Source organism: Bacillus sp. DHT2 (assembly GCF_026241455.1).
GTDB lineage: Bacteria > Bacillota > Bacilli > Bacillales > Bacillaceae_G > Bacillus_A > Bacillus_A pseudomycoides.
On the sequence record NZ_JAPHWH010000003.1, the window covers coordinates 346028 to 403698 of the forward strand.

At 35.3% G+C, this 57671-nt stretch carries 54 protein-coding genes, 1 pseudogene and 1 riboswitch (1 of these 56 cut by a window edge); of the genes and pseudogenes, 16 read left to right on the forward strand and 39 right to left on the reverse strand.

The features are described 5' to 3' along the window. From ORL93_RS10580 to ORL93_RS10605, 6 genes are all read right to left on the reverse strand, one after another. Positions 1-27: the 5' end (the start) of an amino acid ABC transporter ATP-binding protein gene (locus ORL93_RS10580; protein WP_018782316.1), read on the reverse strand. 708 nt of this gene lie to the left of the window's left edge; 27 of the gene's 735 nt are visible here — the first part of the coding sequence; the start codon lies at positions 25-27; the stop codon falls past the left edge of the window. A 31-nt stretch (positions 28-58) separates the two neighbouring features. After that, on the reverse strand, positions 59-757 hold the full coding sequence (locus ORL93_RS10585; protein WP_018782317.1) for an amino acid ABC transporter permease: 699 nt from the start codon (positions 755-757) through the stop codon (positions 59-61). After that, positions 744-1544, reverse strand: a complete 801-nt coding sequence (locus ORL93_RS10590; RefSeq protein WP_265959034.1) for an amino acid ABC transporter substrate-binding protein — start codon at positions 1542-1544, stop codon at positions 744-746. Before ORL93_RS10590 ends, ORL93_RS10585 begins: the two co-directional genes overlap by 14 nt. 514 nt (positions 1545-2058) lie before the next feature. Continuing rightward, positions 2059-2901 (reverse strand): GNAT family N-acetyltransferase, encoded by an 843-nt coding sequence (locus ORL93_RS10595; RefSeq protein ID WP_265959035.1) that lies wholly within the window; start codon positions 2899-2901, stop codon positions 2059-2061. A 454-nt stretch (positions 2902-3355) separates the two neighbouring features. Then, the gene (locus ORL93_RS10600; protein WP_265959036.1) at positions 3356-5356 is read right to left on the reverse strand and encodes an ABC transporter ATP-binding protein; all 2001 of its coding nucleotides are present in this window, start codon (positions 5354-5356) and stop codon (positions 3356-3358) included. Next, positions 5353-7107, reverse strand: a complete 1755-nt coding sequence (locus ORL93_RS10605; RefSeq protein ID WP_265959037.1) for an ABC transporter ATP-binding protein — start codon at positions 7105-7107, stop codon at positions 5353-5355. The genes ORL93_RS10600 and ORL93_RS10605 overlap by 4 nt, the downstream gene beginning before the upstream one ends. Before the next feature lie 841 nt (positions 7108-7948). Between ORL93_RS10605 and ORL93_RS10610 the strand changes: the two genes are divergently transcribed. From ORL93_RS10610 to ORL93_RS10620, 3 genes are all read left to right on the forward strand, one after another. Next, a complete protein-coding gene (locus ORL93_RS10610) occupies positions 7949-9388 on the forward strand; it encodes an NADP-dependent glyceraldehyde-3-phosphate dehydrogenase (RefSeq protein ID WP_265959038.1) in 1440 nt (479 codons plus the stop codon). 387 nt (positions 9389-9775) lie between these two features. Next, positions 9776-9958: riboswitch (Lysine riboswitch) on the forward strand. A gap of 151 nt (positions 9959-10109) precedes the next feature. Continuing rightward, a complete protein-coding gene (locus tag ORL93_RS10615; protein WP_006093664.1) occupies positions 10110-11534 on the forward strand; it encodes an amino acid permease in 1425 nt (474 codons plus the stop codon). A 69-nt stretch (positions 11535-11603) separates the two neighbouring features. Continuing rightward, on the forward strand, positions 11604-12809 hold the full coding sequence (locus ORL93_RS10620) for an ABC transporter permease (RefSeq protein WP_265959039.1): 1206 nt from the start codon (positions 11604-11606) through the stop codon (positions 12807-12809). Positions 12810-13142: 333 nt separating this feature from the next. On the opposite strand, the gene ORL93_RS10625 is transcribed toward ORL93_RS10620, so the two are convergent. The 5 genes and pseudogenes from ORL93_RS10625 to ORL93_RS10645 all read right to left on the reverse strand — a co-directional run bounded on the left by ORL93_RS10625 (position 13143) and on the right by ORL93_RS10645 (position 20391). After that, positions 13143-16496: a trifunctional glycoside hydrolase family 18/polysaccharide deacetylase/glycosyltransferase family 2 protein gene (locus tag ORL93_RS10625; RefSeq protein WP_006093666.1), complete on the reverse strand. Its 3354-nt coding sequence runs from the start codon at positions 16494-16496 to the stop codon at positions 13143-13145. Positions 16497-16631: 135 nt separating this feature from the next. Then, positions 16632-16790, reverse strand: a pseudogene (locus tag ORL93_RS10630) (IS6 family transposase); the annotation flags it as partial. Positions 16791-17351: 561 nt separating this feature from the next. Further along, positions 17352-18542, reverse strand: coding sequence for an anti-sigma factor domain-containing protein (locus tag ORL93_RS10635; RefSeq protein WP_309534054.1), 1191 nt, complete (start codon positions 18540-18542; stop codon positions 17352-17354). Further along, positions 18535-19257 carry an RNA polymerase sigma factor SigI gene (sigI, locus tag ORL93_RS10640; protein ID WP_033798662.1) on the reverse strand — a complete coding sequence of 241 codons (723 nt, stop codon included), beginning with the start codon at positions 19255-19257 and terminating at the stop codon, positions 18535-18537. The genes ORL93_RS10635 and sigI overlap by 8 nt, the downstream gene beginning before the upstream one ends. A 78-nt stretch (positions 19258-19335) precedes the next feature. Next, entirely contained in the window at positions 19336-20391 is a 1056-nt protein-coding gene (locus ORL93_RS10645) for a DUF5667 domain-containing protein (protein ID WP_265959041.1), read from the reverse strand. A 579-nt stretch (positions 20392-20970) separates the two neighbouring features. Between ORL93_RS10645 and ORL93_RS10650 the strand changes: the two genes are divergently transcribed. Beyond that, positions 20971-21174 carry a hypothetical protein gene (locus ORL93_RS10650; protein ID WP_018766852.1) on the forward strand — a complete coding sequence of 68 codons (204 nt, stop codon included), beginning with the start codon at positions 20971-20973 and terminating at the stop codon, positions 21172-21174. Between the two features lie 59 nt (positions 21175-21233). Here the strand turns inward: ORL93_RS10650 and ORL93_RS10655 are convergent, their stop codons facing one another. Next, on the reverse strand, positions 21234-22493 hold the full coding sequence (locus ORL93_RS10655; RefSeq protein WP_033795914.1) for an MDR family MFS transporter: 1260 nt from the start codon (positions 22491-22493) through the stop codon (positions 21234-21236). 106 nt (positions 22494-22599) lie between these two features. Between ORL93_RS10655 and ORL93_RS10660 the strand changes: the two genes are divergently transcribed. Next, on the forward strand, positions 22600-24351 hold the full coding sequence (locus tag ORL93_RS10660; RefSeq protein ID WP_265959042.1) for an SgrR family transcriptional regulator: 1752 nt from the start codon (positions 22600-22602) through the stop codon (positions 24349-24351). 289 nt (positions 24352-24640) lie between these two features. On the opposite strand, the gene ORL93_RS10665 is transcribed toward ORL93_RS10660, so the two are convergent. Further along, positions 24641-25195 carry an NAD(P)H-dependent oxidoreductase gene (locus ORL93_RS10665; protein ID WP_018782329.1) on the reverse strand — a complete coding sequence of 185 codons (555 nt, stop codon included), beginning with the start codon at positions 25193-25195 and terminating at the stop codon, positions 24641-24643. A gap of 74 nt (positions 25196-25269) precedes the next feature. Beyond that, positions 25270-25851 (reverse strand): ester cyclase, encoded by a 582-nt coding sequence (locus tag ORL93_RS10670; protein WP_029427468.1) that lies wholly within the window; start codon positions 25849-25851, stop codon positions 25270-25272. Positions 25852-26017: 166 nt separating this feature from the next. On the opposite strand from ORL93_RS10670, the gene ORL93_RS10675 reads away from it, so the two are divergent. Next, on the forward strand, positions 26018-26362 hold the full coding sequence (locus ORL93_RS10675; protein WP_018766856.1) for a winged helix-turn-helix transcriptional regulator: 345 nt from the start codon (positions 26018-26020) through the stop codon (positions 26360-26362). Positions 26363-26554: 192 nt separating this feature from the next. Continuing rightward, positions 26555-27268, forward strand: coding sequence for an SDR family oxidoreductase (locus ORL93_RS10680; RefSeq protein ID WP_006093650.1), 714 nt, complete (start codon positions 26555-26557; stop codon positions 27266-27268). A 62-nt stretch (positions 27269-27330) separates the two neighbouring features. On the opposite strand, the gene ORL93_RS10685 is transcribed toward ORL93_RS10680, so the two are convergent. Both ORL93_RS10685 and ORL93_RS10690 read right to left on the reverse strand, forming a co-directional pair. After that, complete coding sequence (locus ORL93_RS10685) at positions 27331-27786, reverse strand: N-acetyltransferase (protein ID WP_006093649.1); 456 nt, start codon at positions 27784-27786, stop codon at positions 27331-27333. Positions 27787-28092: 306 nt separating this feature from the next. Continuing rightward, positions 28093-28587 (reverse strand): Lrp/AsnC family transcriptional regulator, encoded by a 495-nt coding sequence (locus ORL93_RS10690; protein WP_033797450.1) that lies wholly within the window; start codon positions 28585-28587, stop codon positions 28093-28095. A 390-nt stretch (positions 28588-28977) separates the two neighbouring features. Here ORL93_RS10690 and ORL93_RS10695 point away from each other — a divergent pair, with 390 nt between their 5' ends. After that, positions 28978-29889 carry a DMT family transporter gene (locus ORL93_RS10695; RefSeq protein WP_097793690.1) on the forward strand — a complete coding sequence of 304 codons (912 nt, stop codon included), beginning with the start codon at positions 28978-28980 and terminating at the stop codon, positions 29887-29889. A 51-nt stretch (positions 29890-29940) separates the two neighbouring features. Here ORL93_RS10695 and ORL93_RS10700 read toward each other — a convergent pair whose 3' ends face one another. The 10 genes from ORL93_RS10700 to ORL93_RS10745 form a co-directional block, all read right to left on the reverse strand. Next, complete coding sequence (locus ORL93_RS10700; protein WP_033798653.1) at positions 29941-30426, reverse strand: PRK06770 family protein; 486 nt, start codon at positions 30424-30426, stop codon at positions 29941-29943. 84 nt (positions 30427-30510) lie between these two features. Continuing rightward, positions 30511-30915 (reverse strand): nuclear transport factor 2 family protein, encoded by a 405-nt coding sequence (locus ORL93_RS10705; protein ID WP_006093645.1) that lies wholly within the window; start codon positions 30913-30915, stop codon positions 30511-30513. Beyond that, the gene (locus ORL93_RS10710; protein ID WP_097793689.1) at positions 30915-31715 is read right to left on the reverse strand and encodes an MBL fold metallo-hydrolase; all 801 of its coding nucleotides are present in this window, start codon (positions 31713-31715) and stop codon (positions 30915-30917) included. The genes ORL93_RS10705 and ORL93_RS10710 overlap by 1 nt, the downstream gene beginning before the upstream one ends. A 295-nt stretch (positions 31716-32010) precedes the next feature. Further along, entirely contained in the window at positions 32011-32415 is a 405-nt protein-coding gene (locus ORL93_RS10715; RefSeq protein ID WP_003195449.1) for a DoxX family protein, read from the reverse strand. Between the two features lie 201 nt (positions 32416-32616). Beyond that, positions 32617-33678, reverse strand: coding sequence for a DUF871 domain-containing protein (locus ORL93_RS10720; protein WP_097793688.1), 1062 nt, complete (start codon positions 33676-33678; stop codon positions 32617-32619). A gap of 52 nt (positions 33679-33730) precedes the next feature. Further along, positions 33731-35095, reverse strand: coding sequence for a PTS transporter subunit EIIC (locus tag ORL93_RS10725; protein ID WP_097793687.1), 1365 nt, complete (start codon positions 35093-35095; stop codon positions 33731-33733). Between the two features lie 23 nt (positions 35096-35118). Further along, entirely contained in the window at positions 35119-36003 is an 885-nt protein-coding gene (gene murQ, locus ORL93_RS10730) for an N-acetylmuramic acid 6-phosphate etherase (RefSeq protein WP_040119165.1), read from the reverse strand. A gap of 161 nt (positions 36004-36164) precedes the next feature. Continuing rightward, on the reverse strand, positions 36165-37028 hold the full coding sequence (locus tag ORL93_RS10735) for a MurR/RpiR family transcriptional regulator (protein ID WP_097793721.1): 864 nt from the start codon (positions 37026-37028) through the stop codon (positions 36165-36167). A 29-nt stretch (positions 37029-37057) separates the two neighbouring features. After that, positions 37058-37387: a hypothetical protein gene (locus tag ORL93_RS10740; RefSeq protein WP_006093639.1), complete on the reverse strand. Its 330-nt coding sequence runs from the start codon at positions 37385-37387 to the stop codon at positions 37058-37060. Positions 37388-37516: 129 nt separating this feature from the next. Then, the gene (locus tag ORL93_RS10745; RefSeq protein WP_097793686.1) at positions 37517-38644 is read right to left on the reverse strand and encodes a cation:proton antiporter; all 1128 of its coding nucleotides are present in this window, start codon (positions 38642-38644) and stop codon (positions 37517-37519) included. A 242-nt stretch (positions 38645-38886) separates the two neighbouring features. Here ORL93_RS10745 and bcaP point away from each other — a divergent pair, with 242 nt between their 5' ends. Next, positions 38887-40290, forward strand: a complete 1404-nt coding sequence (gene bcaP / locus ORL93_RS10750; protein WP_098160825.1) for a branched-chain amino acid transporter BcaP — start codon at positions 38887-38889, stop codon at positions 40288-40290. Between the two features lie 29 nt (positions 40291-40319). Here bcaP and ORL93_RS10755 read toward each other — a convergent pair whose 3' ends face one another. From ORL93_RS10755 to ORL93_RS10790, 8 genes are all read right to left on the reverse strand, one after another. After that, positions 40320-40448 (reverse strand): RpiR family transcriptional regulator, encoded by a 129-nt coding sequence (locus ORL93_RS10755; RefSeq protein ID WP_097793684.1) that lies wholly within the window; start codon positions 40446-40448, stop codon positions 40320-40322. 98 nt (positions 40449-40546) lie between these two features. Next, positions 40547-40750: a hypothetical protein gene (locus ORL93_RS10760; RefSeq protein WP_033671378.1), complete on the reverse strand. Its 204-nt coding sequence runs from the start codon at positions 40748-40750 to the stop codon at positions 40547-40549. Between the two features lie 79 nt (positions 40751-40829). Further along, complete coding sequence (locus ORL93_RS10765; protein ID WP_483298357.1) at positions 40830-43292, reverse strand: LamG-like jellyroll fold domain-containing protein; 2463 nt, start codon at positions 43290-43292, stop codon at positions 40830-40832. 640 nt (positions 43293-43932) lie between these two features. Next, entirely contained in the window at positions 43933-44538 is a 606-nt protein-coding gene (locus ORL93_RS10770; protein ID WP_265959043.1) for a DedA family protein, read from the reverse strand. A gap of 10 nt (positions 44539-44548) precedes the next feature. Beyond that, positions 44549-44830 carry a YkvA family protein gene (locus ORL93_RS10775; protein WP_040119162.1) on the reverse strand — a complete coding sequence of 94 codons (282 nt, stop codon included), beginning with the start codon at positions 44828-44830 and terminating at the stop codon, positions 44549-44551. Between the two features lie 245 nt (positions 44831-45075). Continuing rightward, positions 45076-45633: a spore coat protein gene (locus ORL93_RS10780; RefSeq protein WP_018766873.1), complete on the reverse strand. Its 558-nt coding sequence runs from the start codon at positions 45631-45633 to the stop codon at positions 45076-45078. Positions 45634-45880: 247 nt separating this feature from the next. Then, on the reverse strand, positions 45881-46660 hold the full coding sequence (locus tag ORL93_RS10785; RefSeq protein ID WP_018782346.1) for a DUF2935 domain-containing protein: 780 nt from the start codon (positions 46658-46660) through the stop codon (positions 45881-45883). A 20-nt stretch (positions 46661-46680) separates the two neighbouring features. Then, positions 46681-47052, reverse strand: a complete 372-nt coding sequence (locus tag ORL93_RS10790; protein WP_003195422.1) for a VOC family protein — start codon at positions 47050-47052, stop codon at positions 46681-46683. A gap of 111 nt (positions 47053-47163) precedes the next feature. On the opposite strand from ORL93_RS10790, the gene ORL93_RS10795 reads away from it, so the two are divergent. The 4 genes from ORL93_RS10795 to brnQ2 all read left to right on the forward strand — a co-directional run bounded on the left by ORL93_RS10795 (position 47164) and on the right by brnQ2 (position 49791). Next, the gene (locus ORL93_RS10795; RefSeq protein WP_016113226.1) at positions 47164-47379 is read left to right on the forward strand and encodes a spore coat associated protein CotJA; all 216 of its coding nucleotides are present in this window, start codon (positions 47164-47166) and stop codon (positions 47377-47379) included. A gap of 8 nt (positions 47380-47387) precedes the next feature. Continuing rightward, positions 47388-47651, forward strand: a complete 264-nt coding sequence (locus tag ORL93_RS10800) for a spore coat protein CotJB (protein ID WP_003195420.1) — start codon at positions 47388-47390, stop codon at positions 47649-47651. A 12-nt stretch (positions 47652-47663) separates the two neighbouring features. After that, a complete protein-coding gene (cotJC, locus tag ORL93_RS10805; protein ID WP_003195416.1) occupies positions 47664-48233 on the forward strand; it encodes a spore coat protein CotJC in 570 nt (189 codons plus the stop codon). 238 nt (positions 48234-48471) lie between these two features. Then, a complete protein-coding gene (gene brnQ2, locus ORL93_RS10810; RefSeq protein ID WP_097793681.1) occupies positions 48472-49791 on the forward strand; it encodes a branched-chain amino acid transport system II carrier protein BrnQ2 in 1320 nt (439 codons plus the stop codon). A gap of 111 nt (positions 49792-49902) precedes the next feature. Here brnQ2 and ORL93_RS10815 read toward each other — a convergent pair whose 3' ends face one another. The 3 genes from ORL93_RS10815 to ORL93_RS10825 all read right to left on the reverse strand — a co-directional run bounded on the left by ORL93_RS10815 (position 49903) and on the right by ORL93_RS10825 (position 52612). Further along, positions 49903-50907 (reverse strand): ABC transporter permease, encoded by a 1005-nt coding sequence (locus tag ORL93_RS10815; RefSeq protein ID WP_006093630.1) that lies wholly within the window; start codon positions 50905-50907, stop codon positions 49903-49905. A 3-nt stretch (positions 50908-50910) separates the two neighbouring features. Continuing rightward, complete coding sequence (locus tag ORL93_RS10820; protein WP_040119158.1) at positions 50911-51771, reverse strand: ABC transporter permease subunit; 861 nt, start codon at positions 51769-51771, stop codon at positions 50911-50913. Positions 51772-51877: 106 nt separating this feature from the next. Next, positions 51878-52612: a YwaF family protein gene (locus tag ORL93_RS10825; RefSeq protein ID WP_265959044.1), complete on the reverse strand. Its 735-nt coding sequence runs from the start codon at positions 52610-52612 to the stop codon at positions 51878-51880. Positions 52613-52846: 234 nt separating this feature from the next. On the opposite strand from ORL93_RS10825, the gene ORL93_RS10830 reads away from it, so the two are divergent. The 3 genes from ORL93_RS10830 to ORL93_RS10840 are packed head-to-tail and all read left to right on the forward strand — an operon-like array spanning position 52847 to position 55802. Then, the gene (locus ORL93_RS10830; protein WP_265959045.1) at positions 52847-53947 is read left to right on the forward strand and encodes an efflux RND transporter periplasmic adaptor subunit; all 1101 of its coding nucleotides are present in this window, start codon (positions 52847-52849) and stop codon (positions 53945-53947) included. Continuing rightward, positions 53944-54618 (forward strand): ABC transporter ATP-binding protein, encoded by a 675-nt coding sequence (locus tag ORL93_RS10835; RefSeq protein ID WP_098017810.1) that lies wholly within the window; start codon positions 53944-53946, stop codon positions 54616-54618. Before ORL93_RS10830 ends, ORL93_RS10835 begins: the two co-directional genes overlap by 4 nt. Positions 54619-54644: 26 nt before the next feature. After that, positions 54645-55802, forward strand: a complete 1158-nt coding sequence (locus ORL93_RS10840; RefSeq protein WP_445012671.1) for an ABC transporter permease — start codon at positions 54645-54647, stop codon at positions 55800-55802. A 34-nt stretch (positions 55803-55836) separates the two neighbouring features. Here ORL93_RS10840 and ORL93_RS10845 read toward each other — a convergent pair whose 3' ends face one another. Continuing rightward, positions 55837-56373 (reverse strand): YcxB family protein, encoded by a 537-nt coding sequence (locus tag ORL93_RS10845; protein WP_265959047.1) that lies wholly within the window; start codon positions 56371-56373, stop codon positions 55837-55839. 120 nt (positions 56374-56493) lie between these two features. Continuing rightward, positions 56494-57582 (reverse strand): DUF871 domain-containing protein, encoded by a 1089-nt coding sequence (locus tag ORL93_RS10850; protein ID WP_265959048.1) that lies wholly within the window; start codon positions 57580-57582, stop codon positions 56494-56496. Positions 57583-57671 lie beyond the last annotated feature (89 nt).

The following is a 57671-nucleotide window of genomic DNA, read 5'->3' on the forward strand; positions in this document are numbered from 1 at the left end:
CTTTTGTAAATGTTGAATTGAAATCATAAAAACAAAAACTCCTTTTATAAAAGGATTATTATTTAAGCGTATAACGTTCTGAACGTTTTTCTAATATTTGTTGCACGATAGATAATAAGAAACAAATCGCCCAATAAATAAGACCTGCTTCAAAATAAACAATTAAAAATTCATAGTTCATTGCTGCAATTTCCTGTGCTTTTCGAAACAGCTCTGTTACTAAAATTAATGATGCTAATGAAGTATCCTTCACTAAGCTAATAAACGTATTCGAAAGCGGTGGAATCGATACACGTGTCGCTTGTGGTAAAATAATGCGTTTCAGCGCCTGTGGATATGTCATCCCAATTGTATATGCTGCTTCCCATTGTCCTTTTGGAATAGACAAAATAGAAGCACGAATAATTTCAGATGCATATGCACCAACATTTAATGAAAAACCAATAATAGCTGCTGTATATGGATCAATCTCAATTTTTAAAGTTGGAAGCCCATAGAAAATAATAAACAATTGTACAAGAAGTGGTGTTCCGCGAATAATAGATACATAGATACGAGCAATCCATTGCAGTAGGCGACTACCTGAAATACGCGCTAAGGCCGTCAAAGTCGCCAATATAAGACCAATCGCGAACGTGATAAGCGTTAATGGGATTGTCGTGAAAAGAGCACCCTCTAGCATAGGCATGAAGGATGCTTGCATAATATCTATCCATGTAGATAATCGATCTGTAATCAATGCATTACTTAGATACATTTTCACCGAACCATTTTTTCGTTATTTTGTCATACGTACCATCTTTTTTCATATCTTCTAACGCTTTATCTACTTCTTGTACAAGCTTATCGCTACCTTTACGGAATAAGAACCCACTTTGTGACGCTTCTTTTTCTGTTGCTGCAATTTTAATGTTTGCATCTTTTTTCGTTTGTAAATAGTTTAACACTGATAATTTATCATTGATTGTGAAATCAACGCGACCTGTATTAAGTAGTTCTACTGCTTGACTAAAGCCTTCTACACCTTGAATCTTCGCACCATTTTTCTTTGCAAGATCTGCATAGTTACTTGTTAAAGACTGCGCTGCTGTTAATCCTTTTACATCTGTAAATGAAGCAGGTTTATCTTTATCCTTTGCAACGACAAGTGCTGCTGAAGAAGAAATATACGGTTTAGAGAAATCATACTTCTTTTGACGATCTTCACGAATTCCGACTTCATTCGCAACCATATCGAAACGTTTTGCATCAAGCCCTGCAAGCAAACTATCCCATTGTGTTTCTTTAAATACTGGTTTCACGCCGAGACGTTTTGCAACTTCTTCTGTTAACTCAACGTCAAATCCAGTTAATTTTCCACTTCCATCGTGGAATGTAAACGGTGGGTATGTACCTTCTGTACCAACAACGAATTCACCGCTTTTTTTAATTTGTTGCAATGCATCTTGACTAGTAGCTGTATCTTTTTTCTCTTCTTTGCCACAGCCCGCCACAATACCGATTGCTAGTGTAGCTACTGCAAGCACTGAAAATAATTTCTTCATGATATTAGTCCTCCAAGTATTCTGATAGGAATTTAAAAACTATATTGATTGTATGCAATCTTGAACAATTTTTCAATGAAAATGTTCGTCATTAGTGTATCCTTTTTTTTCATAATCAAACAACATGATATAAAATCGCCACACACAAAAAATAAGTAACATTTTTTAATATAGCACTTATGATGGAAAAGGTAAAACAATACTTACTTTATCTATATGAATATAAATTGAAAACCATTCTTTTTTAGATGGGAGAGCGGATCCGACCATGCATAAATGCGGGCAGGGCCTTTTTTTGCCCCATGCCGTGTGAAAACAAAAGGAGAAAATGAGTAGAAGTCTTCTTTTCTCCTTCATAGTCATAACTGGGCTGTTGAAAGATCAATATGGATTTTTCTACACAAAAAGCTATGTTAAACAATGTTGTTTTTTTTGAGATAAAGAAAGGGAACTCCTATTATTGAGTTCCCTTGTTCCCTTAAAGCTCCCGATTGTGGAATAATGAGTGTTTAATTTACAAGAACTTTCGATAAACCTGTGTATTATGAAGCGGCTTAAAGCCTAAAGAGGTGTACAACCTCTCAGCACTTTCATTTCCCTCTAGAAAACATATTCGGATTTCTTCGTATCCTTCTTCTAACATCTCGTTCATACCGAATTGTAAAGCCTTACGTCCATATCCATTTCCTTGGTAACTTGGAACAACCATTAAATTATCTAATATCCCTTCTCCAGTAGTAACTGATGCAACAATTTGTTCATTTTCTAACACTAAATATACATTATTTTTATTGTTTAATTTGTATTTTTTTACACCGTCTTCTGGAGCAAGGTAAGGTTTAATATCATTCTTTTCGTACAACTCGTAATAACATTCCTGTACCATTTTTACAAACTGGTCAAAAAATCTATCTTCATATTTAATCAACTCAATGTCTGCTTTAGGAAAAGTTCCTCCCTTGTATACCGATTCAAGTGAACCCCACCATTTTTCAAACCCCATTTTCTTAGCAAAGCCAATAGGATTTTCTGATTCGACTCTCATATAAGTACACACAAAATCTGGTTTTGTTTTAGAAATTACCTCTTCCATTGCTTTATATAATGTAGAACCAATACCTTTTAAACGGGAATCTGGTTCTACATAAACACTGATTTGAGCAATAGACTCTCCAGCACTATTTGTATAGACAGATGAATATGAGAACCCTTCAATTCCATTTTGTTCATATAGGAGAAATTGCATAGAATTTAGGACAATATCATCTAAAGAACCTACCTCTTCTTCTATCCCCATACTTTTTATTAGATTTAATATACTGACCTTATCTTCTTTTCCCCTATAAACACGTATCATTTAGATAATCCCCCATCTCCCATTTAATAGTTAGTCTTCTGCTAAATTCGGTTATTACTTAGTTAAATTTTCTTATGCTTATTCCTCAATCCTATGCTTTAACGAAACATCAAACAATCATCAGTCCGGAAAATTCTGATAAATCAAGTTTATCAGAGGTTAACTGCTCTCAACAATCATTTTACTAACTATGGGATTATCATTTTGACAAACAACGACAAAAACAGAGGCAGCTGCCCCTGTTTCTCAACACTCTTAAAAGAGCTTGCCTTTAAGAATCTAATACACAATACCCGATCATTCCGCACAATAATAAAAAGAAAGCAATGTTAAATGTAACTGATAATTCTTCCATCTCTATCTCCCCCTTGCTTCCAACATATCACATGGATAAGGAAAGGGATGAGAGCATTTGTAAACATTGCTTTAAAGTTTTCTGAACATTTCGTGAAAGTTACGCACTTTGACTTCCTTCTATTTGCGTTTTATACATTTCATAATAACGACCCTTTTTCTGCATTAATTCTTCATGTGACCCTTTTTCAAGAATAGTCCCTCGATCGAGCACAATGATTTGATCTGCACTCTTAATTGTGGAAAGGCGATGTGCAATAATAAATGTTGTTCTTCCTTTCTTTACAACTTCTAGTGCCCCTTGAATCATTGCCTCAGTCTCTGTATCAATACTTGAAGTCGCTTCATCTAACACTAAAATGGCAGGATCGAATGCTAACGCACGTGCAAAAGATATAAGTTGGCGCTCTCCAGTCGATAGGGTACTTCCTTTTTCCGTAATTTCTTCTTCTATATTGTTAGCAAATCGTTCTGCCCCTACATCATGCAGTACTTTTACAATTCGAGCCTTTGAAATCTTTGGATGTTCTAAACTTACATTCGACGCAACTGTACCACTAAATAAAAATGGATCTTGTAATACAATTCCCATGTGCTCGCGGAGTGCTTGCTTTGGTATATTTTTCACGTCATGCCCATCGATTGTAAGTTTTCCTTTTTGAAACTCATAGAATTGGAAAAGTACATTCATAATAGAACTTTTCCCAGATCCCGTATGACCAACAAGGGCCACCGTCTCTCCTTTTTTTGCCTCGAAAGAAATGTTTTTTAACACTTCATCTTTCCCATTATAAGAAAATGAAACATCATCAAATCGAACATTTCCATTAAGACGTGGTATACGTTCCTCTTCCACTACTTCGCCCTTTTCATCCAGCAGTTCAAATACACGTTCCGATGCAACGCGCGCTTGCTCTAAATTCGCAAGCTGGTTTACCATATTTGTAATTGGTGAGAAGAGCCTTGTTAAATAATCGACAAATGCATACAGTATCCCTAAAGAGATAATCCCAGCAGCGCTCAAAGAGGCACCGCCAAAATACCAAATAACCGCCGTAAAAGCAATGTTGCGTAAGACACCCACTAAATTATGCGATGTCGCTGCATTTAAATTTAAAATTTTATTTTGGTACTTAAAGTAATCTTCATTTAATTCTTCAAATTCTTTCTTTATTGCACGTTCTTGACGAAATGCCTGGATGATAGGCATTCCTTGGATGGATTCATTCACTGTTCCATTAATATCTGATAACCGAGAGCGCATCTTATGATTGTACACAGAGGCATATTTTCTATATACAACAGCCCAAACAATTAAAATTGGTACGATAATTAAACATAACAGCGCTAATTTCATATCAAGTAAAAATAAAGCAATAAAGATTCCGATAATATAAATAAAACTAGAAACAAATGTCGCTAAAACTGTTACATATAACTCCCGAATGGCCTCCGTATCATTCGTTACACGCGATACAATTTTCCCTGCTGGTAAATGGTCGAAATAACGAATCGGTAATGTTTGAATATGAGAAAAGACATCTTCACGCATAATTTGAATGATTTTATTAGATGCTTTCTGTAAGAAAAACTGTTTACCATATGCAAATAAAGATACAACTAACAATAGTGCAAAATATCCTCCGCCAAGTAAAAGTAATCGTTTCATCTCAGGTTCATAAAACGAATACACTTCTTTGGTTGTTAACATTTTTGCTTTATACACTTGCGCTGCTTTTCCACTTTGAACTGTAATAATATCTCCCTTTACAGAACGTGTTCCCTCTGCAGCAACCTTATTAGGTACAAAATAATAAGTGAAACCAACTTGTATAATACGAACTTCTTTTCCTTTTTGTTCACCTTGTTCAAAGCGGTCGCTTCGCTTATACCAAGCTCCGTTATAAAGTACGGCATCGTCCCCTTGCACTGTTTCATGCCATGGTTTCTCAATACCGACAATATGATCATCAATCATTGTCTTTGCTACAAATGGGCCTGCAAGCTCTGCAATAACGAAAATAAATAACATTGCAAGTGCCACAAAAATGGTTCCCTTTACTTTCATAGCGTATTGAAATAACCGTTTTCCAACACTCATATTTTCACCTCACCCTCTACGTTTTCACCCTGCTGTCTTTCAAACTGCTCCGCATACCAGTCACCATTCAAAACGAGCCTATCATGTGTTCCCTCTTCGATAATTTCACCATTATCCATAACGAGAATCCAATCAGCATGCTGCACAGCTGACAGGCGGTGCGTTGTTATAATTGTTGTTTTTCCGCTTCTTTCTCTCCGTATATTTTCAATAATCGCTGCTTCTGTTCGAGCATCCACAGCCGATAATGAATCATCTAAAATTAAAATTTCCGGATTTTGAATCACAGCTCGCGCAATCGAAATCCGTTGTTTTTGTCCACCAGATAGAGAAACACCTTTTTCTCCAACAAGCGTCTCTAATCCTTCTGGAAGAAACTCCAGATCTTTTTTAAATGCTGCAATTTCAATTGCTTTATGAAGCTCCTCCTCATTTGCTTCTCTGTTCCCAAATAAAATATTTTCTCGTGCTGTTTTTGAAAATAGAATATGCTCTTGTGGTACATATCCAATCCAGCCTCGTACGTTTTCGGTTGAAATTTCATCAAGCGTAACATTCGACACCGTAATATCCCCTTCTCCAAGTGGATACTGACGAAGGAGTTGGCGAACAAGAGTCGTTTTACCACTTCCTGTTTTCCCAACAATACCAAGCGTTTCCCCTTGCTTTAATGAAAAAGAAACATTTTTCAAATTAAGCTCAGGTGAAGCAGGATACGAAAAGGAAACTTTATCAAAGTCGATATACTCTGGCTCGTGTACACGCGTCGGCTTTTTCACGTTCTTCACGTCAGGCTCATACGCTAACGTTTCATTGACACGATCTAGCGAAGCATTTCCGCGCTGCATGACATTTATTAATTCACCAATCGCAAACATTGGCCAAATCATCATCCCAAGATAAACGTTAAAAGACACAAGTTCACCAAGAGTAACCTTCGATTGGAACACTAAAAACGCTCCATATACAAGACCAATTAAATAACTAAGACCAACTAGCATCTTAACCGTCGGCTGAAACAGTGCATCAATTCTTGCTACTTTCATATTTTTTTCATATACGTCTGTTCCTAATTGATGAAATCTTTGCTCATCAGCTTTTTCCTGTACATATGCACGGATAACACGCACGCCTGCAATCGATTCAAGTACTTTATCATTCATATCTCCAAAAGCATCTTGAGCAATCGTAAAGCGTTCATGTAACTTTTTCCCATATATATTCATCGCATATGCCATAATCGGCAAGGGAAGAAGTGCCGCAATTGTAAGTTGCCAACTGATTGAAAATCCCATCATAAAAACAATTGTGAGCATATATAAACTAGAATCAACAAGTGTCAAAATCCCAAAACCAGCAGTCATAGCAATCGCCTTTAAATCATTTGTCGCTCTCGCCATTAAATCACCAGTACGATTTTTGTGATAAAAGGTCGGCGTCATTTTCAACAAGTGCCCCATAAATTTTGAACGCATCGTTTTTTCAAGCACGAATGCACCGCCAAATAATTGGTGCTGCCATACGTAGGTGAGTACATACCCACCAACTGCCGCCCCAAATAAAATCCAAACATACTGTATAATCACTTCGTTTGTTAAAGACCCTACTTTTATATGATCAATTGTTAACCCAATTACTTTCGGAGGAATTACCTCTATTACATTTACAATTAGAAGCACTCCAATTGCTATGCTATACCTCTTCCAATGTTCTTTAAAAAACCATGTTAACTTTTGTAATACTGAAAACAATGAAATCTCTCCCTTCTCGATCTTGTTTCAGTCTATTTCTGTTATCCACTATCAAAAGCCCCTGCTTTTACACCGTACCAATTGTACTGTTTCACCATAACTTCTCACCTTCCATATTTTTCTACCCCGCTATTTGCGGGCAGTAAAATCCCCACCTCAAGATTCAGCAAGAAATGAGAACGATAGATAAGGGGATAACTGCCCGTAAATGCCCGATTGGTTCAACTAACCATCCGTGGGAGATAAATCCCCCTTACGGATGGAAGTTTCACTTTATCGAAACCATACAAAGTATGGAAACAACCAAAATAGAGACAAAAAAACGCATACCGCCGCTTGACGATATGCGCAAAAACGCATAAAAGCGTACGTTACGAAATACGCAACGTACGCTTTTTGAAAAAACAAAAAAGCACTATCTTTCCGTACGGGTTGCGTAATAATATGAATGTTTCCCACCATGTAATCCAACTAAGCCAGTCATATTTACCATTACAATCATTACGCGCACCCCCTTCATTTATTTTCCATTTTTAATTTTATAACTTTATCAACTTTTCTGTCAATTGTTTTTTCATTATTTTACAAAATAAACTTTTATCACCAAAAATAAAAGATGTACAATACCACTTCGATACTCGAAAAAATTATCTATCGATATTATTATAGATAATCCTATATTTCACTTACAAATAAGGTAAACCCCTTTAAGAAAGGGCATACAAAATAAAAATCACATAAGAAATCGTTTCCATAAACATTTTGTTTGAAAAATGTTCTCAAACCCCCTACAATCACCATATACTCACTCTTACAAGTTGCTATTTTAGGAGGACAAATCATGACAACTAGCAATACGTACAAATTTTATTTAAACGGTGAATGGAGAAAAAGCTCTTCTGGGCAAACAATTGATATTCCATCACCATACTTACACGAAGTAATTGGTAAAGTACAAGCAATTACTCGTGAAGAAGTTGACGAAGCAATTAAATCAGCACAACAAGCTCAAAAAGAATGGGCTGAAGCTTCTCTTCAAGATCGTGCAAAATATTTATATAAATGGGCTGATGAGCTCGTAAATATGCAAGATGAAATTGCCGATATCGTAATGAAAGAAGTCGGTAAAGGTTATAAAGATGCGAAAAAAGAAGTTGTTCGTACAGCTGATTTAATTCGTTATACTGTAGATGAAGCATTACACATGCATGGCGAAAGCATGATGGGCGATAGCTTCCCTGGTGGATCTAAATCCAAGCTTGCAATCATTCAACGTGCACCACGTGGTGTTATTTTAGCAATCGCACCATTTAACTACCCTGTAAACTTATCTGCTGCAAAACTTGCACCAGCTCTTATTATGGGGAACGCTGTTATCTTTAAACCAGCAACACAAGGCGCAATTAGCGGTATTAAAATGGTTGAAGCTCTTCATAAAGCAGGTCTTCCAAAAGGACTTGTAAACGTAGCAACAGGACGCGGTTCTGTTATCGGCGACTACTTAGTAGAACATCCTGGCGTAAATATGGTATCGTTCACAGGTGGTACACACACAGGTGCTCACTTAGCGAAAAAAGCTGCTATGATTCCGCTTGTATTAGAACTTGGCGGTAAAGACCCTGGTATCGTACGTGAAGATGCTGACCTAGGGGAAGCAGCAAAACATATCGTTAGTGGCGCATTCTCATACTCAGGTCAACGCTGTACTGCAATCAAGCGCGTGCTTGTACATGAAAATGTAGCGGACGAGCTTGTTAGCTTATTAAAAGATCAAGTGGCTGAATTAACTGTTGGTTCTCCAGAACAAGACAGTACAATCGTGCCATTAATCGACGATAAATCTGCTGATTTCGTTCAAGGATTAGTTGACGATGCAGTAGAAAAAGGCGCTACAATCGTAATTGGTAACAAACGCGAGCGCAACTTAATCTACCCAACATTAATTGACAATGTAACAGAAGATATGAAAGTTGCTTGGGAAGAGCCATTCGGCCCAATCCTTCCAATCATCCGTGTTTCTTCTGATGAACAAGCAATTGAAATTGCGAACAAATCAGATTTCGGCTTACAAGCAAGTGTCTTCACAAAAGACATTAATAAAGCATTTGCAATTGCAAACAAAATCGATACTGGTTCCGTTCAAATTAACGGACGTACAGAGCGTGGTCCTGACCACTTCCCATTCATCGGTGTGAAGGGTTCTGGTATGGGAGCACAAGGTATTCGTAAGAGCCTTGAGTCTATGACACGTGAAAAAGTAACTGTATTAAACTTAGTATAATATTTCGTGTTAGAAGCTAATCTACGGTTGTAGACTTAGCTTCTTTTTTTATTCCTAGGCTCTGTTATATGGTAATATTTCAGCACAGAAAAAAGAGCTACAATGAGCCCGCTTTCTCTTCTCTCATTAACCAATCCATCACATTCTCAAGTAAAGTTACAGATTAACTATGTTGTTTTTCTAGACTCAAGTGAGACAAAATATCAAAAATATTTGCTTCATTAGGTTAACACACAGATTAACAGAGCCTATTTCTAAAAAAATCCCTCTTCTTTTAATGACAAATTGTTCACTATAGTCTGATTATTACTATATCCATTGACGTATAAAAATTCATTTGTTACCCTTGATTATGTTAATTTAATACATAAATCCTCATTCGTATCTCGGTGAGGTAGAGGTTGCAGTCATTAAGAGTATCATTTCAGGAGATGTAGTGGCATCGATGAATGAATGGGAAAGGAATGGTTGCCGAAGTAAGAAATGCCCACTGTGCATTCTTGCTGGGTCTGCTATTTAATAAGTGCAGAACTGTCACAAACAACTTGTTTGTGGAGAGCTATCGAGAGGTATGTCGTGGGTTTCCTATAAGATAGAAAGCACGTAGCGACAATTACACGTGCTTTTTTTGTTTTGTATGAAGCTTACCTTTCTTTCCTTTTTGGAAGACATACATATCTCCTCGCTTGACTTGGTTATACTAACTTTGGAGGTATTTTTTATGCAACAAAAAAAATGGGGTTTTTGGGTACTGACAGCATTTGTTGTCGGCAATATGGTTGGCGCTGGTATTTTCATGGTGCCTAGTACATTAGCACAAACAGCAAGCCCACTCGGTGTTACATTAGCTTGGTTAACAACAGGGTTTGGTGTTTTAATGCTAGCTCTTGTTTTCGGTAATTTGGCAATTCGTCGTCCTGACTTAACAACAGGACCACAAAGTCATGCATATGCTTTATTCTCATCACCAAAAAAGAAAAAAATGGCTGGTTTCAGCATAGTTTGGGGCTACTGGGTCGCAAACTGGGCAAGTAATGTTGCTATTATTACATCTTTTGCAGGTTATTTATCACTCTTCTTCCCGATTATGAAAGATACACGTATCTTATTTTCAATCGGCTCTTTCGATGTGGAAGTTGGAAAACTGATTACATTTTGCATCTGTTCATGCTTACTATGGGGAACACATATGATTTTAACAAACGGTGTAAACGGAGCCGGGAAATTAAACTTCCTAGCAACAACAACAAAGGTAACTGGATTCCTTCTATTTATCGTTGTTACTTTGTTTGCATTTCAAGCTTCTAAATTTGGACAATGGTACACACCAGTGATTGATAAAGAAGGCGTGTCACATGGACTACTTTCACAAGTGAATTTAGCCGCTCTTACAACACTTTGGGCATTTATCGGTATTGAATCAGCTGTTCTTTTATCAAACCGTGCGAAATCGCCAAAAACAGTAAAGCATGCAACTGTAGCTGGCTTATTACTAACAGTTGCCATTTATTTAGGAATTACCATTTTAACAATGGGTGTTCTGCACATTGATAAACTTCAAACTTCTGAACGTCCATTAGCCGATGCATTAAATGCTGCAATGGGCCACGGCGGTGGGAAATTGATGGCACTACTTGCTCTTACTTCCCTATTCGGCTCTATCTTAGGCTGGATTTTATTAAGCTCAGAAGTACCTTATCAAGCGGCGAAAGAAGGATTCTTCCCTTCCTTCTTTGCAAAAACAAACAAAAAAGGAAGTCCAATTTATTCACTAAGACTGACAAATATTATGTCGCAAGTCTTCCTTTTCTCAACGTTATCAGGGACCATTGCTGAGGCCTATACATTCGTTATTACTGTCTCAACCTTAGCTTACTTAATCCCTTATCTCGTTTCACCAATCTTCCAATTAAAACTCGTTGCAACTGGTGAAACGTATAAAAACGAACCCGGTTCAAGGATTATGGATGGTATTATCGCAGTCATTGCACTTTGCTATGCACTGTGGGTCATTAAAACTGGCTCCTCAGATATAAAAACATTCCTTCTTGGAATCGGCTTATTTGTAATTGGCTTTGCATTTTATCCATTAATGAATCGCGATAAGAAAAAAAATGAAGAAAATAAAAACGAGCAAATTGCTTAAAGCAATTTGCTCGTTTTTATTTTTGTATAAGAAAGAAACCTATATAATAGAAGACAGAGGTGAAAAAACATGTCAATCGAAACACTATGGAGCACTCGTTTCCAAAAGCATATTCAAAACGTCATCATGTACTTTGCACGCATGATTAGCGGTCTACTATATAGTTTCATCTTCGTCTCATGCGTTGGTGCGTATTATTACGCCAAGTTTCTTAAAACATCTCCTTCTAAAGGCATTTCATTAATCATCATTATATCTCTGCTTACCATCATGATAACGAGATGCCCGATTCGTACTTTTATCCAGAAGCCTGACGCTGTCTATTTACTGGCACTCGAAGAGAAATTAACATCTTATTTCAAACAGTCTCTTCTATACAATTATGTCATTCAACTTTTTCCATTGCTATTTACGTTTCTAATCATTACACCGCTAGCAATACAAACATTACAGACAACCGTTCCATTCTTATGTACGATCTTTTTCATTTTAATGTTAATAAAAGGTTGGAACCTATATATCAATTGGATATGGCGCGATCAATATAACAGCCAAATCTGGTTTATTATTCGCTTCACTTGTAATGCACTTATTCTTTATATGCTCTTTCAGTCCGTATCAGTTGTTCTATTAGGTGCAATGCTATTACTTCTTGTCTTCCTACTTGTTTATACAACAAAACAACCAACAAAACAAATTGGATGGGAATATATAATTGAGCAAGAAGAAAAAATGGACATGCACTTTTACCAATTTGCAAACTTTTTCACAGAAGTTCCACAGCTAAAAAAACAAGTAAAACAAAGAAAATGGCTAACAAGTTGGCTAGAACCTATATTACATAAAAAACAATCTACTTTTTTATATTTGAACACTTTATCATTCTTACGTGCGAATGATTATTTTGGTATATATATTCGTTTAACTATTATCGGTTCTTTTATTTTATATTTCGTACCGAATGTATTTGCAAAAGGCGCTATTACTTGTTGTCTCTTATATATGACCTCTATGCAGCTTCGTACTTTATGGAAATATTTTTCGGGAAATAATATTGTAGCATTATATCCTATCTCACACGACACACGAATAAATCAATTTCTCATTCTTGTATTTTCATTAGCAATCGTTCAGCTAGCGTTATTTTCCATTATTTTATTCGCTGCACTACAGGATTTTTTGCCTGTTCTTTCAACTGTTATAGTCAGCATATTTTTCATCAAATTTATTATCTTACCAAAAACAAAAAAACGAATTTCTTCTTCGGGAATTTAAATGAATGATTGTGTATTCTAAAAGAAAAAACAGAAAGTTTAGCTAAAGAAGCTACACTTTCTGTTTTTATATTCTCAACAATCAAATAGATTAGGGAAAATAAAATGAGTAAATTAAAGAATTCATCTGTATCCTCTTTTCTATTTTTTCTTCTTATCTATATCTTTTTGTAAGTGTACAAAATGGCATATTACCTTAGGATCATTCAAGAAAGCATATTTTCCCTTTCTCTCTTTTTCTACCACTTGCATTTTTCGTTCCACATCATTCATAACTATTGTTATTCAAAATAAGAAGCTACTAGTAAAAAAAGAGAGCAGATTATCTGCTCTCTTATGATGCCTCATTATGTTCAGAGGAGTGCTTAACACTTCCCATTCTCTTCAATTTATTCCATCCTACCGCAACCCCACGAATAGATGAAAATACAGATTTAATTACAACATAAGTCATAAATTGACGATAAATAAAGCGTTGTAAAATTAACCATGCTAATGGTTTAGGATTCTCTTTCTCTAATTTAAATGCAAAAAGAGAAGCGAGAAGATCCATTAGAAAGAATACAAGATAAAATCCCAAAACTTTTAGCGGATTGCTACCAAATAGCCCTATAATCATTAATATATCTGCTAAAGGAGCAATGAACTGCAGGACATATTGGAACAACCACATATTAGGTAATGCAACAAACCCTAATGTTTTATGCTTTGGATTAAACAATGCCTTTCGATGCTTCCAAAGACATTGGAGTGTACCATACGACCAACGATATCGCTGTTTAATGAGACTTTTCACATCTTCAGGCGACTCCGTATAAGCATATGCTTTTTCTTCATATACAATTCGATGCCCTTGACGTAAAAATGTTATAGTAAGATCCGTATCTTCTGCAAGTGTATCTTCGCTTAAATATCCAGATTCAACTACATTCTTTTTACGCCATGCTCCAATAGCTCCAGGAACTACCGTGATACAATTCAACTCATCAAAAGCTCTGCGTTCTAAATTAAATCCTGTAATGTATTCAACATGTTGCCAAGTAGTTAACAAATTCCGTCTATTTCCCACTTTGACATTGCCTGAAACTGCTGCTACATTATGATCTTCAAAGTGTCTAATCATTAGAGAAATAGCGTCTTGCGCAATAATAGTATCCGCATCTAAAGTGACAATAATTTCTCCTCGTGATTTTTGAAATCCTAAATTCATTGCGGATGATTTCCCACCATTTTCTTTCTGAATTAAACAAACTTTAGGATGTTTATGGAATGCTTCTTGAATTACTTTTGACGTACCATCTTTCGATCCGTCATCAACAACAATAACTTCAAACTCTCTATAATCACTATCCAAAATTGAGCGAATCGTCTTGGTTATAACCTTCTCTTCATTATATGCTGCTATCACAACACTAACGAAAGGTTGATAAGACGAATTAGTAAATAAACGAGATCTTGTTTTCCTTTTTTGCTTGAATGCAAAATAAATTAAAAATAGGAATCGGAAAATACCTAATCCAATAGCAATATAAAAAATAGTTGTTAATATATGTTTAGAATATCCCGCTCCTGAAAAAACAGCTTTATTGTAAAGTAAATATTGCTCACCCTCAGAAGAAACGGGTGGCATAACTTCATCTCGTTCTTTATCCATTAAATCTGAAATTGTTACAAAACTATATCCATGCTTTTTAAGGTCTTTAATAATAATTGGCAGCGCCTCTACCGTATGAGTACGATTTCCTCCTGCATCATGGAGAAGAATAACATTTCCCTCCCCCTTATAAATAGGATTTAGAGCACGCTTTACCAATTCATTTGTTGATGGCGTCGCCCAGTCCTCAGGATCAACTTTTTCTGCCACCATTGTATAGTTCATATTTTGTGCACGCAAAATAGGTACTATTTCATTTGGTGAATCCAGCTCAGCATCCGCTTCATATGGTGGCCTAAATAAAACCGTAGAGTGTCCAGTTATTTCCTGAATCAGGCGCTGAGTTGTATTCAGTTCTACTTTTGTTCGTAGTAAAGACGTATCAGCTACGTTCGGATGCTTGAAGGTATGATTGCCAATTTCATGGCCTTCATCGTATATTCTTTTAACAAGATTAGGATTTATTTGGGCGTTTTCACCAAGTACAAAAAAGGCTGCTTTTACTTTATGCTCTTTTAATATATCTAGAATTTCCGGTGTGTATTTAGGATCTGGTCCATCATCAAATGTTAGTACTACTTGTTTTCCTTTTGGTTTTCCATAGCGTTTCACTTGATATGCAGATGGTAGTGATTGATATACTTCATCTGTAAGATAACCTTCTTTGCCTACTTTAAAATCTCTCAATCCATTTTGTCTTTCATTCTCAATCTGTAAAATTTCGCCTTGCCCAGAATAATTTACTTCATCTAAACTAGCGATTTTATGTAATGCATCAGGATTATTTTGTACCTCAATAGGATCTTTTAAAGCTTTCCATACAGTAGGATCTTCTGCTCCTAGTCTCCATAATGCAAATCCCTTTGCATTGTTGTTCATTGCGATTTTTGCTTGATTATAAAAAGTAACACCATCTAAGAACCAAGCAGTATGTTCTTTCGCTCCTTTTTTATATCGAAAATAAGGATTTCCACTGATCTTATCCCATTGAATTTTTATATTTGAATCATGAGCCATTGTCATAACTTCTGAGAAAGTTAAAGACTTCGCAGGTTTTTTGCTATTTACTTCCCAATCATATCCATAGTTACCGAAAGCAACTATAAGTTTCTCAGAGGGAATGTTTAGATCATTGAGCGTATGTTCAAACCATTTATTTGAAGCAATTGGTCCTGGTGTCCCTGCTCCATAGTGCTCATCATACATCATTACAATCATACGATCTATTACTTTGGCTAATGCACCATAATCAAAGGCTTTATCATTAGCAGGGACATCTTGCGTTACGAGCAAATGATGTTTGTGAAAGACCGTAGTAAGTTCTTTCATGAAATTTGTTAATTTATCTCTATCGCCTTCAGGTATTGACTCAAAGTCAATATTAATACCTGCAAATTGATTCTCTTCAATTCGCTTTACCAAATCATTAATAAACTTTGTCTGTACATCATCTGAATCATTCAGTAACTTATGAATAAGTTTACTATCAGGACCAGAAGCTTCTTGCGTATAGTTAGTAAGCAAAGGCATAATTTTCACATGATTTTTTTTTGCTAACTTTACAATGTCAGGCTTAATCTCACTACTAATTGTTAAGTCTGCTTTTAAGTGATACCATTCTGGTACTAACATGGTTAATGAATCGATATTTTCTTTTAAAGAAGCAGTACTATTTTCATCCCAGTTTACATAAAAACCATAAACTTCTTTAGGTTGTTCGCCATTGCCTGTTAATTTTTCCGAATTTTCATTATTCTTTATTTCGGTATTAGGAGATTTGAATTCTTCCTTCTTTAACTGCTGGTCGCTGAGTTTTTGATTAATAGGTACAAGTTTAGTATCTTGCTTTACAGAAGGATTCATATTTGGAATTTCTGGTGTTGAAAAAATACTTCGAAAGAAAAAATAAAATACAATACTTACGCTAACTATTGAGATACATAGAAACCAACTGAAAGCTATTTTTCTTCTTCCTTTAGGATCATAAAAAACGGGTTTTGAGTTATCTGTCTTTTGTTGAATTTTTTTCTCCATTATTTTTTTACATACTCCTTTTCTTTTTATTCTAAGTACAAACGCAAACTATTTTAATAGATAGACCTTCTAGGGTTCTGGTGTGAAAATAGCTTAATAGGAATATAGAACAGTAATTTCCCGTTAACTTTGAGATCAAACGACTAATCCAAATAACTTATGAATGACTTCAACCTCATTTTGGGCAGATTTCACCCTTTGGTGAAGTTGCCCTTTTTTCATCATATGCATGGCTTCGATACCTCTCAAAATCAAGGTTGCTGTACGAAATGATTTCAATTCTAATTGATTTCTTCACTATACATATTCGGAGGAAATAAAAATTTTATGGGGGTCAAAAAAATATTTTTTTATAAAAATAGATAAACAATTTTTTTCAAAAATAAAAAGCTGACAATTTCATCAACTTTTTCATAGATTCATATGTAAAAATACTCGCATTCATTTTATCTCGCTATTCGCGGGCAGTAAAACCCTCACATATCAATATTCTTTATACAGTTTCATCCCACACCGACCAAGCCGCTTCGAACATATTTCCATCTAAGTCCCAAAAATAAAAATACTTAGCTTCATTATTCCCTAGCGTTACAATTTTTTCTACTCTTACTCTGGCTTTGAAATAAAATCACGATGCTTTGAATAAAGACGCGAAGTTCTTAAGAAAGTTGCGACGTTTCTAAAAAAGATGCGATGCTTTATCCCTTCACGTAAAGAATTCTAAGTGAATTTTGATTAAACTTTTTTATAAAAATATCATATTTTGGGTTATATAAAATATGTATTGTCCTTTACTTATTGGGAATTTTTCATTTAGGTCTTGATAAACAATGTCCCCTATACTTCTTAAATATTCTATGGATTTTTCTTTTCTTTCCCCTGATGTTGCGTGGCAGGAACGTTTTTGTCCTCTTTTTTATGCCCGTTGTTTTCGTTTATATTGCCTTTATTTTCTTGCTGAGACTCTTTATTTTCTTGTTTATATCCTTTACCGTTGTTTTCTTGCTGAGACTCTTTATTTTCTTGTTTATATCCTTTACCGTTGTTTTCTTGCTGAGACTCTTTATTTTCTTGTTTATACCCTTTACTGTTGTTTTCTTGCTGAGACTCTTTATTTTCTTGTTTATACCCTTTACCATTGTTTTCTTGCTGAGACTCTTTATTTTCTTGTTTATACTCTTTACCGTTGTTTTCTTGCTGATGCCCATTATTTCCTTTTGATTGCTGGGGTTGCTGTTCCTGGGATTGCTTTTGTTCTATTTGCTCTTGCTTCTCATATCTTTCTTCTTTTACAGGAGACAAATCCGATGATGCATCGGATGATGACTTTGGTTGCGAATGTATCTCCTGAGGGTGTTCCTCCTGATTAGACGGCGGTGCAGGAGGAGTAAGCGATTTCTTCTTCTCATTCTCTTGCTTTATATAGACGCCTGTGCTGACTCCTGCTTTCTTGGCATTCTCTCGCACTTGCATCGTACTGCTTTGATATACGACTGTAACATGTTTTGTCTCATACTCTTTCTTTAATCCTTGCATAGTCTTTTCCAACTGTGGTTCTAGCGACTTGTCCTTTGTAACAGCTGTTAGCATAACTTGCTTGTCTTTCGTTAAGTATCCATCCTCTTGACTTTGCTTTACAATGGTACGTACTACGTCTTGCAAAGGTTCATTTTTCCATCGTTTCATTTCTTTTAAAATGCGCTTTCCATCATCATTACAAGCTCGCAAATCTATAACACGAAGATCCTTTGTTACGCTCGCCTCTAAACTGGGATTAATATCAATTGAGACATAAGCGAATGCTTTTTCTTCCGGTTGGTTGTAGAAAAACAGAAACACACATAGAAAACAAGCAACAAGTAATGATGCAGGCTTTAAGAAAGAAGGGATTGAAAAACGCGGTACTCTTTGTTCTTGTACGTTAAACGAGATTTCCTCTCCAATCATATAAGAGTGCGATTTTCTTTTAAACGTAATAAACTCTCCATCCGGAGTTAAAACAACTACGCTATGTTTTTTTATATCCATCACAATCCCTTTATTCATCATGCTTCCCCCCTCTTATATAATCAAGAATATATGTATAGTTGTTTGCAAAGATAATACACATTGCAATAATGTATTTTCTATGCCGCTCCAACGTTTTACGACTTGCCCTAACACGCGGTTCAATGTGTTTAAGCGGTAACTTTTTCTTTCGGAACAGCTCTTCCATCATTTTCTCTTCTTTTATAATAATCTTTACAATTTCTATTAAGTGCTCACGCGTATCACGATGCTTTGGAGATTCCTTAGCAAGCTCTGAAAATGTGATTTTAAACTCAGCTAGCACAATTTGAAAATGAAGAATCTCCTCCTTACGGTTTCTGTTTTCCATCTCTTTCATATACTCCGTAAGCGATACCTGCATTTCTACCATTTCCTCTTGCTGGTCTTCTTTTAAAAAGACGAGATTATGCTTAGACTCCTTGCGTATATAGTCAATTACATCCCTTTTTATAAGAAGCTCAGCAAACGCTAGAAAAGATTTTCCTTTTTTATATGAATACTGTTCAATTGCTTGATTAAACGCAAACAATCCAATGCTGTATTCATCATCCTGCTCCGTAATATACCGGCGGCAGACAGACGAGATTGATTTTCGAATAAAAGGCCGATACTGTGCGATAAAAGCTTCCTTATCTCCTCCGTTGTTTTGTATGTTACATACGATATCTTCTATTTTCGGTTTTTTTATGATCTTCATCACCAAACTCAACACTAGTAATCCCCCTCCCTCCTTTTGCTTCAAATAGCAAAATGGTCACTAAAGAAGTGACCATTTCATCACATTTTCTTACTACTTTTCTTTGTGCTTGTCTTCTTGCTGTTCTTCATGCTTTTCGTGACCGACTTTTTTACCGTTGTCTTGATGATCATTCTTTTCTGTTTGACCCTTGTGGTTTGATTGCTCATGCTTCTCATGAGAAACAGCCGGTTTATGTGCTGGTTTTGCTGGTTGTGCTGGTTGTGCCGGTTGTGCTGGTTTTGCCGGTTGTGCTGGTTTTGCTGGTTGTGCTGACTGTGCCGGTTGTGCTGGTTTTGCTGGCTGTGCCGGTTGTGCCGGTTGTGCTGGCTGTGTTGCTTGTGTTGCTTGTTCTGGTTGTGTTACTTGTTCTGGTTGTGTTACTTGTTCTGGTTGCGTTACCTGTTCTGGTTGTGCTGGAGTTACTTCTGTATTTTGATCTGCTTTCTTGTTTTCTTTTGCAATAGCGTCCGCTTGTTTTTCTTTCTCTTTCTCTTTCTCTTTCTCTTTCTCTTTCTCTTTCTCTTTCTCTTTCTCTTTCTCTTTCTCTTTCTCTTTCTCTTTCTCTTTCTCTATTTTAGCTGCAATCTTTGAAAAACTCTTCTCTATATTTTTGGTAATTGCAGCTTTTGCTTTCGGATTTTTCACTTGATCTAGCACTTTTGCTAATGCTTCGATGTTGTTTCCGATGTGCACTTTTACTTTCGCTGCTTCTTTTTCTTCTTCGCCAGCAGGTTTTTCTGTTTCTGCTTTCTCTTCGCCAGAAAGCTTATCTGCTTTTTCTAAGTCTTCCACCGCTTTTTCTAATGTATCTTGTGTAAGATCGCCTTTTCCTTTTTCAATTAGTACACTTGCTTCAGTAATTCGTTCCGCGGCTTGCTCAGACAATAGCTTCGCTTTCTCTAAATCGTTTGTCGCAAGAGCCATTTTAATATCTTCAACCATAGTTTTCACAAAATAAAAGACGTCACCTTGTACTAAAGATGTTTTTTCAGTTTCCGTTGTTTTTACCGCATCTGTGTTTTCGCTAGCATACGCTGCTGTTCCCATCAGAAACGGGCTGCATGCCATCATAGTTACCATAGTGCCTTTTAATAGTGTTTTTTTCATAATGATTTTTCCTCCATTTGCTTTCTTCACTATACATATTCGGAGGAAATAAAAATTTTATAGGGGTCAAAAAAACATTTTTTTATAAAAATAGATAAACAATTTTTTCCAAAAATAAAAAGCTGACAATTTCATCAACTTTTTCATAGATTCATATGTAAAAATACTCGCATTCATTTTATCTCGCTATTCGCGGGCAGTAAAACCCTCACATATCAATATTCTTTATGGGGTAGCACCACATCGCTATCAAGCCAATAAAACAAAATACGGTTCCGGTGCAAAAACTTCAAGATACATGCAAGTAACCTCTAAATCTTGGACATACTGATACTATTACTCTAAAAAAGGTGTGTGATCGGTATGAAAAAGGAAAAATTGTTCAAGTGGAAGCATTATCAACCTGATAGGATTTTTAGAGAGGCGTATAAGTATGAACTGAACACCCCTATTTTTAATCACTTTTTTAGGCATTTCTCATATAGTGAAAATGACTATGATTTTGATTCTTTTTATTTATCATCCATAAGTCATACAATTGTTTAGCACATATATAAATAAAAAGATGGGAGCCCTACGATGAACAACACTCAAACTTTAACGCCCCCAAGTAACTCTGAGGAAAACCAAAGAAATATTAGTTTGCAAACATTAAGGGTCATTGGACTCATTGTATTAATTAGCGGTTACATCATTGTCACACTCTCTGAAGTAGGTGAACTGAAGAACCTTTTAATGAACCCAAGCACTAGCAATACATTAGCTGAAGCAGACGCTTTTTAGAAAAAATGGTATATAAAAAGCGAATCATGATAAAAATGATTCGCTTTTTACATATTCCCTTATCCTATATGATGTATATTTTCTTCACTGTATTCTGTCCTATTAATTGCTTTCATAAATAACAAAATACTACTTATACCAACTAAAAAATATACAATGCTCATTCCCCATGATGCTATAAAAGAACCTAGCATAATCCCTAGTGCTCCATTCATTTTTGCCACCTGAAAGACCATACCATTGATTGCCATATAAGAACTTCGAGCATCATCTGGAACCATATCGGCCATAATGGATTGCCGAACTGGCACATACATCATCTCGCCGATTGTTTGGAAAAGCCCTGCTATTAATAAGATCCATAAGCTATTACTTGATCCAATTATTGTGAATCCAATTGTATAGATAAATAAGCCAACATATAGGATTTTCAAGTCATTAAAACGTTTCATCATTTTAATAACAAGTGCTGAAAATAAAACAATCAAAATCGTATTCTCCGCAGAAATCCAACTTAGCATCCGAATACCTGTTAAATCAAAACGAATATCATTTCCAAATGCAAATTGAATTGTTTCAAATTCCTCTTGCAAGCGTACACCTAAATAATTATTAAGCTGAAATTCTAACGATAACGTACATATACTCGCTAAACAAAATATCAAAAATGCCCGGTCTGTCATAACAACTTTATAACTTTCAACCATTTCTTTTAACACATGCTTCTTTTTTATCGTTTTCTGAGTTACATATACCTCTTCCATATATACTGAAATTAAATACAACGTTAGCAATGCTACTGCCGTCAATAATATAAAGAGTTGCAAACGATAATGTTCGAATAATAACCCTCCGAATATAGCCCCAATAGCAATCGATAAATTAATCGCCCAATAGTTAATGCTGTACATCACCTTTCGATTCTCAGGTGTACTCACATCAATTAGCATTGCCTCTGTTGCGGGGTTCATAAGCCCTGAACCAAGACTATTCGTTAACATAAAAATGAAAGTGAACCAAGGTGAATCTACATAATCTGAATTCGCAATTCCCATACAAGCAATCGAAACAACTTGTATCACCTGCCCTATAATCATAACCTTTTTCCGCCCTAATCGATCTCCAATATAACCGCCATAAAGCCCAATAATCAGCGCTGCCATTACGTTTACTAATAATAAAACGCCTGCAAGGACACTACCCAGCTTTACTGAAAAATAAATCGCCATAAACGGGAAAATCATTGTTGATACAGTTCGTGTTAAAAATGATGTTATAATTCTAATTTTTATATTTCGATGCATACTCCAAAATCCCATTGTTTCTTCCCCCTTATGTGTATTCATTTTACTTTGAAAAAGTGGAAGAAAAAGGTTAGAATATTCTAAAGAATTTCCCCTTTTATTGGGAAGGAGTCGTTTAAACATGAAAGTGATGGATTACTATACTCAACTACGATTGCATGATCCAGAAAAACAATACATGCAAAATAGCTTGCAAGAACTAGCCGATATTTTATATTGCAGTACAAAAAACGTGAAAATTTTACTGAGAAAAATGACTGAAGAAAAATTAATTACGTGGACACCAGGACGAGGACGAGGAAATAAAAGTGAAATTCTCTTTCTCCATACCATTTCAGAAGTAGTTATGCCCTATGCTGAATCCCTCTTACAACAAGATAAATTAAAAGAGTTATTTCTTCTTTTAAAACAACCATTTCCGACTTCCCTTCGAAAAGGCTTAGAAGAAAAATTACAACAGCATTTTGGATACCAACCTTTAAACGATATGTATGACGTGTTAAAGATACCTTGCTCAAGAAAAATATTGCCACTTGATCCAGCATTTGCAGCTGTAACAACAGAGAGTCATCTCATTAGTCAAATTTTTGATACATTAGTTACTTACAACTACGTCACAAAAGAAATTGAAACACACCTCGCCCATACATGGGAGGTTAGTGACGATCAACTTACCTGGACTTTTTATTTACGAAAAGGCATCCATTTTCATCATGGAAGAATCTTATCTTCTAAAGATGTTCAATTTTCATTTGAAAGATTACAACGTGTACACTCTCCTTATGCCTGGTTAACTGAAGAGATTGTGCAGATTGAAACACCATCACCACTACAAATAAGCTTTCACCTTCGAAAGCCGAATTTGTTTTTCCTACGTTATGTAAGTTCGATGCAATTAGCCATTTTACCTCATGATGTAACAATACAAAATCACCATTATATCGGGACGGGAGCTTTTAAATTACATTGTTATGATGAAGATCAAGTTATATTAGAAGCGTTTACGGATTATTTTAAAGAACGGGCGTTGCTTGATCGTATTGAGTTTTGGCGGATTCCGGAACATGCACAAATACATACACACTATGAACTACCAAATACTGAATATACAAAAGAACACGAAGTACAAATAGAAGAAACCGGGTGTATATATGCCGCATTTAACTTTACAAAACCTGGTCCACATCATGATATTTATTTTCGAAAAGCTTGGAGAGAAATATATGACGTTGAATCGATTATTCGTGATTTAAAAGGTATGCGGACTATCCCCGCATCAAGCTTCTTTCCAAGTCGAAGCCGAGCAGCAACGAAACAATCTTATTCTTTATGCAAAGCAAAGGAATACCTGAAAAAAAGTACATATCAAGGTGAAACTATACATATCTACTTTTTCTCTTTTAAAGATAGTGCTCATGATGCAATTTGGCTAAAAGAGCATTGCCAAAACTTAGGCATACAAATGGAATTACACCCTTTTCCAGTCTCAGACTACTCGAATCGTTCTATTGATCAAAACGCCGATATTATTTTAATGGGGGAGGTTTTTAATTCAGATATAGAAATAGCTTTTCTCAATGTATTTAAAAGTAAAAGCTGTTTTATCAACCGTTTTATGCATCCTCACTATCAAAAACAGATTGATTGTTTACTAAATACATTCTTAGCCGAAGAAAATAAGGAACATCGTCATAAACTTATATTCGAAATTAAAGAATTCCTTCGAACGGAATACATTATCCTATTTAATTATCATGTTTTAAAAAAGCAAACATATCCCTCTTCTTTAAAGAACGTAACCATTGATTCTTTTGGCTGGACGGATTTTTCAAAGTTATGGATTCACCATATGGAATCAGCTAAAGAGTATTGAAATCAATTCACTTAACTATTTATATATACTCATTTTAAAATTCCGGTATATAAGTCGCGGTTATGAAAACAAAAGAAGTTCTTCACTCATTTTCTCCTTCTGTTTTCACATGGCGTAGGGCTAAAAAAGGCACTGACTGCCCCTACGCATGATCGGATCCTCTCTCCCGCCTAAAAGAAATGATTTTATGTCGGTCTTTCAATCCGCATTTATATAATATGGATAACTTGCATAACCGTAAAACCTCAATCTTCAGATTGAGGTTTTACTAGCTACTTATTTTTAAAATTTAGGAAAGGTTCACCACTTCTTTTACATGCATTTCAAGTTCTGCTAAAAACATATCAATATTAGGATTTTTGACTACATCATAGCACGCAAAACTCTTTAAAGGACTCATACCAATAAATTTCTGTACTCGGTGCAAATGACCAATTGCTTCTTCTAAACTCTGACCTTCAAAGAATTGTGAGGAATCTTGAAACGCTGTTTTAGGTGCATTCCATGTAGTGGAAAACATATATTTTTTCTCTGTTAATAACCCTCCTGCTCCATATTGATCTCCTCCTTTAAAAAAGAGGCCGTACTCATATACTTCATCCATATACGTTTTAAATAATCCTGGTACACTAAACCAATAAATCGGTGTTTGATAGATAATAACATCCGCCCATAAAAACTTTTGTTGTTCTTCTTTAATATTGTATCCATCTTGAATAATCGTTGTTTTCACATGACTCTTTTCACTTAGTAGACTGACCATGCGATCAACCAATGTTTGATTTAATTTCCCTCCGTCGGCACTATATTTTTGATGACCATTTATGATTAATATATTTTTCATCATTTTCTTCCCCTTTATTTTTTATTGATTGAATTGCATCTATCTAAATCCACATTTTTTCGTACCGCTATCATTTAGTTCTCAGCTACTACTCCAAGTTGTTGCATAAGAGTAAGGTTATCTTCTAGATGCCAATCTTCAGTAATTTTTCCATCCTTTATACGTAAAATATCAATGGCAAAAAAGTTAATCGGTTTTCCATCATGTGTTCCTGTAAAGGATAGACGAGCTGTGACCTTATCACCAACCACTAATAAATCCTCAATCTCGCAATGTATATCCGGAACGACTTTACGAAAGTTTTTTGCAGCAAATGCTAAGCCTTCGGGACCTTGTGGGCGCCCTTTTGGCAACGTATTATCAAAGAATTTCTCTGTAACGGTTTGTGGAATAAGCTCCTCATTGCCAGTATCCCAAAATGCATAAAAACGTTGGGCTGCATGAATCATTGCTGTAACTTCTTTTTGATTTAATGAAGGATCGATTGTCATTGTTTTAGGCTCTGGCTTGCCTTTCAACAATTGAATTTCACTTTTAGAAGCAGACATTTTTGTATTGCTGCACGCAGTAAGCACGGTACCGATTACGACAATGCAAAGCACGAGAAAACTAAATGACCACCATAACTTTTTTGTTTGATTTTTTATTTTCATCATAGTCACCTCCTTAGTTTAGAAATTATTTGTGGTTCCTAACACTATTTTATATGTAGTAATTTCCCTTTTGGAAGTAGTGATATTTTTTTCATATAGTTACTAAAAGGATAGTTTTGTGATACTATAAAGCAAATCAATTCAAAAAATTTTTATGGAGGCTATTTCCATGAGCAATATAGATCCGATTGTATTAACGAAAGGTTCACCTGGTATACCTTGTCCTATTGCAAAAACACTCGACGTAATTGGAACAAAATGGACATTTTTAATTATTCGGGACCTTCTTATTGAAGGAACATTGCGCTTTAGTGATTTGCTAAAATCAATGGATGGTATCAGCCCAAAAACACTCTCACTTCGCCTTAAGGAATTAGAAGGCCAAGGTATTGTAACAAGAAAGGTTTATCCTGAAGTTCCTCCCCGAGTGGAATATACCCTCACGGATAAAGGGAAACAATTAGAAGGTATTTTTATCGAATTAAAGCGCTTTGGGCTAACTCTAGAAAACTAACAAAAAAGGACCCGTGGGTCCTTTTTTGTTAGTTAAAGTACTTTAAATTTTTTCCGCTCCGATTCCCCTTATATAATAAAAAACTTTCCGAAATGTAACTATATGAAATAAATATCACTACTTCAAATATGGAATTCTTCAAACTACAATGATGGCAACAAAGTAAAAACGAAATAATTAGGAGGCATAAAGATGCTAAAAGGAAAAAAAGTAGCTATTATTGGCGGGAGTTCAGGTATTGGTTTAGAAACAGCAAGATTGGTATTAGCGCAAGGTGCAGATGTTATTATCGCCAGCCGATCCGAAGACAAATTAAAAGAGGCACAAAAGGTATTAGCGGGAAATGTAACAACTTATACACTTGATATAACAAACGAGCAACAAGTACAATCATTCTTTGAAGAAATAAATACAATCCATCATTTAGTTATTACAGCAGCTGAAACATTCGGAGGAGCTTTCCTTGATACAGAAGTAAGCAAAACGCGCCAGTTGTTCGAAAATAAATTTTGGGGACAATTCTATGCTGCAAAATATGGTGCACCTAAGATTACGAAAGACGGATCAATCACATTATTTTCAGGCGTAGTTGCCTATAAAACAATGGCTGGTTCAGCTACGCTTGGTGCAGTAAATGCAGCAGTCTCTAATCTTGGAGAAACATTAGCATTAGAACTCGCTCCTATTCGCGTAAATATCGTCTCTCCTGGCATTATTGATACACCGTCACGTAGCAAAATGCCGCTGAAAGCGCGGGACAAATTTTATAAGGAGATAGCAAATAAACTCCCTGTCAAACGAGTTGGACAGGCAAAAGATGTAGCTGATGGTGTACTATATTTAATGCAAAATCAATTTGTCACTGGAACTACTCTTCATGTTGAAGGTGGACATACATTAATTTAATTAACGAGGAGGCTATCCCCTCCTCCTTCTGTTTATCTTAATTATCTATTTCATACTAAACCTCAAATCACATACCGAATCATCGCAACTTCATCACAACAATCAAATTTCAGACAATGTCTGCAATCAATCCACACTTTTTCAGGTAGCGATTCCTTATCAACAAAATCAAATCCACACTTCTTAAAAAATGTAGTTTGATACGTTAAAGAAATGACCCTTCTTACCTTTATTTTAGAAGCCTCACTTATTACATGATTGACTAACATACGTCCTAACCCTTTACCTGCATATGTATCCGATACGACTAATGATCGTATTTCGGCAAGATCTTCTCCTAAAACATGTAAACCAGCAACTCCCAAAATTTCTCCTTCCTCTTTCACAACATACAAACACTGTAAATACTGATAAAGGGACAAAAGTGAGCGCGGTAGAACAACTCCCTCTTTCGAATATATTTCTATTAAGTTATATATTTCTTTCACATCACTTGTAATTGCATTTGAAATTCGCATGATTTATCTCCTCAAATTAAATATTTATAACTTAAAATGTATATTAATTCATAAATTTATATAATAATACACCCACTCCTTAAACACGTCAATTATTATTCTGAATTTTAGATATACTCATTCCAAAAAATAAGTCCTATATTAAATTATTTTGCTTTTTCAACATACAAGTCGATGCTATGAAAATAAAAAAAGATCTCTCTCATTTTCTCCCTTTGTTTTCACATGGCATAGGGCTAAAAAAGGCCCTGACCGCTTCTTCGCATGATCGGACCCTCTCTCCCATCTAAAAAATGGTTTTATATCTCATTCAGTACTTGTTTTCGAATCTCTTATCGGTAATACTGTAGAATACTTAATTTCACGCAGCGCTAAGCTCGTTTGTATCCTTGTAATTCCTAACTTATTTAACTTCCTAATAAAATGCTCCAGTTCCTTTCGATCTCGGTTCGCGACTTTTAGTAAATAATCATATTCACCTGTTAAACAATGACACTCCAGCACTTCAGGCATAGATTCCAGTTCTCTTTCCAATACCTCTAGTTTTTCAGATTGATGAATATTTGTACTCATAAAAATAAAGCATAATAAATCGAATCCAAGCTTTTCTTGATTTAAAATCGCGACTTGTTTATCGATGAAACCTTCACCTTCTAGCCTTTTTATTCGTGCATGCATCGCAGCCGGTGATAAATTAACACGACGTGCAAGTTCGGCATTACTTACTTGTGACTCCTTTTGTAAAATATCTAAAATTTGTACGTCTAAATCATCTAACACTTTAATAACTGATGACTCCATAAAAACCCTCCTTTTCTTTACCGACGATTCTTCGGAAAAACATATAATACACTGAATGAAATTGAATAAAATTTCTTAATTATAACCCTTAACAAAACATTTTATTGAATTTTCACCATTATACAAAAGAATATATTAGATAACAAAGAAAAATGCTAAAATTATTTACAATTCATACGATATAAATCCATTTTGTGTTTTCAACATATAAGTCACTGCTATGAAAACAAAAAAGGACATACACTCATTTTCTCTTTTTGTTTTTTCTCGGCATGGGGCTAAAAAAGGACCTGACCGCTTCTATCCATGGACGGATCCTCTCTTCCCCCAAAAAAGAAAGGTTTTTTATCAGTTTTTCAATTTATACACTAATAAAAGGAGTTCCAAACTATGCCTTATTTTTATGTATTTTTATTATTGCTAACAAGCTTACTATGGGGGGGGAACTTTGTCGTTGGAAAATCTCTTGTCGATCATGCTTCTCCGATGACTCTCACAAGTTTAAGATGGATCATTGCGATTGTTTGTCTATTACCAATTGTTTGGTTTAAAGAAAAGAAACTTTTTCCACCGCGCGCTGCAATTCTTCCCTTACTACTTATGGGAGTCACTGGCGTTGTTCTCTTTAACATTTTTCAATTCTTAGCATTAGAAGAAACATCCGCAACAAACGTTGGACTTATTTCTACGTTAAACGCGATTTCAATTGCACTCTTTTCATCTTTATTCTTAAAGGAAAAAATAAATATACTTCAAATTCTTTCTATGATTCTTTCTTTTTTTGGTGTAATTCTCGTCCTTTCAAAAGGAAATATCGCACTGTTATTTTCATTACATTTTAATAGTGGAGATTTGTGGATGATGGCTGCGGTTTGTATTTGGGGCATTTATTCTGTTTGTAGTAAATGGGCAACAAAAACAACTACGCCGATGATGGCAACTTTGTATTCAGGAGTTTTTGGCGTTATCATATTGCTTCCATTTAACATACCAAACTTTACGGTCTCTCATATTAATGCTTCATTTATCACTTCAATACTATACACAGGCTTAATTTCAACTGTGGTCTGTATGGTGTTTTGGAATATTGGCGTTCAAAAATTAGGAGCAACTACATCAGGTATCTTCCTAAATTTCAATCCAATTTTCACTGCCGTTTTAGCGTTTCTTTTCTTAGGAGAAGAACTAACTTGGATCCAAATCTTTGGGACGATTATCGTTGTTACTGGCTGTTATTTATTTTCTCATTTTAAAACAGTTGCTCATCAGCCTAGCCAAACTTTAGTACGGCAGCACTCTTAATAGATCAACATCGCCATTATCTTTAACATAATGGCGATGTTTTTACATTCTTCACTTTTTACTTCTCATTTCTTTTAAATATTGCTGTTCTTCTGCTGGCGATAAACGTTCTGTTGCTTTTCCAGTATCACCGCCTTGAATTTCCCAAAAAAAGTTATGTTCCTCAACTGTTTGCGAAAAATCCCCTCTTTCCCAGCGTTCTAAAATGGAAAGTAATTTTGATTTATAATTAAAATTTTTGCTACTCTCTACAGCTTTCTTTGCATTACGAATTTCCTTTTGTGTCATTTCAATAAATCCCCATTTCTCAGAGGATTTTACTTTTTGATGTACCATCTTATGCATAGTAGATATGATTTCATCTTCACTAACTCGCGGCGTTTCTTCCACTACCTTCTTTTCCTTTTGAGCAATTACTTTCTGCTCCTTTAAACGTTTATCCTCTACTTCGGCATACTCAAGAAATTTATAAGCGCCAAATATAACACCCATTACAATTGCGATAGTCGTAATCGCCCTTATTATCCATTTTTTCATATTATGTATTTTGATATCTCCTCTAATTGTTACAAAAACAAATGGAATAGCCTGCAAATAGCCGATTCCATTTGTTTATCATTTTTAAGCTTTCATCGCTTCCCTAACAACGTGACTATCCACATATTGCTTGAACTTTACGATTTTTCCATTCTCAAGCTGCCATACATGAACGAAATCTGCTTCAAATGCTTTGCCAGTTTCTTTATAAATTCCCGAATAAACTCCTTCAGCAATGATGACATCTTTTCCTTCTACTTCATGGTACATATTTACACTCGCCTTATAATCATTCCATTCCGATCCTAAACGACTAAATACATTCTCCATTACTGCTTCCACACCAATATATGTCCCACCGTAAGGAAAACCAGCCGCCTCTGTCCATTCTACTTTTTCAGAAAGAGCTTCTAGTAAATGTTTTGCATTTGAAGAAGATGGCCCTTCATATGTGCTTCGGATAATCTCTAAATTTGTTTTTTGTTCCATTATTTCTTCCCTCCAAATGCATTTGCTGCTAAAACAAGTCCGATTTCTAGTGCTTTTACATTTGGAAAGTATTTCTTCATTGCAGTTTGAATTTCTTCACTTGAAAGGTTTTCCGCAAGAACCTCATCAAATGCGATTAAATATTTACGAGTATGTTCAATTGCATCTGCTGTATTTGGTGTATCATAACCACGATGACCAGCTACAACAATTTCTGGATGTAGGTTTTCAATTTCTTGTAATGTTTCTAACCACTTAGTACGAGCTTTTACATCCGTTTCTAACGTCCATGCGAATGTGTTGTTATAAACAATATCCCCTGTAATCACAGCCTTTAATGACGGAATCCATACATAACTGTTATTAGGTGTATCACCTTGTAAACCACCTTTAACAAGCAGTTCGTTCCCTTCTAAAATAAGCTTATCTTCTTTTAACTCCTCGGGAATAATAGGTTGATGAGGGACATTATGTCCAATAGACGGTTTCCATTGCTCAACTTTCTTTTCAAATGTATTTCGAATATCTTCTACGGTATTTGGCAATGCTACAATTTTTGCATTTGAAAATGCTTCATGTAATACATTTAAGCCAAAATAATGGTCTGGATGAAAATGCGTAATATAAATATGAGTTAAGTTCTTTCCTGTTTCAATAATTTGAGCTGTTAAACGGTGTGCATCACTTAATAAGAATTGTGCATCCACAAGAATTGCATCTTTGTCTCCATAAATGATCGTTGATGTAACTTGAAAGGCTTGTTCAGATCCTGTAAAGACTTCTAAATGTAATTTTGACATGTTGTTTCCTCCATTTTTCTATATACATTTACACTTTTATTATTTTATATTTCCTTACTTGTTATAATAACCCTGAGTTGTAACTGAAATAGTTACAATTAGACCAAAAAAATATGCTATCTATTTACAACTCACACTTCATTGCTAATTGCTCCGTTGTAATAATTATAGTTACAACCAAGTGCCAAGTCAATACTTTAATATCCAAAAAATTCCCCAGCAAAATAGATATATACAAAAACACTGTTCTTTTCATAAATCTTCTTCAGAAAAGAACAGTGCTTTATATAATAATTTATTTTGCTTTGAGTACTTTTTCTTTTAAGAAACGATCTACATACCCTTCTGCTTTTACAACAAATAAATACGCACCCATTGCTAATAATGCAAGATCTAATTCATATCCAGGATTCTTTCCGTCTCCTAATAAACCAGCTGCTCCGTTTACCTTTACAATTGCACCAACCAAGATAAGAGCAAATAATAATCCCACATATCTAACACCTAAGCCAATGATTAATAATAGACCACCAACTAATTCAAATGTTGCAACCCCATATGCGAGACCACCTGGTAAGCCAATGCTTGTAAACCAACCTGCTACATTATCAATACCTGATTGAAACTTTGCTAAGCCATGTGCAAAGAACGTAACTCCTAGCACAATACGAATAATTAAATTACCAATATATTGATTCATTCTAAACTCTCCTTTTTGTTTTGTTATATAAACATTTTATTAACAAGACAAAACAATACATTGTTTCTTTTTATTCGTCAAATACTTTTTTTAATAGAAATAAAAAAACATTATCCATTTTACGGATAATGTTTAACAAAAAATAGCACTCCTACAAGGCTCGACATGTGGAAATACATTCGAAAAAACATCAATAATTTTCTATTCTTTCGAGATAAGTTCAAATTTCTTTCCTGCATTTACGTAAGACAATAATGATAGATCTTCCTCGAAAACCGTTCCAATTACGTTCACCTTTTCATTTTCTGATAGATCATTTATAACGATTTGTATTTCACCTGCATATCTACCGTACAGTTCATTATCAATTGTAATACTCCCTATCTTTCTTTGAACTGTATTCATCGCTGGTAAAATAATAGTATGTCCTTCTCTTGATTCTACAGAACGAATGACATCACGCGCTGGATCAAGCCTATTCGTATGTACTCGCTCTACTGTTTCTAATACTTCTCTTTCACTAATCAGCGGTTTATAACGTATTGGAATAATCCCTTTATTTGCACTTGTAATTTCTTGTACTCTTTGTAAACTCCCACTTATATCTCCAATTAATACTTTATCAACGAAGCAATCTTCCACAAGTTCCAAATATGCCTCAAGCGGACGCATATATCGGTGTTTTTCTAATGTAGGAAGCCCTTCATATAAAGGTCCTCTTTTTTCACCATCACCTGGAATAAATGCCATTGTTTTTATACCGCATTCACGCAAAAATTGATTTTGCTTTTGTAAAAATGATTTAGCAAGCCCTGTTTCAGGACGTGGATAAAAATTATGCCATGCTTCTACACAATCTACTCTCACACTTTCCTCAAGAAGCGTATTCCAAAATGATTCAGTAATTGTACTAGCATTTAATGCAATCTTCATTTTGTGTGATATACGTGCAATTTGTTTCGGATCTATACCATAATCAATACGTAACCCAGTAATCCCCCAATCTAATAGCTGTTCCACATTTTCATACATAAGACCTAAATGGTGTAAAGAATTTGGTGAAACATCCACCATTAGTTCCATCTCATATTTTTCCGCTTGCTTCCCAAGTATTTGTATTAACTCTTTATAAGTTGTAGGATCGTCTTCTGGAATATGAAGAGAAGTAAAAATAGACGTAAAGCCGTATTCGCTTACCGTTTTCAACCATTTTTCTTGCTCTTCTATCCGATCCTTTGAAAGATATATTGAAACTCCTATCATAGTAATCTCTCCTTCTACTTATCATGAAAAAAAGAGAAAGGAATCCCTTTCTCTATATGTTCTCTGCCATTTCCTCTTTAAACCCGAAGAAATACGTAAAGATAAAACCAAATACATAAGCAATGACAAGACCAAGAAAATATAATAAATATTTATTATCAGCGATTAACGGAATTAACGATAATCCTGATACACCAATTCCGAGTGAAGCCGTTTTCATAACTGCCTGGAATGCACCTCCAACAGCTGCACCTAAACAAGCCGTAATAAACGGTTTACCAAGTGGTAATGTGACCCCATATAATAAAGGTTCACCAATTCCTAAGAAACCAACCGGTAGTGCTCCTTTAATTACATTACGAAGACGCTTATTTTTCGTTTTTACATAAATCGCAATCGCTGCCCCAACTTGCCCCGCTCCTGCCATCGCTAAAACCGGTAGTAACGGTGTTACATGAGTTTGATTAATAAATTCCATGTGGATAGGTGTTAGACCATGATGTAGTCCCACCATAACGAGCGGTAAAAATGTTCCTGCGAGTACAGCGCCTGCAAATGCTCCGCCAACATCTAAAATTGCATTAATGCCACTTGTAATTCCATCAGATAGAAAACCAGCCACTGGCTGAATTGCTAACATCGTTACTAAGCTCACTGCTAATACCGTAATAAGCGGTGTCACAATAATATCAACTGCATTTGGTACTGCTTTTCGCACTTGTCTTTCCACTACAACCATAAGCCATGCTGCAAAGATTACAGCGAATAATCCACCGCGCCCCGGCACCATTGCTTCACCAAATAGTTTCACATTTGCCATAGCTGGGTTGAAAATTAAAATACCTGCAATCGCTCCGAGAACTGGAGTTCCACCAAATTCTTTTGCCGTATTCCAGCCAACTAGAATACCTAAGAATGTAAAAATACCACCGCCAATTAAAAGTAACATTTGCAGCCATGTTGCATTTGGATCTGCCCCCGCATTTTTAGCAAAGTTAGCGACACCATTTATAATTCCTGATGCAACAAGACCTGGAATTAATGGAATGAAAATATTACCGATTTTTCCTAATAAATTTTTAACAGGCGTATTATTTTTCTTCTTGATTGCTGATTTCATTTCTTGGCCAAGATCTTCAAGGTGGTAATCAGCAACATCACCAATTCGTAACCCTGTCAAAGTCTCCATTTCGGCTGCTACTTTATTTACAGTTCCAGGCCCAACTACGACCTGCAATGTTTCATCTTCAATCACACCCATGACACCGTCTACTTTTTTCAAAAGTTCCATATTCACTTTACTTTCATCATGAAGTGTTAAACGTAACCTCGTCATACAATGTGCAATACCACGAATATTTTTCGTTCCCCCAAGTTGCTCTGTAATCTCTTTTGCCACCCGCTGTTCTTTCTTCATTGTAAAATCCCCCTCCCCACTTTTTATAATGCCTTTTTCACAAATCCTTTCGCATCTGTTAATTTTTCAAGTGCTTCCCCATATTCGCACTGTAGTAATATCATGACGATTGCTGCTTTCACATTACGCTTTGCTTTTTCGTAATATGCTTCCGCTTCTTTGTAATCTACTCCCGTCGCTTCCATAATAATTCGTTTGGAACGCTCGACTAACTTTTCATTTGTCGACTGAACATCAACCATTAGATTTTTATAGACTTTCCCTACGCCAATCATAGAAGCAGTTGAAATCATATTCAGTACTAACTTTTGTGCGGTTCCAGCCTTTAAGCGTGTAGATCCTGTTAACACTTCTGCACCTGTCTCTACTTCCACGCTAATTTTTGCAAATTTACTTATCTCTGCTCCCTTATTACAGGAAATGCTAGCTGTACTTGCTCCCGTAGAATTTGCATATTTTAATCCACCAATTACATAAGGTGTTCTACCACTTGCAGCGATTCCAATAACAGTGTCCTTATTACTTAACTGAATCGCCTTTAAATCATCTACTGCAAGATCTTCTCGATCCTCTGCACCTTCCACAGCTTTAGTAAACGCTTTCAATCCACCTGCTATAAATCCTTGTACCTGTTTCTCATCTGTCCCAAATGTCGGTGGACACTCGACAGCATCTAAAATTCCTAGTCGTCCGCTTGTACCAGCGCCAATATAAATTAATCGTCCACCATTTTGAAAAGATGAAACAACACTTTGAACAATTTTTTCAATTTGTTCGATTTCATTTTCAACCGCTACAGCGACTTTACAATCTTCTCGATTCATTGTTTGTAAAATTTCTCTTATGCTCATCTCGTCTAAATTCATCGTATTTTCATTTCGGTGTTCTGTTGATAAATTCTCTAACATATTCTCACCTTCTTTGAAATTTAATTTCACACTTTCATTATAACTTCACGAAACTTAAAATCAATATTTGTATTGTATTTTATGAAACGAAATTTCTTTTTATAACAAAATTGTGTCTATTTAACCAAAATAAAAAGATGAGTTTCATCTCATCTTTTCCTTTACTTCAATTTCCGTAATCGTACTGCTTCTTCTCTTGTTTCTGTAAATTTATCCAACACTTGATTACCTATCCTATTAAATGTAATCACATACAAAGCATCAATTATATTAAGTTGCGTCATTCTTGAAGCAATACTTGCAATGCGATGATCTTGTTCTACATCTGGCATACAAAGACGGATATGTGATTCTTTATATAACGGAGACGATTGATCTAGCTTTGTAATAGCGATAACAGTAGCACCTTGTCTACTAGCATATTGCGCCATTTCTAGTACATCCTTCGTCCGGCCAGATGTTGAAAGAGCGACAAATATATCTCCCTGTTTTAAGTTAGTAACAAGCGGGAGCATCATATGAAAATCAGATAGCATCATAGCCGTAAACCCTAGACGAGTAAACTTATACGCTCCATCCATTGCTGGCGTAGCTGATCCACCCACTCCATAAAATAATATTTTCTTTGCTCCTAAAATGGCATCTGCTGCTTTTTCTAACTCTTTTTTATCAATAGCAGTAATACCCGCTTCAATCGCAGCCTTATTGACATATGTAACTTTATTGAATAAATCAAACGGACTATCCTCTGTGTTCATCACTGAAAAATCATTAATATTATAATCGGCAATTGTTAATTCTCTAACAAGCGCTAACTTAAAAGCTTTAAAACTTCCTATACCAATCGTTTTACAAAAGCGTACGACACTTGCTTCACTGGATCCTGCATTATTAGAAACTTCCTTTGTTGTTAAATTAGGAACAAATTCTGCATTCTCCATTATATACTTGGCAACCTTTTTTTCAGCTGGTGAAAATTGATTCATATGATTTTCTATTTTAAATAGTAGCGTTGACGCCTTCACCATTCATCCCCCATTCCTTACGGTTGCTTTTATTTTTCATATCCCAATTCCATATCTTGCGAATCATAAAGATAAAAGACATCTTCACCAGGAGGATGAAACACATTTACAATTCGATCTCCTTTTTGATAGACCGTCCTTTCTCCTTCCGACCACTTCTTTTCCCATCCATTTATCCAAATTGCAGCATCAGGTAAAAAGGAAGTGTATCTATATCCTTTCGAATCATCTCCTGCAATATAAGAAGAGAAAACAGAAACAGGAAAATCTTTAACTTTTGATTCTTTTCCTAATGTAAATGGTAAACACATTAAAAGAATTACAACTACACATATAACTTTTTTCCATGTAATCTTCATTCATTTTTCTCCTTCTAGTACTAAAGCACACATAAATTTTAACACAATTATTACTTCGCCACTCTACACTATTACTATTTTTTATATTCATAAAAAAGGAACTTATCGACATTCGATAAGCCCCTTTCTTTACACAAAATACTTCTTCAATAACGGTGGTGTAATAATCGTCGTAAGGATAACAACAATTACAATTGCAGTGAAATTTTCTTTCGCCAATAGATTCGCTGTTAATCCATTAGCTGCGATAATCAACGCTACTTCTCCACGCGATACCATCCCAGCCCCAATGCTAATCGAAGACTTTAAGTTAAAACCTGTTAACCTCGCTCCTAAGCCTGACCCCACTAGCTTTGTGATAATGGCAACAATCGTCATGATGACAATAAACCAAATTTGGTTTCCGATACCTTGAAATGTAATCTCCATCCCGATGCTAACAAAAAAGATTGGTACAAAAATCGCATAGGCAATCGGTTCTATTTTATGTTCTACTTCGTGTTTATATGTTGTTTGTGAAATGGCAATCCCTGCAGCAAATGCACCAATGATACCAGCAATCCCCATTTGCTCACTATAGTAAGCAAATGAAAAACAAATAATAAGTGCTGCACTAATTAACGCCTCTGACACACGGAGCGGCACCAACATTTTCATAATCCACGGAACCACTTTCCATCCAATGAAAACAATACTTACGAAAAAAATGATTTTCTTAGCGATAACAAGTGTAATACTCACATCTTGTGTGCCTAAAAAACTCATAACAAAGGCTAATAAAATAACAACGATAACGTCATCAAATACAGCAGCCCCTAAAATTGTTGTACTTTCCCTTGTATTCATTTTCCCTAAGTCTCGCAATGTTTGAACAGAAATACTCACTGATGTTGCACAGAGCAGTAATCCTAGGAAAATGGCATGTGATTGTAACATCCCAAATGCGAGTCCCGCCAAATATCCACCGAGGAAAGGAAAAATGATACCTCCCATCGCTACTGCGAATGAAGATTTCAAATTGCGATTTAATTCCTCTAAATCAGTTTCTAATCCTGCCATAAACATGAGTAACAGAACACCAATTTCACTAAGTTCATCAATAAGTTCAGAACTATTAATAATTCCAAAAACAGCGGGACCAATAATAATTCCAACAATTAATTTTCCTAGTACCGATGGTTGACCAAGTCTAACACTAATATCACCAGCTAATTTCGTACAAAGTAAAATAACGACAATTTCAAAATAAAACAGCATAATATCTTCTCCTACTTTATAAAATACATCTATTTTTGGTGTTAGTTTTTCCTTACATCTAAGATTTTATTTGTTACATTTTTATTTGACAAAATATTCTGAATTATAATAAAATGACTACAGCAATTCTAGATTTTTTATCAAAGCACACAACTGTACCTCTATTCGCTTATGGACTATTTTGCAGTGGGCTCGTATTATATTCGCAGTTGTGAAAATCGAAGAATGAGGGGAGAGTCCAAGTGAAATCATTATTACGAAAAAAACCACTTACTACTGAATCACCACGGCAATTAGAAAGAACGTTAACTGCGTTAGATTTAACCTTTTTAGGAATTGGAGCTGTAATTGGGACAGGTATTTTCGTCTTAACAGGTATTGTTGCGGCCAAACATTCTGGTCCTGGTATTATGCTATCTTTTCTTATTGCTGCATTTACCTGTGCATGTGTGGCCTTCTGCTATGCAGAATTTGCTTCTTCTATCCCTATTTCAGGAAGCGTTTACACATATGCGTATATGACAGTTGGAGAAGTCGTTGCCTTCATTGTTGGCTGGTGTTTAATGCTAGAATATTTACTGGCAGTTGCGGCGGTTGCTGTCGGATGGTCAGGATATTTACAATCGTTACTTTCCGGATTTAATATTCATCTACCCGCCATTATCGCCTCGGCCCCTGGAATGGGAAAAGGCGGAATAATCGATTTACCAGCTGTATGTATTTTACTTTTTATTACACTGCTTCTTAGCTTCGGTGTACGCGAAAGTGCTCGCATTAATAATATTATGGTATTAGTTAAATTAGCAGTGATTATTGCCTTTATCGTAGCAGGTGCAAAATACGTCAAACCGGAAAATTGGACACCGTTTTTACCATTTGGATATGATGGGATTATTACAGGTGCAGCAACAGTATTTTTTGCTTTTCTAGGATTTGATGCCATTGCAACAGCTGCTGAAGAAACGAAAAAACCACAGCGAGATTTACCAATTGGAATTATCGGTTCCCTTCTCATTTGTACGGTACTCTATATGATTGTATCCTTTGTTTTAACAGGGATGGTTCCTTATACACAACTAGATGTTTCAGATCCAGTTGCTTTTGCGCTTCATTTCGTTGGTGAAGACACCATTGCTGGATTATTAGCTGTCGGTGCAATGACAGGAATGACAACCGTTATTTTAGTCGTTATGTATGGGCAAGTTCGCGTTTCCTATGCAATGAGCCGTGATGGGCTACTTCCAAAAGCATTAGCTCGCGTGAATCAAAGAGTTAAAATACCTCTATTAAATACGTGGATTACTGGCATTGCAGCAGCTTTATTAGCAGGATTACTAGATTTACATCTACTTGCAAATTTAGTGAACATCGGTACACTAACAGCCTTTACATTCGTTTGCTTTGCTGTACTTATTTTACGCAAAACACACCCAGATTTAAAAAGAGGTTTCCGTGCACCATTCGTACCTATATTACCAATTGTTGCAATTTGTTGTTGTCTCTATTTAATGATTAACCTTTCTGCAACAACTTGGAAAGGATTTGCTGTTTGGCTTGTCATTGGACTATGTGTATATTTCTTCTACTCTAGACGTAATAGCCATTTACTGACCAAAGAAAATAATGATGAACAAAAAAAAGCATGAAAAACAGCTCGCTATATTAGCGAGCTGCTTTACGTTCGAGTTTGTTTTTTTGTTAACGTTTGTAGAATGAACAATATGTCGATGCAAGCTGTAAACCAGGCACAATTTCCTATTGGTAACGAATCATTTACAATACCAATTGGTACACAGGCCTCCATTTTTTCATATTCATTCTCCTTTATCCCACATGAACTGCCCACAAAAGCCCGATTAGTGGGGGATGAAGAAATCCCCCACTGATTAAAGTTTTACTTTATTATTTTGTTTCCTTCTTTTTCTTTTTCCATGCAGTTACACTATCAAAGAAAAAGTTAATAAACAACGCTCCTAATCCTGCTAATAGAAAAGTCATTAAAAACAGAACCCATTTGCTTTTATCTTTCAAAAAATAATATCCAACAAGGAGCACAACTGCAATCCATACATATTCAAGAATTCTTTTTAGCTTTTTCTCTTCCAAATCTTTCGCTCCCTTATCCTGTCTTTCTACTTTTAGTATAACAAAAAAGAAGCTTGCCATGACAAGCTTCTTTTTTTGTTTACTTATTTACACTCTTTTCAACAAGCTGCATCGCATATTCTAATGTACGATTCATTGTTTCTACATACTGATCTTTTACTTTTGTATCTTTTACTACAGATTCCGCTACTTTGATTTTTCCTTCTAATGCTTTAACTGGAACTTCTTGATATTGTCCTGGTTCTTGTCCTACTTGAACTTTCGCTAATAAAGCTTTTGCTGCATCAATTGTTTTTTGTAATTTCTCTTTTGGCGTTTCTGGTTTTTGGTCAACTACTTTTGATTGTACAAATGTTTGATGTGCTGTTTTTAAACTGTGATATGCCCCAACTGCTTGCTCACCTGTCGTCGCCATATTTTCAAATACTACTTTTGCTCCATTATAACTTGTTTGTAATTCTGTAAAGGCAGCTTGTGAATATTGGCCTGGCTTTTCACCGAATTCATAAGAACCGGCTAATGTTTCTTTTGCTTTACCAATCTCTTCATATAAAGCATTTAATTCTTCTAGTTTTGTGCGATTTGTAAACTCATTGTATGCCGCTACTATTTCAGATGAAGTAAGTGCTTTACTATATAATTTTGCAAGCGCCACTTGTCCATGTAATGGAACTCCACCGTTACCATCGCTTGTTGGATCTGCACCAATCGCGAATGGTACATTCGGATGATATACTTTACCTGTCACTGGCTGACTATTTACTTTTTTTCCATCTACATAGATTGCTAATTCATTTCCATTATACGTTCCTGTTAAATGATATGTTTTATTTGCCTCTAATTGTGTACCTATACGTTTATAGCTACCACCAATATGAGCCCATAATTCTACATATCCAGTTCCAGTAGATTCGAATCCAATTCCGCCGCTCTCTGTATTTTCCATAATAGCTTGACCGCGAATTTCATTCATAGAAAATACCGTTTCTAATGTAAATGTATTCACCACTTTCTCTTTTTGCGCTGCTGAAAACGGGATATAGCCAAATGTGTTTGCTTTTCCATTTAATTTCATTACATGCTTTTTCAATGCTTTATCATATTCAATTGATACATTTCCTTTTACATCGCCTTTACTTCCAAATGATGAGTTATCTTTAAATGTACCATCTAAAAAGTTAACATCAAATACATCCGCCTTTGGCACTTTCACATTCGGATCAATAATTTCTTTTTTCGTTGTTACTTCTGCTTGTAATGGCTGTTCACTTTCATTTTCGAATGAATCGATCGCAACTGCTTCTAGCGTGTATGTTTTTCCACTATCTAGCCCACCTAATGTAAACGTAAGTTCTTTTGGCACTGGATCACGATAAAACTCTGAGAATGCTAATAACTTATTTTTAATTTCTCCTGTTTCTTTATCTCTTGCTTGTAAACGATAAGAATGAACAAGTAGATTATCCACTGCTTGCGGGAAAGCCGCTGTTACTGAACTCTCAGTTACATTTGAAACTTTTAACTTTGCATTTTGCTCGAAAGATGGTTTTTCTTTATCGCGGTTTTCTACATGTTTAAACGATTCTTTTTTAGCTGGTAGTTGAACCTTCCATGGTTCACCTGTCCAAGAATTCGTATGGAAATCACGACGATTAATTGTTACTTCTTTATCGTCTACCTCTACTAATAAACCTTGGCTTAAATCGCTTGCACCTGGCGGAATATTACCTTGAACTTTCCCGCCCTCTACTTCCATATAACTTACTGAAGATGTTCCAACAGATGTAAAGTCTTTTTGATGAATGGATCTTGGATCATCTAATGGATAGTGCGAATGACCAGAGAATGTAATCGCTTGCGGATAATCCTTTAATACTTCATTAATTTTTGCACTGTCCTTCGTTCCCCATTCATGACTACCATACACAGTTTCTTTAATATGCTGGTGCAAGAACACGAAAATTGGTTTTTCTGGATCATCAGCTTTTGCTTTCGCAATTTCTTCTTTCAACCAATTAATTTGTTTATCAGAATAATATCCATGTGTTGTTCCATCTTCTGGTGACATAACAAGGAAGTGATATCCCTTCACGACTTTATGATAATAAATAGATTCCATTCCTGTCTTTTCTAAGAAACGTTTTTGTGCATCCTCTGCCGATAAACCATTCCAATAATCATGGTTTCCAAGTGAATTCATTCTCACTGCATCTTTATTGGCATATTGATTATATACTTGCATAAAACGATCATATTGCTGATTAGACCCTGAATCTGTAAAATCACCAACGACAACAAATGCGTCTTGTTTTGGCGCAAGTGTATTAAACTGTTCAATCGCTCTTTTCCAACGGAACGTATCATCTGTTCCGCTATTTTTAATATGTACGTCACTTACAACCGGAAAGACAAGTTTTTTCTCCTGCGGTTTTTCCTCTTGTTTCTTCTCTTCCGTTTGTGCGGAAGTGTTCCATGGAAACGATACAAACGCTAAAATGAAAACTGCTAATAATCCAATAAGACCTTTTACCTTCTGAAACATGTTCCTACTCACGTAAATCCTCCTCATATGTTTGATTCAGTACAAGGATTATTGTATCTAACACATATTAACCTCGTTTAAACGAATAATGAAAAATATTACATCTTTGTAAATATACAGTCAGTTTCCTGTAAAGTGCCACAACAGCTATATAAATACAAATAAAAAACGACATAAAACCTTTATTTTTAGGTGGGGGAGAGCATCCGGCCGTGCATAGAAGCGGTCAGATCCTCTTCCTGCCCCATGCCAAGTTAAAACAAAAAGAAAAAAACGAGTGCAGGTCACCTTTTGTTCTTCATAGCCGCAACTTATATGTTGGCAAATCGAAATGGAACAACTATATATCACTCATATATAGTTGTTCCATTTAAATCTCTATTAGACTAAATAGTAGATATGATGTCGATTAGCCCTACTGGAATATATAAAAGGATTTAAATTTACAATCTAGAAACAGTATTATGTGATAACCAAAAGATGTTTGGAGGATAAAAGTAGATTTTAATCATATAAATCACAATATAAAAAGATAATCTATGTTACAAAAGGTGCTTTCTGTATATGAAAGCACCTTTTAAGTCCAATACTTTTTCTATCGTCTAAAATACTTTTAATCAAACAAAAGTCTCATCATCTTTCACATAGACTCCGCTTTATTTTTCTTTTTCACAAACTTGAAAATGAACATTCCTATCACAATGAAACAAACAACCCCTAGTATCGGTAATGTATATTGTTCAACAATCGTACCTGCTTTTTTCCAATGAGGTCCTAATTTCAATCCTACATATACATATAGCGTTGTGAGTGGCAACATCGCTATAAACGTGTATATGCTAAATTGCCAAATGTTCATTTTGGCGATTCCACATGGAACTGAAATAAGTGTACGAACCCCTGGAATAAATCGGCCAAGAAACGCCACAGCTGGTCCATATTTTTCAAAGAAATGATCTGCTTTTTGAATCTGTTCTTCCTTTATAAAAAAGTATTTTCCATATTTCAGTAATAACGGTCGACCACCATAATAACCGAGCGCATATAGTGTTAGCGGCCCCGTCGTTCCTCCGATCGTTCCAGCTAATACTGCGAACCAAAAATTCATATCTCCTTCGTATACCCAATATCCAACAAGCGGCAACACAATTTCTGCTGGAATAAACTCAAATGTTAATGCTAGAATTACACCGAAATAAGAAAACTGCTTTAAATACTCAATTACATCTAAAATAAACTGCTCCATTTATGAACTCCTATCCTTTATTTAAATTATATTTTTCTTGTAAGTGCTTCGGTGCCATTTTCACAATTCGCTGTAAAATAAATAAGACAACAGCAATATCATCTAATCCCCCAAAGAATAGCAAAAAATCAGGGATAATATCAAATGGAAATACGACATACCCGATTAAAAATACAATCGATAATACTTTCTTTTTCATAGCGATTTCTTTTGATGTAAAAAAGTCATATAAAAATGGACCAAATTGACGAAAATGAAGCATAAATCGAAATCGGTTTATAAACTTTTTCATTTTTCACCTCTCCTTTTTCTGCATACAAAAAGGACCTTTACCAAATATAGTAAAGGTCCTAAAAAAAACAATAAGGGGCCTTTACCATTGCTGGTAAAGGTCTCACTAACAACAAATCGTTGCCAATAAAGCCGAGGGTTTCTCCCTGTAATGACGACTTTATTGTGACAAGTTACTCCCCTTTATATACGCAATCTTATAAAATCACCTTAAAATATTTGATAGAACTTGTCAATCTTTTTTGGTTATCCTTCATTAATAGGCTGATACATACTCGCTATGGCTTGCATTTCAGAACTTGGTGCTGGTGATAGCTGATAATACCCTTTCTTCACCATATACTGCCAAATGTCATAAGCATGGTGACTACTATTTAAAAAGGTATTTTCTAAAAGCGTTCTTAACTCTGGATTCGCACACTCTAATAAAGAACCTGCACAATTAAACGCAGAAGACTTTTGATTCAATAAATATCCAGTCGCAATTGCTCGATCATTAGGTGGTTGTGCAATGACGCTTGGTGTAACGGGGGAATACTTTTGTGAAGGTGCCTCTGTATAAGAAGCTAATACTGGTTTTAATTTAGACGGCTGAAACTTTGATATATTTGGAGTTGTCTCACCTTGTATAAATTCCACCTTCAAATTATAATCTTGCACATGAAGAGGAAGATGATTCTGTAACATTTGTTTTAACTCATCATCCTGTGCTTGCTGTATATATGTAGACATCGTATTAATTGTGTTATAGTCTCCCGCTATCAGTTCACTTAAGTCACGTAATTCATGCGTTGCTAATTGCATTTCTATTCCCCCTTTCTATAATTCCTTTCTAGCATCTCCTAAAAAAACAAAAATACCATATAAAAATCCACATCATTGCGAATTTTTATCCCGCATTAACGGGCAGTAAGACCCCTCCTCAAAATTCAGCGAAAGCAAAGAAATTAGGTGGGGAATCAACTGCCCGTAAAAGCCCGATTGGTTCAACTAATAATTGATGTGAGGCAAAGCCCCACACCAATTAAAGTTTCACTTTATATGGTATAAATTAAAGCGGATTACACTTTGGCATCTCTAACCCAGAGGCTTGTGCTAGTTTCAGTAAATAATAACATTCTTCCCTTGCCATATGGTCTGCCATTCTTCCAGATATTAAGCTTAATACTTGATTAGATAACTCTAATTCTTCTAATTCGTGAAGAAAACGGGAGAATAGTGTTAATTCTAATGAAACATCTTTTGTAAATTTTTTTAGAGCTGGAAAAGAATGCAGCTCCGCCCGTAAGTAACCTGTCATTTCCACAGCTTTTAAATAAAACTGTTCAAAATGCTTTTCATATTCTTCACTCTTCTCTTTCAGTCGTTTCTCGACCAGATCTAATCCACCTGAAATGGCACCTGCATGACCCGCTGCATCCGTTAGCCAAGCAAGATGATAATGCAATTCATGAAAAACAGGTGGCACTTCTCCTTTTATTAAATATTCTAATACCGTTATGTACTCTTCCACTTCGTTCACCATATGGTTAATAAAAGTTGGTGTAAAATGAATGACAATTTTTCCTTCCAGTTGCTTTTGTATAATATTTAACTTAAATTTTCTAATTTCCTCTGCTACTTTATGTGCATCTTTCGCAAATGCAATCAAATTTACCGTATGAATATTACTGAGGAATCTATCAAATGTTTGGACAAAATACATCGCTTTTTGAATATCTTCACTTTCATTTTGAGCTAAAGCATCTAAAAGAAACTGCGCATGATCGCCAAGAACCTTCAACCAGAATTTATGTTCAAACAACGCGATTTCTTCATACGTACTATTCATCCGGTTAACTCCCCCCTTATCTACTCTTTCGGCGCAATTAGAATTCTATACTGGTCAGGATCATGCACAATAATACCTCTTTTCTCCGTTTTACAGCTCTCTAATTCTTGAAATGACACACAATAGAACTCTAATTTTTTTCGTACTTTTTCCATATCACAAAATGGCAAACTAAAATTTATATAAGAAGGCACTTCCTCACCGAAATCCCCGCCTTTTTCCCTATTTAAAACGAAGCAAATTCTCGTTGCACCAATATCATACCAAACGCCAGGCACATGTAATTGTGGCCGGTGTCTACTCGGCTGAAATCCCAAGATACCTTCATAAAAATATAATGTTTCCTTTAAATTTCTTACTTCTAATACAATACAATTTGTAATAGTCTCCACGTACATTTCCTCCTTGACCCTACTAGTTTTTCTATATGAGTCATAAATAACAATTATGTCTGAATACAATACATAGTGATGAATGTTTCACTTATAAAGGAGGTTTGCATTATGGACAAATTTATGAAATCTTACACACCTTACCATAGTCCAAAAGATCCTTGTCCGCCGATTGGAAAGAGATTTTATTCAACCCCTCCTCATTTATATATGGGATTCCAACCAACTAATTTACCACAATTCCCTCCAAGAGACGCCTTACAAAAAGGCACTTTATGGCCTGCTCTTTATGATTATTATGAAAGCCCCCATAAGAAAGGAAGGTGACAAGAATCGTGACTCAAACACTGCCAGATGAATATTATGAATGGATAAAAGAGTTGCAAGAACTCGATTTTGTATTAGTTGAACTTACGCTTTATCTAGATACTCATCCAGATGATGTTACAGCGATAAATCAATTTAATGATTTTTCCTATAAAAGAAGATTGCAAAAGCAAAAAATTGAAGAAAAGTATGGCCCACTCCAACAGTTTGGTAATAGCTACTCTAATGCTCCGTGGGAATGGAGTAAAGGTCCTTGGCCATGGCAAATATAAAGGAGAGAAAATATGTGGATATATGAAAAAAAATTGCAATACCCTGTAAAAGTAAGTACTTGTAATCCAGCACTTGCAAAATTATTAGTTGAGCAGTACGGTGGTGCAGATGGCGAATTAGCAGCTGCTCTCCGTTATTTAAACCAGCGCTACACGATTCCTGATCAAGTAATAGGTTTATTAACAGATATCGGTACGGAAGAATTTGCTCATCTTGAAATGATTGCAACAATGATTTATAAATTAACAAAAGACGCGACCCCTGAGCAGATGAAAGCAGCTGGACTAGATGCTCAGTACGCTAATCATGATAGTGCACTATTTTATCACAATGCAGGCGGCGTTCCGTTTACAGCCACATACATACAAGCAAAAGGTGATCCAATTGCAGACTTATATGAAGACATTGCTGCAGAAGAAAAAGCAAGAGCAACTTATCAGTGGCTCATTGATTTATCAGATGATCCTGATATAAATGATAGCCTCCGCTTTTTACGTGAGCGCGAAATCGTTCATTCCCAGCGTTTCCGCGAAGCTGTTGAAATTTTAAAAGAAGAACGCGATCGAAAAATTTATTTTTAATTTTTTCAGCTACACATATCCTATTGATATGTGTATTTTTTATTGTCCATCTATCTTTCCCTAACTTCCATACCGATGTTTTTCCAAAAAGGCATAATTATTCAATTTAACGCATTATTTTTAAAATTTTTTAAAGTTTCCTGTTGCTTTCTAGTCATCAGACGATTAAAATTATAACAGTTACTCGACAAGTTATTTGAATTTTCGACAAAAAGATATTTAGGAGGATTTTCTATACATGCGTACAACTTTAAAGCCATCGCAAATTCTCTCCATTAGCTTATTGCTATTTGCAGTTTTTTTCGGCGCTGGTAATATGATTTTCCCACCACTTCTTGGGCTTTCTTCAGGAGAAAACATGTGGGTTTCTATTTCAGGATTTATTATTACAGATGTAGGTTTATCATTATTAGCAATCGTCGCCGTTGCTCTTGCAGGTGGTAGTTTTAAAAGTTTAGCGAGCCGTGTTCATCCAAAGTTTGCAGCAGTATTAGCTATTATTATCTACCTTTCAATCGGCCCACTATTTGTTATTCCACGAACTGGATCTGTTTCTTATGAAATTGGAATCGCACCACTTTTTAATGATCAATGGTACTCCATGTTACTATTTAGCTTTATTTTCTTTACGGTTGTTTACTTCTTATCATTAAACCCATCTAAATTAGTTGATCATATTGGAAAAATATTAACACCAATTTTACTTGGAGTTATTGCAGTTATGGCAACGAAGGCAATCCTTTCACCAACAGGTTCATTTGCAAATCCTGTCGGCGATTATAAAGATATTCCATTTTTCAAAGGTTTTTTAGAAGGATTTTTAACATTAGATGCGATTGGTGCTCTCGTTTTGTCAACAATTGTCGTAAATGCGATTCGTCAAAACGGTGTAACGGAAAAAGCTTCTATCGCAAAATACACAATTATTTGCGGAAGTATCGCTGCTTTCTTTTTAACGATTGTTTATTTCTTGCTTGGCTATATCGGAGCATCGAACGGAAACCTTGGTCAATTTGAAAATGGCGGTCAGCTATTAGCAACTGTTATGTACCAATTATTTGGGACAAGCGGTAATGTTTTGCTAAGCATCGCAATTATATTTGCTTGCTTAACGACAGCTATTGGTGTAGTTAGTGCATTTGCCAACTATTTTACAAATATATTAACTAATGTCTCGTATAAAAAACTTGTATTATATGTTTGTATTTTCAGCTGTATCATTTCAAATCTAGGACTAAGCTTATTAATCAAAATTACATTACCTGTGTTAATTATTCTTTATCCAATTACAATTATTTTAATTTTTGTATCATTTATTGATAAATATACGAAGCGTAAACCATCTGTATACATCGGTGCAATGATTGCTGCGTTCATTATTAGCTGTATTCACGCACTTGATAATATGGGAATGATGCCAGCTGCTATTACATCTATTGCAAGCACAATTCCTTTTTACAAATTAGGGATTGGTTGGATTGTCCCAGCAATTATTGGAGGTATTGTAGGATACTTTATCCCGCAGACACAAACGGAAGGTGAAGTTTCTACTAAATAAAAAGAAGCAAGCATTACAAAAAATGCTTGCTTCTTTTTCATCTTCTATCACTTAATACAATGTTTGTATAAGAACGAACGGTTAACATGTAATAACAGTTTCCTAGGCTCTTTACATCGTATGTTTAAATGTAAATAACTCTTCTTTAGGAAGTGAAATAGACTTTACTTCTTCTACTTCCTCGTCTTTGTTCATTTCTCCTAACCTTACTTTTGCTATCGCATCCTCTATACTTCGTGCAATCATATTCCCTGAAAAAATAGTAAGCCCAAAGAAAGTAATTGGTACGAGCGGGATCCATGGATGCACTGATAGAGAGCGAAAGTATACACCTATTAAACCAGACCATTCATGTGTGTAAGAATCTAACTCTTTGACCATTCCTCCAAACTGGACCGTCCCTCCAAAAAACACTTCAAGTAATCCTAAATGAAGAAAAAGAATCAACGTTTGAATAAACTGCTGCATCAATACAAGTACAAACGTCATATATAAGTGCGGAAACACATGTTTCACAACAATATGCCGCTTACTTCCTCCTAGTATACGAGCAGCGTCTATAAACTCTTCCTTTTGTAATTTCCGCACTTCATTCGCAATATAGAGAGAAATTGTAGGAAGTGCAAGCACAATAAACAATATGACTTGAAATGATGCCCTCTCAAAGAAACTAGTCGTCTCTGCTCCATTCACAAAACTAGTTGCAAACTGAAGAAAGAAATATGCAATCATAACAGTTGGAATAACTGTAAAGCTATCAAAAAACGCTTCAATTTTTGAAAACCCTCTTTTTACATAGGTTCCTAATATAACACCAAAAAAGATACCTAAAACCACCCGCATCATCGCAATAAAAGCGGATATACCAATAGTCCACTTCGCCCCTTCAATGACTAAATGTAAAAGATCATAACCTTTTCGATCTGTTCCTAATAAAAATTTTGATGAAGGCGAAAATGGTGGAGCTTCTACATTTCCTTGCGCGTCATATTGCAGCGAAACTTGGCGAATATGCCCTCCATTCCACAATGTATTCCCAATGCTAAGTCCAACTAACACGACAAGAAATAAAATACTAAACCAAAACTTTTTATCGCGCTTTATATATTTCCACATCTCTTACGCCCTCTCTTTCATCGCATCTGGAACGAAATAATGAAATGACTTAAATAGAACAAAGATCGGGATATAAATAAGTAAGATGCTCATTGTAAAAACTTCAATCGGTTGATAATTTTTAATGAATACAAAAATACCATGTGTGTTAAAAAGCCATTCTATAATATACAAATTTGATAGCATAAACCAAATATTTGTTTTCGCAAAAAACAATGTACTAAGCAACACATTCCGCAATACATGACGATTTAAAATATAGAAACGATCAAACCCTTTCGCCCGTGCAAATAAAACATAATCCTTTTCTAATTCTGTTTCAAAGCGAAGTAATAACAACTTCACAAACATAATTGTAGTAGGAACACTCAAGCAAATAATTGGTAACCCCCGAATTGATTCTCCACTTAACGCAGCAATTTTGACAGGTAAAAACCCTGTCTTTTGAAAAAACCATACAACAAGAATTTGCGATCCGATAATAAGAAGAATGTCTGGGATGGACTCAAGAAAAAGCAGAAATGTTTTAATGCGCCGCTGTATATGCGAACGACTTCTCATCATCATATATACAATGCAGAAAGCTATACATAATGAAATAAAAAATGAAGCTAAAAAAAGAATCATCGTTTCTTTATAATGAATAAATAGTTGTGGAAATAACGGTCGATTCATCCCATACGTTAAGTTTGGAACATCTACCAGTTTCATAACTGACATCTTTAAAGCCTGTACATACTGTGAAAAATTAATATGTAAGCCTTCGAATAGTTTTGGAAGAGCACCTAAACAAATAATACCAATAACAGAAAGAATAAATTGCACTGTAATCTCTATTCCATTTGAAATCACCTTTCTTGTCATTTTCCCCCTTCTCTCTATACAAATTTCCATTCTATTGATACTCCGCTTTATTTTATAAATAATTTTCAGAATTGTAAATATTTTCTACAAAAAAAGAATCACTAGATTATGATCCTAGTGATTCTTTTTGCACGCGTTTTTCATTTCTAACAAATGGCATATACAAGATTAGGCATCCAATAAACGCAGCGATTTCTAATGAAATAATATAGTATGGATGCGGACCTAACATATCAAGTAATGAAGCTGTTTCTGGTTTATACGCCAAAAACATATAATTACCACCGGTTTTATAATTCACAAACGAAACAATTGGAATCAATATGTTTAAAAAAATCATCGTACGCTTGATTGATTGAAAAGTCGGCCTATACCCTTCTACCCATGTCATAAAGAGCGGTGCCAAAATGAGTAATACATGTGCGATGAAATATTCTATGAAGCGAAAATGCGGAAAAGCATATTGTAAGTTTGGAGTTAAAATGGCTTGTGATGCCCCAATAATCCCTGTAAAAAAGACAACTTCATATACTTTATAACTTTTTGTAATAACCATTATTGTTGCTAATACTAAACTAATGGTACATAACTCAAATGGTAATGATGTACTCAACTGAAAAATTCCAGCCTTCACTTGCCACACATCAAGTCCAATTTCACTTCCAATAAATAAAAAGGCAATCGCATATCGAACCATCATATTCCATTGTTCTTGACGAAGTAGATCCTGAAAATGATAAAGAAAATAAGCTCCTATACCGATAAGAAGTAGTATAATGACATGTTGTTTTGAATACGGAACAAATGGCTCTACCGGAAATGCTCCAAAGTACGTTTTCATATTCCTCACTCCTTTCCTTCATAAATATTATTGTAAGAAAGAAAAGGCTCGTCAACCAATCTGCTCTCCCCCTAAATGAAAAGGCTCCAGATATACAAATTCTCAACCTTATTTCTCTCCATACGCTAACCTTACAAAACTGTAATGTTATTGTAAGCTAAAACGATTTGTCATATTTTCTCTCTCTTCTATACTGAAAACAGATACAAAAACGAGCGAAAAGGTGATAAATAAATGAAAAAGAAAAATAAAGTAATCATTACTGGTTTAGTAACAATTGGAATTGCAGCAGGTTCATATTTTGCTTTTGCTGGCGGTGGCGATGTAGCGAAAGCTTACAGCAGCTATAAAGTATCAGAAAAGCAAATTGAAAATGCACAAAAATTTGGTGGCGAAGTCATTCCAAATGGTATTGAAACAATTGCATTTGATCCATCAAAAGGGACATATGAGCTATCTGTTAAAAAAGGCGATGAAGTAAAAAAAGGACAGCTACTTTTTAAATATAATGATCCTTCCATGAAGTTAGGTGTAACAGAAGCCGAAATGCAAAAAAAACTTGCTAATAAAGAAGTAGAATTATTAAACAAACAACTAAATGCAGCAAAACAAAAATTACAAAAAGATAAAAATGCCGGTTCACCTGGGGAGATGCTAAAAGCAACAGAAACTGAAATCACACAACTTGAATCACAACTTGAAATGAAAAAATTTGAAGTTGAAAAAGCTGATCAAATGATTCAAACAAACAAAGAAAAACTCACTACACTTTCTGTAACAAGCCCAGCTGATGGCGTAATTGAAGAAATTGCAAAAAATGCGAATGAAAAAACAGGTATGAGCGGTATTACCCTTCGCACTGCCGGTCCTCTCAAAGTAAAAGGTCAGCTATCAGAATATGAATTAGCCCAAGTAAAAGTTGGGCAAGAAGTAACTGTTACATCCAAAACGGTACCAGGAAAAAAATGGACTGGAAAAGTCACTGAAATCGGTACAACACCGGTAAAGAGCATGGATGAAAACAAGACAGTATCTAACTATCAATTTATTGTTACATTAGATAATAATGAAGAATTACAAACGGGCTTCCACGTATACGTAACAAGCAAGTCTGGTGAAGCAACTGGTACAGTTGTTCCAAAAAGCAGCATTGTGAAAAAAGGCGATAAAAATGTTGTATTTATCGTGAAAGATGGTAAGACAAAGGAACAAGCTGTTACTGTTGAATTTGAAACAGATAGCGAAGCAAAAGTGTCTGGCGTAAAAAAAGGTGACCAAATCATCTCTAAACCAGAAAAAGACTTAAAAGATGGTATGGAGGTTAACGCCCAATGATTGACTTAAGAGGCATCACGAAAGCCTTTCAAAACGGTGAAGAAACAGTTCAAATCTTACATGGTATTGATGTAACACTTAATCAAGGCGAATTCACTTCTATCATGGGGCCGTCTGGTTCTGGTAAATCAACATTAATGAATATTATCGGCTGCTTAGATAGGCCGACAAGTGGAACTTATTCGTTAGCTGGACAGAACATTTCAAACATGTCTGAAACGGAGTTAGCTCATATTCGTAATAAAGAAATCGGATTTGTATTCCAAAACTTCATGCTTCTCCCACGTCTCAATGCACTACAAAACGTAGAATTACCTCTTATCTACGCTGGAGTAGATAAAAAAGAACGACGTGAACGTGCATTAGCTGCACTAACAAAAGTAGGTCTAGCAGATCGTGCCACGCATTTGCCAAATGAATTATCTGGTGGACAAAAACAGCGTGTTGCCGTTGCTCGTGCAATTGTAAATAATCCAAAGTTCATTTTAGCTGATGAACCAACTGGTGCGCTTGATACAAAGACAAGTAAACAAATTATGGACCTCTTTTACGAATTAAACAAACAAGGCTCAACAATCATTATGATTACCCATGATCGTGAAATTGGGGAAGCGGCAGCACGCCAAATTGTAATTCGTGACGGAAATATCGTCCAAGATTGGAGAGGTTAATTTTGAACACAAACGAAAATATACGCATGGCCCTTTCCTCTATCTTCGCTCATAAAATGCGTTCTATTTTAACGATGTTGGGGATTATTATCGGGGTTAGTGCGATTATTACAATCATCTCAATCGGAGATGGAACAAACGCAAAGTTCCGTGAACAAATTGGTAAAGAAAAGAAAGATCAATTTTCAGTAAACTATACAACAGAAGATTATTCTGATATGGATGGAAAAATATCTGCAAGCATGTATGACAATGTCTCAAAAATTTCTGGTGTTCAAGATGTATATCCTGATGTTAGAGGAAAAGAGAAAGTATATGCCGGAAAAAAAGAATTAGATATTGATATAACTGGTGTAAAAGGCGATTACTTTGAAGATACATCTCGCTTCAAACTTGAGCACGGCAGGTTGTTCACTGCCACTGATTTAGATAAACCTGAACATACAATCGTATTACACAAAGATGCATTTGATAAATTGTTCCCTTCTTGGGAGGAAGGTTTATATGTTGATATAAAAGGTACTCCTTATAAAGTAGTGGGTGTATATTCTATCAAAGCAATGATGGGTGGCATGGAGTTTAAAGAAGGTGCTATCTCTGCTGAAAACTGGCCTATTCTATTTGGGAAAAATAATTATGACGGCTTAACAGTAAAAATTGCTCCAGGTCAAGATAAGCAAGCTGTGCAAGATGCAGTTGTAAAATCATTAAATGATGCGAAAAAACCAGAGCATACTGGGAAATTCAAAGTACCAAATCCACAAGACGCTTTAAAAGAGATTGATAGCTTCACAGGCATATTAAAAAGTGTATTCGGTGGTATTGCAGCAATTTCACTTTTAGTTGGTGGTATTGGTGTTATGAATATCATGCTTGTATCAGTAACAGAACGTACGCGTGAAATTGGTATCCGTAAAGCACTTGGTGCAACGCGCGGGAAAGTATTGATGCAGTTTCTCATTGAATCTTGTATCTTAACAGCATTGGGCGGATTCATTGGATTTGTGCTCGGTATTTTCTTCGCTTGGATCGTTGCAATGTTTGCGGGATGGCCGCTTGTTGTTTCAATAAAACTAGGTCTGATTTCTGTCGCACTTTCTATGCTAATCGGTATCCTATTCGGTTTACTACCCGCTAATAAAGCTGCGAAGCTTGATCCGATTGAATGTTTACGATATGAATAATAGAAAAAGGTTGCCCATATAAGGCAACCTTTTTTTATATTCTTGAAGATTCCATACCGGCTTGCAAGCTTCTCATAAACTCATTCTTACTATTCTTGTGGGCAAAAGCATGTTTAGGAACAATATTTGCACTCATCGAGCTTACATAAATAAAAATATATGCCTCAGTTTCTTCTATCTTCTCGATTCCTTTCCAATTTAGCTTTGTCTCTCCACCATTATTTGTTTCAATAATCCCCTCATCCGTTATTTGTACATTGTGCTTACCTATTAAATTGTCATAGCTTCCTTCCCGAAGCATTTTCTTAATATTTCTCTCAATAAGTTTATAGAAACACTTAGGATAAAACACGATCCATATAACCCCTGCTAGTAAAAAAATAAAAGGTAAATCCATCGATTTATAATCTGGTGGTCCTAATAAAAAAACACTAAGTGGAACAGCAAACAGAATAATAGCTACAATATAATGCTGAAGAACTAAAGAGCGCTTTACCATTTTAGAATGCCTTGCATAATGTAGATTAAATGCAATAAAATCTTGTTCTGTTAACGTATATGCTACCTGCATTTTTCGCCCTCCATCTCTAACCAAAACTCCCCTATATTGTATCATTTATCCATTTTAATTCCTCTATTTTTTCACATCAAAAAAGCCATCATATTCATGATGGCTTCTTACATAAACATATTATTTTTTTAACACAAACCCAAACTTATCCCAAGCTTGTAAATAATCTAATAAGAAAATTTCTTCTTCCACAACACGGCCAACTACGTTTGTTTTTCCTGTGTTAACCATAGCTTTTAAAGCAATCTGTAATTCCCCTTTATACTGGCCATACTGTTCATTATCAATGAGAATATCGCCACGTTTAATCGGTCTTGTATTATGAGGTTTAAACTCTTCTTTTTTATATTTCACACGGCTTTGTGTTGAACGAATCATATATTCAGACACATCCCCGCGATAAAAATGCGGTTCTTCTACTACAATCTTTCTTTCTAATTCTGTTGTTGTTTCATAAATCTCTACATCAAACGTTTGCTTTTCTTTATTTACTTCTCCAAGCGCTTTTAATTCTTCTTTTGATGCATATGCATTCGCAATAATCACGTCATCGATTAATTCTGTCGCAAATAAATGTTTCGCCTGCGTTGTCATTGGCAATTCACGATGTTGTTCGATTGTACATAACCCTTCAGTTACCGGCCATGGACCATATGTCGCATCAAATGATGTAATAAAGGCAGCAGTTCTCATGCCATAATCTTTAAATTGTTTTGAGCATTTCATAAAATGATCATAAGAAAGACCAGAATAACGATGCGGGTAAAAATTATGACAACCAATTAAATTTTCACAGTTCGGACGATGACTCATAATATTATCAACATATTTCGTACCGTTACTCATATTAATCTCAATTTTTAATCCATATGGGTTATATGTCATAATGGATTCTTCTAATCCTGAAAAACCAACATCTAGACGAATACCATATGCACCTAATTCGTGGAAGAATGAGAGATCGTTGTAAGAAATACCGAGCTGTTCAAAAACGGCTGGACTAATATCAACAAGTACTTGGAAACCTAATTCATTCGCATGCGAAATCGTTTCCTTAAATTCTTTAACAATGTTCTCTTTTTCTCCATCCACTGATAATAAACATGTGAATACACGTGTAAAACCATATTGATGTGCTAATGTTAAATATTCCTTATCTTTCTCTACTGTAGAATGTTCTGGATAAATAGAAATACCTAATCGTCTCATGCATATACGCCTCTTTCTTCATCATCATTTTGTAACCCCTTTCAAACATATATAGTAAAGTAGTAGAAATCCCCTTCTACTTTACTATC

Coding starts and splice junctions, on each gene's coding strand:
- ORL93_RS10660 (WP_265959042.1), top strand. CDS start 22,600: ATGAAAGTGATGGATTACTATACTCAACTACGATTGCATGATCCAGAA.
- ORL93_RS10715 (WP_003195449.1), bottom strand. CDS start 32,415: ATGAATCAATATATTGGTAATTTAATTATTCGTATTGTGCTAGGAGTT.
- ORL93_RS10775 (WP_040119162.1), bottom strand. CDS start 44,830: ATGAAAAAGTTTATAAACCGATTTCGATTTATGCTTCATTTTCGTCAA.
- ORL93_RS10595 (WP_265959035.1), bottom strand. CDS start 2,901: ATGATACGTGTTTATAGGGGAAAAGAAGATAAGGTCAGTATATTAAAT.
- ORL93_RS10725 (WP_097793687.1), bottom strand. CDS start 35,095: ATGAAGAAAGAACAGCGGGTGGCAAAAGAGATTACAGAGCAACTTGGG.
- ORL93_RS10745 (WP_097793686.1), bottom strand. CDS start 38,644: ATGCTGTTTTATTTTGAAATTGTCGTTATTTTACTTTGTACGAAATTA.
- ORL93_RS10665 (WP_018782329.1), bottom strand. CDS start 25,195: ATGAAAAATATATTAATCATAAATGGTCATCAAAAATATAGTGCCGAC.
- ORL93_RS10770 (WP_265959043.1), bottom strand. CDS start 44,538: ATGGAGCAGTTTATTTTAGATGTAATTGAGTATTTAAAGCAGTTTTCT.
- murQ (WP_040119165.1), bottom strand. CDS start 36,003: ATGTTAGAGAATTTATCAACAGAACACCGAAATGAAAATACGATGAAT.
- ORL93_RS10650 (WP_018766852.1), top strand. CDS start 20,971: ATGAACAACACTCAAACTTTAACGCCCCCAAGTAACTCTGAGGAAAAC.
- ORL93_RS10675 (WP_018766856.1), top strand. CDS start 26,018: ATGAGCAATATAGATCCGATTGTATTAACGAAAGGTTCACCTGGTATA.
- ORL93_RS10655 (WP_033795914.1), bottom strand. CDS start 22,493: ATGGGATTTTGGAGTATGCATCGAAATATAAAAATTAGAATTATAACA.
- ORL93_RS10825 (WP_265959044.1), bottom strand. CDS start 52,612: ATGAAAACGTACTTTGGAGCATTTCCGGTAGAGCCATTTGTTCCGTAT.
- ORL93_RS10835 (WP_098017810.1), top strand. CDS start 53,944: ATGATTGACTTAAGAGGCATCACGAAAGCCTTTCAAAACGGTGAAGAA.
- cotJC (WP_003195416.1), top strand. CDS start 47,664: ATGTGGATATATGAAAAAAAATTGCAATACCCTGTAAAAGTAAGTACT.
- ORL93_RS10695 (WP_097793690.1), top strand. CDS start 28,978: ATGCCTTATTTTTATGTATTTTTATTATTGCTAACAAGCTTACTATGG.
- ORL93_RS10645 (WP_265959041.1), bottom strand. CDS start 20,391: ATGAAAAAAACACTATTAAAAGGCACTATGGTAACTATGATGGCATGC.
- ORL93_RS10850 (WP_265959048.1), bottom strand. CDS start 57,582: ATGAGACGATTAGGTATTTCTATTTATCCAGAACATTCTACAGTAGAG.
- ORL93_RS10845 (WP_265959047.1), bottom strand. CDS start 56,373: ATGCAGGTAGCATATACGTTAACAGAACAAGATTTTATTGCATTTAAT.
- ORL93_RS10755 (WP_097793684.1), bottom strand. CDS start 40,448: ATGGAGGCCTGTGTACCAATTGGTATTGTAAATGATTCGTTACCAATA.
- ORL93_RS10700 (WP_033798653.1), bottom strand. CDS start 30,426: ATGAAAAAATGGATAATAAGGGCGATTACGACTATCGCAATTGTAATG.
- ORL93_RS10585 (WP_018782317.1), bottom strand. CDS start 757: ATGTATCTAAGTAATGCATTGATTACAGATCGATTATCTACATGGATA.
- ORL93_RS10620 (WP_265959039.1), top strand. CDS start 11,604: ATGTCAATCGAAACACTATGGAGCACTCGTTTCCAAAAGCATATTCAA.
- ORL93_RS10830 (WP_265959045.1), top strand. CDS start 52,847: ATGAAAAAGAAAAATAAAGTAATCATTACTGGTTTAGTAACAATTGGA.
- ORL93_RS10780 (WP_018766873.1), bottom strand. CDS start 45,633: ATGCAATTAGCAACGCATGAATTACGTGACTTAAGTGAACTGATAGCG.
- brnQ2 (WP_097793681.1), top strand. CDS start 48,472: ATGCGTACAACTTTAAAGCCATCGCAAATTCTCTCCATTAGCTTATTG.
- ORL93_RS10815 (WP_006093630.1), bottom strand. CDS start 50,907: ATGTGGAAATATATAAAGCGCGATAAAAAGTTTTGGTTTAGTATTTTA.
- ORL93_RS10740 (WP_006093639.1), bottom strand. CDS start 37,387: ATGAAGATTACATGGAAAAAAGTTATATGTGTAGTTGTAATTCTTTTA.
- ORL93_RS10610 (WP_265959038.1), top strand. CDS start 7,949: ATGACAACTAGCAATACGTACAAATTTTATTTAAACGGTGAATGGAGA.
- ORL93_RS10690 (WP_033797450.1), bottom strand. CDS start 28,587: ATGGAGTCATCAGTTATTAAAGTGTTAGATGATTTAGACGTACAAATT.
- ORL93_RS10820 (WP_040119158.1), bottom strand. CDS start 51,771: ATGACAAGAAAGGTGATTTCAAATGGAATAGAGATTACAGTGCAATTT.
- ORL93_RS10785 (WP_018782346.1), bottom strand. CDS start 46,660: ATGAATAGTACGTATGAAGAAATCGCGTTGTTTGAACATAAATTCTGG.
- ORL93_RS10615 (WP_006093664.1), top strand. CDS start 10,110: ATGCAACAAAAAAAATGGGGTTTTTGGGTACTGACAGCATTTGTTGTC.
- ORL93_RS10720 (WP_097793688.1), bottom strand. CDS start 33,678: ATGATAGGAGTTTCAATATATCTTTCAAAGGATCGGATAGAAGAGCAA.
- ORL93_RS10680 (WP_006093650.1), top strand. CDS start 26,555: ATGCTAAAAGGAAAAAAAGTAGCTATTATTGGCGGGAGTTCAGGTATT.
- ORL93_RS10635 (WP_309534054.1), bottom strand. CDS start 18,542: ATGAATAAAGGGATTGTGATGGATATAAAAAAACATAGCGTAGTTGTT.
- ORL93_RS10705 (WP_006093645.1), bottom strand. CDS start 30,915: ATGGAACAAAAAACAAATTTAGAGATTATCCGAAGCACATATGAAGGG.
- ORL93_RS10590 (WP_265959034.1), bottom strand. CDS start 1,544: ATGAAGAAATTATTTTCAGTGCTTGCAGTAGCTACACTAGCAATCGGT.
- ORL93_RS10840 (WP_445012671.1), top strand. CDS start 54,645: ATGGCCCTTTCCTCTATCTTCGCTCATAAAATGCGTTCTATTTTAACG.
- ORL93_RS10685 (WP_006093649.1), bottom strand. CDS start 27,786: ATGCGAATTTCAAATGCAATTACAAGTGATGTGAAAGAAATATATAAC.
- ORL93_RS10600 (WP_265959036.1), bottom strand. CDS start 5,356: ATGAGTGTTGGAAAACGGTTATTTCAATACGCTATGAAAGTAAAGGGA.
- ORL93_RS10625 (WP_006093666.1), bottom strand. CDS start 16,496: ATGGAGAAAAAAATTCAACAAAAGACAGATAACTCAAAACCCGTTTTT.
- ORL93_RS10670 (WP_029427468.1), bottom strand. CDS start 25,851: ATGATGAAAATAAAAAATCAAACAAAAAAGTTATGGTGGTCATTTAGT.
- ORL93_RS10795 (WP_016113226.1), top strand. CDS start 47,164: ATGGACAAATTTATGAAATCTTACACACCTTACCATAGTCCAAAAGAT.
- ORL93_RS10710 (WP_097793689.1), bottom strand. CDS start 31,715: ATGTCAAAATTACATTTAGAAGTCTTTACAGGATCTGAACAAGCCTTT.
- ORL93_RS10765 (WP_483298357.1), bottom strand. CDS start 43,292: ATGTTTCAGAAGGTAAAAGGTCTTATTGGATTATTAGCAGTTTTCATT.